The following is a 57671-nucleotide window of genomic DNA, read 5'->3' on the forward strand; positions in this document are numbered from 1 at the left end:
AGAGAAATAGACCAATGGATGAGAAGACGCATAAGGATGATTTACTGGAAGCAGTGGAAGAAAATCAAAACGAAATTCACAAATCTAAAGAAGCTTGGTATCGCCGAAGGCAAAGCTTGGGAATTTGCAAACACAAGAAAGAGCTACTGGCGAACAGCCAATAGCCCAATTCTAAATAAATCTCTTACTAACCAAAGGTTATCAGACTTAGGTTATCTATTCTTCTTTAATTACTATCAACAAGCATGTGTAAACTAAAGAACCGCCGTATACCGAACGGTACGTACGGTGGTGTGAGAGGTCGGTAGATAAAATAATTATCTACCTCCTACTCGATCGACAAGCAGTCGCAAATCCATAGCCACAGGTTCATAGTGTAATATATAAAAAATCGCTTGAGTTTATTTTAATCCCCTATTAATAAGAAAAGATACAGCTAAAAAGGGTTGGTGGGTAGTAGATGCTGATATTAAAGGATGCTTTGATAACATTAATCATGAAAAGTTAATGTTATTGGCAAAACAGAGAATATCAGACAGAAGAATCCTTAAAATAATTTGGAAATGGTTAAGGGCTGGAGTGATATCACCACTGTTGTCAAATATCTACCTTCATTACCTAGATATTAAATGGGAAAGACACTACAACCACCTTGGAAAACTCATAAGATATTGGACAATTTTGTGGTAATTAGTATAACAAAGAGGGAAGTCCTTCTCTAAGTATTAACACAAAATTAACTTTAAGGTAATTTATGTATAATCATGTAGTTATATACTTAGACTGAAGGTAAATTTAATCAAATTAATAGTAATACTGGTTAACAAGCATTTGAAGTAAAACATACTGGGGGAAATTTTATGAAGCATAGAGCATTGAATAACAAAAAGTCTTCAAAAAGAAGTAATAAGAGCTCCGTCATAAACAATTTAAAGATAAAAAATAAGCTATTAGTTCTAGTGGTTATAGCAGGGTTAGTACCAATTATATTATTAAGCGGCTTAAGTATTAGAATCGCCAGTAATGAAATACAGATGGAAGTCCTTATGAGGAATCAGTTATTTACAAACCTGACCGTAGATAGGTTAAATGAGTATTTCTATAACCGAGAGGGAGATGGCGATATATTGGCAGGATCAAAAATGGTTAGACAAGGGATCGAAAGAATGAATACCTTTAACACTAGTCAGGAGGAAGAAACAGAAATAATGGCTGAGTTTCATAATTATTTAAGCAATGCTATTGAAAAGTATCAGTATACAGATATATTTCTAACTAATATGTATGGCGAAGTAATATTCAGCAATAGATACGAAAAGAATCATATTGCTCCCTTGGTATTTTCGGGAAACTTTGTTGGAAAGGCTATGGCGGGTCAACAAAATTGGTCTCAGCTATTCTGGAATAGTTTTATAAAAGATAATTTGATGGTGTTATCTACTCCAGTTTACTCAAACAACATGAAGTCTACTATTGGAACCTTAAATATAGTATTAAATCAAAGTAGGTTAAATGAAATATTGCATAATGGAATCGAAAAGGTAGGTAGAACAGGTGATGTTTACTTAATTGACTCAGAGGGACTGTTATTAACAAACACATTGAGGGGTCAGTACATAGAGGATGCGGCTTTAAAGGAAGTATTAAACACGAGGGCAGTGGAATTTTTATCAGAACCCATTGACCAGGGCGACCAAGATTTCAATATGTCTGATGTATACATGGGGTATATGGGCAAGACAGTAATCGGAAATCTATCAGTAGCAAAGATAGGAGAGAATTTTGTTGGACTAATTATTGAAGTTGAAGAGGCTGAAGCCTATAAAGGAGTTGATGGGCTCAGGAGTGCACTGCTATTAATTGCACTAGTCATTTTAGTTATATGTGCTGCTATAGCATTAAAGCTAGCCTTGTCCATTAGTAAGCCTATTGGTGAGGTTATAGAAGTTACAAAGGAAATTGCAAATTATAATTTGCGCAACCAAATAGATATTGAAGAAGTGAAGAGAAAAGATGAAATTGGAGACTTAGAAAGAGCCATTATTAAAATAAACAATAATTTAAAGGCGATAATTATTGAGGTGGAAAAGTCTGCTGGTCTTGTAGCATCATCTGCGGAAGAGCTAAAGGTAAATTCTCAACAGGCCTCCTTAGCCGCAGAAGAGGTGGCAGTAAATATAACAAGTATAGCTGAGGGATCATGGAATCAAACCCAAAGTGCTAAACAAAGCTCAAGTAAAACAAAGGAGTTGAGCTTTATAATATTTGCGGATATTAAAAAGCTGGAAGCAATGACCCATGCAACTAATAAAGTAAGTGAATTGGTTGAATCAGGCTTACAAATAGTTGAGGATTTATCTAAAACAACTCTTCTATCTAGTAAATTACATGAGGAAGCTCATGCTAAGATACAAAAAACTAGCGAAAGCTCCCTAAAGATTGAAGAAGCAAGTAAACTAATACTTGAAATAGCTAATAAAACTAATCTTCTTGCCTTAAATGCCGCTATTGAAGCAGCAAGAGCCGGAGAGCATGGCAAAGGATTTACTGTAGTGGCAGAGGAGATAAGGAAGCTAGCGGTGGAATCTAAGGAATCGACAGGAATCATAGAGAATATTATTAATAATTTGCGTATAGATAATGAAGAGGTAATAAAAGCTATTGAAAGCTTGGTTAATATTGCAAAAAATCAAGCTGCGGGAGTTCATGTAACTAGAGAAAAATATTTGGTGATTGCTAAAGCTATGGATGAAACTCTATTAAAGGTGACTCATTTGAATGAATCTAGTCTAAGTAAGGACAAAATGAGGATAGAGGTTGAGGAGAAAATACAAGAGCTTGCAAATCTATCAGAGCTTAATTCAACCACTACAGAAGAGGTTTCTGCATCCATGGAGGAGCAAAGCGCTTCTATGGAGGAGATACAAAATGCCAGTGAAAGACTTACAACACTTTCCAAAGGGCTACTGGTAATAGTTAGTGAGTTCAAAATATAAAAGTCATAAATATTATAAATGATATAAAATATTAGCTAAATTTGGTTGTTCAGCTTCAGTACTAAACTAATAAAATTTCATTTCTTAAATATGACTTAACACTGCAATTTGATTTTATATACCTAAACTGATGTAAATCAGCAAATAAAATTAGACCCACTGTAATTTCGAATCACAGTGGGTCTAATTTTATGGTTTGCACTGATTATTATAAGACCAATTGGATAAACCCATGCCTTTTAGAAAAATGCAGAGTTCCTTTCGGCTATGTAATCGAAGATCATATTGACCATCAAAAAGACACCAGTCGTATATAATTCCCCTTTCAATGCGAATGATCATATGGGTGATTTCGTCTGCACTTAAGTCACATTTAAGAATTCCATTTTCCAATGCTTGAACAATGACTTTGTGTATTGCTACATAAGTAAATCTCTTCTTGCTTAAAGTATATTCTGATTTAGTCACAAGGTTTTGTTTATACACTTGTGAAATATAATTTGATCCCAAGTCTTCTACTATTTCAGCAGCCAAATCAATGATGTCTAAAAGTTTACATATTGGTGTGGGGTATTGCCGGATAGAGATGACATCTTCTATAAGGATTTCAATTTGTTTATATGCCGTTGTAAATATACTATCTTTTGAATCAAAATGATGATAAAACGCACCCACAGAAATACCAGCAGCTCTGCATATATCTGTTACTTTAATCTGTTCATAACCCTTTTCTCTGAAAAGTTGCACTGCGGCTTCAGAGATTTTAAATTTTGTGTTGATGGCTTGTCTTTGCCTATTGGTTAATGATTTCATAATATTATCCTAGTTTTTATTATCATTATAACATAACTAAAGATAAAAACAAGATTGTAACTTTTTAGACAATGTGGTAATATTTTAACAGAATGATATTCGACGAACATTATTCTGTTAAAATATTAAAGGGGGGTATAGTGTAATGAATAGTATTTTTTTACTAACCATGTTGGGATACGCTATATTTTTATTTGTAAGCGTAGAGGCTTTTAGAAAATGGCATCGTTTTTCACTTGTTTTTTTTGTGATGCTTCTGGTGACTTTTCCAATATGGGCTAATGGTATTGAGGGATGGTTTCGGTGGGCGAAGTATTTAAGTGTCTTTATTCCGGTGGTAGTACTTGGATTATCTAGAGTTGCTGTTAAGGATAATAAACAAGGGAAGTTTTGGTCCATTTTCAAAAGTAACGGTTGTTTAAAATTTTTTTACTGTATTATTTTCTTGAATATTTTAGAAGCCACTCTTAAAGATATTGCACTTGGCAATTACTTTAATGCTGGTGCAGGTGCTATTTTATGCGCTACGCTCCCTTTTGCACCAAGATACTGGCATGTCTCTAATAAGGAAAAAGGATTGCTTTTTGCCTACACCACATGGTTTTGGGCATTCTTATACACCACTTGGAATGCTTGTTTTGTGTATGCAGAAAGCCCACTATATTTTGCAGGTTCATTAACTATTTTAAGTGTGGCTTTTTTTTATCCTATATTAAAGGGACGTTCAGAACTTTATATTCATGCCCGGGTGTACACCTTGGCCATTCATCTGCTTTTACGTGCCAGTTATGATTTTTTTCCAAGATTAATGGATGCCACCAGCTGGAATCATCCAGATGTTCTGAAATGGTGGGGATTTTTCAATGCACTCATTGGAATACCCTATTTGGTGTGGCATTTTATCCAAATAAAAAACGGCACCTCGGATGTTAAATTTGGACTAACGCGATAGGAGGCGAAGATATGGTTAAAGAACGGGTTTTGGAATTGGCGAATAAAATAAGCAACACCAAGAAAGGAAAAAAAGGTGGAATAACACCAGATCGACCAGAGTATAGAATATTGGAACCAGTTGTGACTGACGAAATGGCAGAAATAGGACTTCACCTTAAGATGAGAAAGCCACAAACTGCAGCTCAAATCGCAGATTATGCACAAAAGCCTTTAGATTACACCGATAGGATACTTAGACAATTGGCTTGGGATGGAGTGTGCATTATCAATGTGATTGACGGCGTCGATCATTTTTGGCTTGAACCATGGGTGCCAGGAATCATGGAAATGATGGTGAACAATCGAGAAAATGTTGAGAAGTACCCTCAAATTGCCCAGGCATTTGAAGCTTATGGTAGAGCTAGAGCACCACTAGCTGTGGGGATTTTCCCAGTGGGACTAGGCCCAATGCGTGTGATTCCAATTGAAGCATCCATAAGTGGTGAAACGCGAAAAGCCAGTTACGAGGAAATCTCCATGTACCTTAATGAAAATACTCTTTTTTCAGTGTCGGATTGTTCATGTAGAACGTCCAGAGAGGCAATGGGAGAAGGCTGTGGACACTTAAAAGAAGAAATGTGTATTCAAATGGGGGACGCTGCTAAATATTACATTAGAACTGGCAGAGCCCGGGAAATTACAAGAGAAGAAGCTTTCGGTATCATTAAGAAGGCTGAGGATAACGGATTAATGCACTGCATTCCAAATTTAGATGGCCCTGGTAAAACCCATGCTATTTGTAACTGCTGTGGCTGCTCGTGTTTAGCACTTAGAAATGCAGGCATGTTTTATAACAACGACATGGTTCGTTCTAACTATGTTTCGAAGGTCGAAAAAGACAAATGTGTGGCTTGTGGCGAATGTGTAGAAATTTGTCCAGTAAATGCTTTAAAGTTAGGTCAGAAGTTGTGTAGCAAAACACCTCGCCAAAAGGAGGAACGCCAAATTCCATTTGATACAGAGTGGGGTCCTGAAAAATGGAATGCGGATTATAGAACCAATAAGCAAGTAGTGGAGGAAACGGGAACGAGTCCATGTAAGTCAGAGTGCCCTGCACACATTGGCATACAGGGGTATATTAAATTGGCCTCACAAGGGCGATACAAAGAGGCCCTAGAGTTGATTAAGGAAGAAAATCCCTTTCCAGCAGTTTGTGGGCGTATTTGTCCAAGGCTTTGTGAAACGGCTTGTACACGAAGGGATTTAGATGAGCCTTTGGCTATTGACGACATCAAAAAATTCATTGCAGATCAAGATCTTAATGAAGCACATCGCTATATACCAAGAAAGAAAAACCAATATGATAAAAAAATAGCCGTTGTTGGTGGTGGTCCGGGCGGACTGACTTGTGCATATTTTTTAGCCATTGAAGGCTATAAAGTAACGGTTTTTGAAAAAGAAAAGAATTTAGGTGGGATGTTGACGTTTGGAATTCCTTCTTATAGATTAGAAAAAAATGTAATTAATGCAGAAATAGAAGTATTGAAAATATTAGGCGTACAATTTAAAACGGGCGTTGAAGTGGGCAAGGACATCACAATAAACAAACTTAGGAAGCAGGGCTATGCTGCATTTTACCTTGCTATTGGTGCTCAAGGTGGGAGGAAAATCGGTATTGATGGTGAAGACGCTAAAGGGGTTTATGCAGGCGTAGAGTTCCTAAAAAAAGTAAGTTTAGGTGAAGACTCGATGCTAGAAGGTGAAACCGTGGTGATTGGAGGAGGTAATGTCGCCATTGATGTGGCACGTACGGCAATTCGTCTCAGTAAAAATGATGTTTCGTTATTCTGTCTTGAAGGTCGAAAAAATATGCCTGCACTTCAGGAGGAAGTGGAGGAAGCGTTAGAAGAGGGAATTGCCATCCAAAATAGTTGGGGACCCAAACGCATTCTTGTTACAGATGGTTGTGTGGCAGGCGTTGAATTTATTAAATGTATTTCTGTTTTGGATAAGGATGGACATTTTTCACCACAATACGATCCATCACAAACAATGATTGTTCCAGCCCAAAATGTTCTTTTGTCAGTAGGTCAAAGCATTTTATGGGGAAATCTATTAAATGAAACCGCTGTTGCCCTCAACAGAAACCAAACAGCAAAAGCTGACGCCATCACTTTCCAAACTAATGAACCAGATATTTTTGTTGGCGGAGATGCTTACACTGGTCCACGTTTTGCTATTGATGCGATTGCGCAAGGTAAAGAGGGTGCCATATCCATTCATAGGTTTGTTAATAAAGGCCAAAGTTTGGTTATTGGTAGAGTGAAGAGAGAATATAAGTCTTTTGACAAAAATGATTTAGTTCTAGAAAGCTATGATAATATTCCACGTCAAAAGATAGCACATATTTCTGGTCAAAGGTCTAAAGAAACATTTCAGGACTTACGCACCACTTTCACTGAAGAGCAAATGAAAAAAGAAACTGAGCGTTGTCTGAGTTGTGGAATTACTGTAACAGATGAATATCTTTGTGTGGGATGTGGAGCATGTGTAAAGAGATGTAAATTTGAAGCTATTAAACTTGACCGAAAATACGATGCTGTTAATGTTGAATTAAGTGAACTAAAACCTAAAATCATTAAGGCAGCAATTAAAAGAAAAGCCCGCATCAAAGTGAAAAAATTGAAAACAGCTATTAAAAAAACATTTAGTTAATTGGTCAATGATACTGCAAAAGTACAGTTTTGAATATAATTTCAGAACTGTACTTTTTTTCAAAAAAGGTAAGCATGAAATTAGCATAGACACAAATAAATTATTCTATTATGATAAAGATGCATTTTATGCGTTGTACAATACTGTAAATACACTGTTAGTTAAAGAAAATGGTATAATGGGTTAAAAGAGTTATGGGAGTTAGACAAATAAAAAAGTATTTTGGAATGATTATAAACTGATCGATTATACCTGTGAAGTATGGATGCTAGTAAAGAGAAAATGATTATGGAGGTTAATTAAAATGAATTTTGAAATATGTAATCCCAAAGAAGACCAGTATGGAAACAGTAAGGATAATATTTTCTTAGCCTTCGATATTAGTGGAAACTACTTAGGAAGTGCCTATACATATCCTTCAATAAATTATTATCAAATATATGGCACTCCTTATATTATTTTTATAGATGTGATTGTGGAAAGTAATGATGATAAGGATTTATATAAGGAAGTTAGGCAGCAGCTTTTAGAAAAAGTCTATTCAAGAGCGATGGATCTTCGTAAAGAAAGGCCAGACTTAAAAGCTAGGATATATTCTGGCTTCAATTATGATGAAGAAAAACTTGATTTTTATTTAGGTAATGGATTCAATGAAGATTATAGCATTATTATGGAAGCAACTATATTAGAGAGTCACTCTTACAATTTACCTAAAAATGTAAGGGTAACAGATTGCAGGCTTGACTTAGAAGAAAGCATTATGGAATATAAGAGAATTTATGATGATATATTCATTACTCCTATAGAAGCAAATATACTTAGAGAACAAGCAAATTACAATCATTTTAAGAATTTATATTTTTCAATAAAGGGTAGGATTCAAGGTGGATGTACTATTTTTGAGAAGGATGGGTTTGGTTACATTGAAACTGTATACGTTTTGCCGGAAGCTCAAGGAAATGGAATATCAAAAATAATAGTTAGCTATATACTTCAGTATTTCTTGTCATTAGGATTAAATAAAACAAGGCTTGAGGTTTGGAAATCGAATAAACGCGCAGTAGAATTATATAAATCATTTGGTTATAATGAAGCACAAAAAAACTTGATGTTTCCATATATAATTCCTTAGAGACTAGCTGGGATTTGAACTTATTTTATGATAAGAAGTCAAAAATATAGCAGACTTTTTCATGACACTACCCGCCTCCACCAATTAAAATCACCAATTAATGAAAGTCGCATTTTTGCGATTTTTTGCTTTTTAAACTGGCTGTGTGACAATAAAATTCTAAATAATGTTATATTGACAATAATTGCTAAGTTCGATACTATAATATGGATAACAATATGATCTAGAAGGGCGGTATGCTATCCGGCAACACTTGATGTTAATAAATCAAATAACATAAGTGAAGCGTGGAGATGAAGGGTAAAATCTGAAATTGAAGTTAATAGGTTAATACGACTGTTATTGCAGTAACGGTTTTTTATGTTACCTATATTTTCGATTTGGATTTTAAACTTCTATCTCACGGCATTCCTTACTTTAAATTTTGGCCGTAGAGTAATTTCTATGGCTTTTTTTATTTTACTTCAATCATATTGTTATCTAATATAATACAAATAAGGGAGAGAGTATAAATGTTAAACAATTTAATTGAGTATTTAAAAAAACCAGAGCTTTACGCAAAAAGCACTTCGAAATTTTGGGACGATGAACATATTTCAGAGGGGATGCTAGAATCCCATCTAAATCCAGAGGGAGGAGCCAGTAGGCCTCATAGATTTATGGATAAATCTGTAGAATGGATAGCAGAAGTAACACCAGTTGATTCCTATGCTAAAGTATTGGATCTAGGCTGTGGACCAGGGCTATATGCAGAAAGGATGTATGGAAAGGGATATCAAATTACAGGTATAGATTTTTCTAAAAGGTCTATTGAATATGCCATTTCTAAGGCAAAGGCTGAATCTATGGAGATAGAATATATTTATAAAAACTACCTGGAAATAGACTATGATAATGAATTTGATTTGATCATCTTAATCTATTGTGATCTAGGAGCTTTAACTGTTCTTGAAAGAAATACCATATTGAAAAAGGTATATAAAAGCTTAAAGCCAGGGGGAAGATTTATATTTGATATCCATACCCCAAAGCAATACGAGGGGAGAAAAGAAGAAAACACATGGTATGTTGAAGAAAAAAATGGATTTTTTAGACCTTGTGACAGTCTATGCCTAGAATCTCATTATATCTATGAGAATAACATTAGATTGGATCAATACGTTGTAGTTGGAATAGATGATAGAGTTGATGTAATCAGAGTATGGGATCATTTCTTCACCCTAGAGGATATAAAAGCTGAGGTAAACGTACTTGGTTTCAAATATATAGAAGCATTCTCTGACGTTGCCGGTGCGCCCTATTGTGAAGAGTCAAAAACCATGTGCATTATTTTAGAGAAATAGAACTAGACATGGAAAGTACTAATGTTGAGGAATTTTTTTAAGTTACATTTAATAAAAAGCTGTCATTTTTACAGTTAGCTGGGGGAATGGCAGTACTTTGTGGAGCGTTAATGGTTATAGCAATAAAAGGGTACGAGATAGAAGAAGTCATTGATGAGGAAAATATATAGAGTATGCTTAATTCAATAGAGGTCAAATTGAAAGGAAGATAGATATGGGTATTGTTGTCAATTTAAAAAGTAAGCTCCTTAAAGGAAATGTAGATTGCTCACGTTTGTCTAAATTTGAAGTCTTATTAGATAGGGAGAAAAGCAGTATAAGAAATTCTCTAGTTTTTTAAATAATAATTATAAATTTACTTAAAGACGCTGACATAATGTTGTCAGCGTTTTGATGTTATAATGTTTTTATTCGGTAAAAATGATAGCTATTTATCCAGCTAGGGTCTTGAAAAGGCTCGAATATTTCAGCTATTAGAAAACTAAAATGGAGAAAGGGGTTAAAAATCATATGATATTTACAGTAAGGGGGCCAATTGATAAAAAACAAATGGGTAAAACACTAGCACATGAACATTTTAATTGGATATCGGATGAAGATTTTGCATGCAGAATGTATTTTGATAAAGAGTATGATGAATCTTATAATCAGGAAGTATATGATAAAGTTCTGCCTATACTAAGTGAGTTAAGTGCATCAGGATGCCAAACTATTGTCGAAGCATCACCTCCTCTTGGAGGACAAAATTTAAAGCTGCTATATGATTTATCCAAAACAACAAATGTAAACATCATTCCATGTACTGGGATGAATATTACTAAGTATGTACATAGTATTTTTCAAGAGAATTTTGTATTACAATTGTCAAAAAAGTGGATTCAAGACTTTGAGGAAGGGCTAGATGTGATTGAAGATGTATGTATAAAACCAGGCTTTATTAAATTGCTATTTGATAGAGGTGGAGTCAGTGCTGTAGATGAAGATATGCTCAAAGCGGCTGCCATAGCTAGTAACGCTACTGGAATGCCGATTCATTGTCATGTATTGGAAGCAAAATATATGACTAAAGTTATGACAATTCTAGAAAAAATGGAAGTACCACCTTGTAAATTTGTTTGGGCTCATGCAGACAAAGAAAGTAATCATGAAATGATTTTAGAAGTTGCTAAGAAGGGTTACTGGATTGGTTTTGATATGATAAGAGAGGGTACATATGAAGCACGAAAGAAACTGATTGAACATGCTGTGGCACATAATTATAGTCATCAAGTAATTCTCTCTCAGGATTATGATTTATATGAAGAGAGTGAGCAGGAAAATGGTATAAAAAAGTATAGCGCTTTTTTCAATGAATTTATACCATACTGTATAGAAAGTGGTATTCCTCAAGAGGTTATTGAAATCATTATTATAGATAATGCTGCGAGTTTTTACGATATTTAGAATTCAAGGTAATTAATCAATATAAATACATAACCAAAGTGCTATATATGTTTAGTAGACATATATAGCACTATTTGTTCTTCCCAAAGGAAGAAGTAAAGGATTATGTTGAGGGCGCTAAAAATGCAATTTAACTTAGTCCTTTTCTACGTTCTATATTCATAATAAAAGACAAAATTTATAATGTAGCATGTTGACAAAATATTAATTCTGAGTAATCATTCAGGATTATAATATTTTACAAAAACATAACCACCTTATCACCATACCTTAACATTATAGCAATATAATTAAATTAAGAAAGGATGTGAGCGAAATGAATGCAATTGGCGGTCTTGTTAGAAAAGGTGACATATCTCTTTTTTACTTATTTAATAGAAAAATACATTGTGACTTCTTAGATTTTCTTATGAAGAACATTACTCACTTAGGCTCCACTACCTTCACAACACTGCTTTCATTATTTTTATTTTTCTACCCTAAAGAAGAAGTGAGATTAATTGGAACAAAAATGATGATAAGCCTCTTAACTACTGTGTTGATAGTTCAATTTATAAAAAGAACAGTAAACAGACCAAGACCCTATATTACCTTTAGTGATATCATACCTATTAATCCACCTAACTGCAGCTATTCATTTCCATCTGGCCATACCTGTGCTGCATTTTCGATGGCTATAATTTTGTCTAAGAATTTTCCTCCTCATAGTTTAGTTTTTATTACCCTTGCCATAATGGTGGGTTTGTCAAGAATATACTTAGGTGTTCACTACCCTACAGATACAATTATCGGTGCAACACTTGCTTTTATAGCCTCTAATCTATTGATAATGGTTGGATTAATATAGGTTAAAGAGCTAATATCAATAAGCATCCATATACAACTAGTTAAAATCATTTTTAGTAAGGAGAATACAGTATGAAAAAAAATATAGAGTATAAGAAAATTATTTTTGATTTTATTTGTCTTATGGTGGGATGTATTTTATTAGCCTTTGCAATAACCTCTATTTTAAAGCCAAATGGGTTAGTTACTGGAGGTATTACAGGGATATCAATTATACTAGATAGATTAGTAGGAGTAAAATATACCTACATTTATTACACATTATCAATACTTATTTTTATAGGTTCATGGATGACTCTAGGAAGGAGAGAAGCAAAGAAAATAGTACTGCTATCCATTATATTTCCCTTAGTTCTTATAGTATTTGAAATTATAGATATTTCCTTTATAAAGAATGATACCATTTTGGCATCAATTTACTATGGAATTATCGGAGGTATAGGTTGTGGGTTAGTGTTGAAAAGAGGATTTTCTACAGGAGGTACAGATACAGTTGCCAAGATTTTGCACTATAAAATGTTACCTTTTATAAGTATAAGTCAGATTCTTTTATGTATTGATGTGGTTATTATTTTAACATCGGCCTTTATATATGATGAAAATATTGCCTTATATGGAGTATTGGCACAAATTGTAATGGTGAAATCCATAGATATTGTTCTTTTTGGTTTTGGATCAAAGTTTGTAAAAATAGAAGTGATTAGTGATAAAAGTAATGAAATTAATGAATACATTATGAACAGTATTAGAAGGGGAATAAGCACCTATGAAATTAAAGGGGGATACACAAATATTAGAAAAGAAAAATTGGTTTCAGTTTGTTCCCTTAGGGAAAGTATGCTAATAAAAAGATATATTTCTCAAATTGATACGGATGCCTTTGTTAATGTTCTTCCAGTAATGGGAGTATGGGGCAATGGAATAGGTTTTGCAAGTGTAATGGAAGAAACAATAAATAATTAAAGTGCATAAGCTATCATTCTATTCTTAGAGGGGAATGTATATGAGATTAGCTATAGTTTCTGCTTCAATAGGTCATGGTCACAATTCCGTTGCCTTTGCCCTAAAGAAGCCTTACTAAATGAAAATTGTCATAATTATGTTGAGGTCTTTGACATTTTAGATGAGATGCTTTGTAAAATATATTAAAGTATTAAATAGATGATAATATAAAAAAATCTCTTGAGTTTACTTTAATCCCCTATTAATATAAACTTTACATCCATATAACAATTGGTTGAAAAAATATTGATATACTATAAGTAGATAGAAATGAGCGTAAATAAAAGCAAATAATACTTCATATATAGAAAAGAGAGTATCTTTCCCCCCTTTATGATACTCTTTTTGTTTTTGTAGTGGTTATGAGTTATGTTTCTTAAATAAATAATGTTACCCCTGTTATAGTCTTTTTTTTGGTGAAAAAGGAGAAATCTTCAATAGGAATCTTAATAAGAAGATAACAATTATTTAAAATCATCCTTAATTCTATTTATTTTCTAGAAAATGAGTACAAAAGGCTAGAACCTAGTATGGAAATTGATATTATTTACGCTTTAAGAGTGTCTACAGTAATAAGTATTTTTATATTGAATAACTCAGTTTCAATAAAGAACAATATGTTAGCTGCATAGTCGTCTAAGCTTTAAATTTAAGTTATGTTAAAAGGAAGCTATATTTAACTAAGATTTAATCTAGTTTTAATGATTATTTCAAACGATTTTTATAGAATCAAACTAAAAATAAGTTATTAAAGCATGGTTTAACTCTACTAGTAAGAACGCCTTATAACTTTTATTAATTCTTAGGAGGGATTTTATGTTAAATGGTTGGAAACTTCGTGAGTTACGTAATACAAAAGGATATACTACTCTAGATATTGCTAATTTAACACATATCTCAAAAAGTTATATAGAAGAATTGGAGAGGGGAACAAAGCATAATCCTGCCTTTAACAAGGTTGTTTCGTTGGCTGAGGTACTAGGAGTTAAGATAGATGAGTTAATATTAAGATCTTAGAAAGCCTTATTAGTAAAAGATTCAAAAAAATAAGCAAACTAATACCTTGTTTATAAAAATATATAATAAAAGGAGGTAGGGACTAAGGATGAATATTCTTAATTTATGCATTGACATTGATGGAACAGTTACAGGAGCTTATGATTGGATTCCTAGAATAAATAGTTTTTTTAATGTAAGTCTTAAACCTAAGGACATAAAGTTTTACGAAATACATCGTGTATTAGGGGTAGAGAGTAAGGAATAGGATAGGTAGAATGGTAGGGTTTTTGTGTACTCATGATATATAATGTGAAAAAATATTTATACATCATTGTTTTAAATCTACTATTAAATAGATTAGCAAATAACCTATTATTTACCTATCATTAACCTGTCATTTACATGTCATTAATACATCATTAACAATAATAAGTTATCCTATATATGGATAAATTTATAACATGTTTATTCAAAGAATAATTGCGCAATTATTCAATAAAAAACAAGGAGGAATATAAAGGTGTTTAACTTGAAAAAGAGATTAGGTATTATATTATCTATTGCTTTAGCACTTGCACTATGTGTTGGTTTTATGGGGGATTCTATAGCAACTAATAATAATCATGCCAACAATACATACAATGGAAAAGCGCCAAAGTATGTGTTTTTATTCATCGGTGATGGAATGAGCTTTCCACAAATTGCATCTGCAGAAATGTACCTGGGACAAAAAAATGGAAAAGAAGCTATAAGCTCAGAATATTTAAGCTTCAGTAAATTTCCAGCTGCAGGTACAGCATTAACCTTTGATGCAGAATCCTTTATTCCAGATTCCGCCTCTACAGCAACATCATTAGCAACAGGAGAAAAAACCCTTGGTGGAGTAATAAATATGGATGTAACAAAGCAAATTGAGTTCACACCTATTACAGAAAAGTTAAAGGCACAGGGTAAAAAAATTGGTATTGTAACAAGTGTCCCTATTACCCATGCTACACCCGCTTGTTTTTATGCAAAGGTACCCCATAGGAATATGGCCTATGAAATAGGATTACAATTAGCTGACAGTGGATTTGATTATTTTGCAGGGGGTTCCTTTGATCAACCAACTGGTAAGGGTAAGGATCAAGAACATATTTTAGATATAGTAAGAAGTAAAGGATACAATGTAGTAAATACTAAGGAGGAAATATTGGAACTCAACTCAAAGTCAGGAAAAACAGTTGCCATTAGCCCAGTGCTAGACGGTAATGCAATGACTTATGAAATAGATAGAAAACCAGATGAATTAGCACTATCAGATTTTGTAAAGAAGGGTATTGAGGTTTTACATAATAAAAATGGATTCTTCATGATGGTTGAGTCTGGAAAGATAGATTGGGCTGGTCATGCTAACGATGCTGCTGCATCAATCCACGATACAATTCAATTTTCTAAAGCTATAGATGAAGCTATAGAATTTTATAACAAGTATCCTAATGACACCTTAATAATTGTTACAGGAGACCATGAGTGTGGTGGGATGACTATAGGATTTGCAGGTACAGGCTATGAGACATTCTTTAATAAAATTGACAGAGTAACTATGTCCCAAACAGAATTTAATAAAATCGTGAAAGTGTTTAAAGAAAATACAACAAAGGACAAAGCAAAACTATCAGATTTGTTTGAGGATATTAAAAATGCATACGGCCTAATAGCTCCAACCGATGAGGATGCTCAGAAGGAAGAGAATAAAAGCATGGTATTAACTGCATATGAAATTAAGAGACTAGAAGACGCATTAAAGCAAACAATGAGAGACGTCGATAATAGAATTTATACCGATCAAGAAAAAGTAATGTATGGAAGCTATGAACCCCTATCGATAACCTTGACTCACATATTAAATAATAAGGCAGGTATTGACTATACATCCTTCTCCCATACGGGGCTACCAGTTCCTGTGTATGCAATCGGTGTAGGTCATGAATTATTCAATGGTTATTATGATAATACAGATATCAACAAAAAGATAGAAGCTATTACTAAAGTTAAATAATAACTAAAAATGGGAGAGGAAACTCTCCCATTATAATGACTAACTTTAAGACAAAGTGAGGGTTAAATGGTGATGCTAAAAAAGATACTAAATCCAGAGTATATATTTATCATAATAATTGCGCTACTGGTAATTTTACTTTTTGTAATACCCACGGGCTTTGATAATAATGCCTATCCAAACAGCAAAAGGGCTGAGGCTTTAGTTCTTGAAGTGGATAATAGCAATATCTACAGTGCTGGAGGTGTTGTTTTACAAGGAACCCAAATATGCAAGGTTAAGATTATGAATGGAATGTTTAAGGGTGAAGAATACAGAGCATTGAATAGATTTACAGGTAAAATAGAGTTTGATAAGGTTTTTACTGAAAATGATCGTGCATTGGTGGTAATAGATTATTTAGACAATGATGTCCAACATGTGAATATGATTGATCACTATCGAATTAATTTAGAACTTATATTATTCGCCGCCTTTGTAGTACTTTTAGTTATATACGCTGGATGGACTGGAATAAAGGCAATAGTTTCATTTATGCTAACAGTACTAATGATTTGGAAGGTTTTAATTCCTTCTCTATTGAAGGGATGGAATCCGATAATCGTTTCATTAGGAATTGTGGTTACTCTTACAATTTGCATTATAACCCTTGTTGGGGGCGTTAATAGAAAATCCTTAGCAGCTATTTTAGGATCCTTCTCTGGTAGTCTATTAACCTGCATTTTGGCTATAGTATTTGGGAGATTATTCAAAATACATGGAGCTATATTACCCTTCTCCGAGAGTCTTTTATATTCAGGGTATGCCCACTTAAACTTGACTGATATTTTTATAGCTGGAATTTTTATTACTTCTGCAGGAGCAGTTATGGATGTAGCTATGGACATTTCTGCATCTATTCATGAAATTGTATTAAATAATCCTAAAATTTCCACCAGGGATGCTATTAAGTCTGGATTTCAAATTGGTAAGGCTGTTATTGGAACAATGACCACAACCTTACTATTAGCATATTCAGGTGGATATGTTGCTCTGTTAATGGTATTCATGGCTCAAGGAACACCAGTTATTAACATATTAAATTTAAAATATGTATCAGCTGAAATTCTACATACAATAGTAGGAAGCTTTGGATTAGTAACAGTAGCACCTTTTACTGCAATTTTAGCATCTATACTTTTGACTGAATCAAATTATGTTTTAAGCATATCAAAAGACTTGAAAAAAAATAAAGAAGGTAGAATAGTATCCATTCCTACTGCAGAGATTCATGAAAATTAAATTAAGATATTTCACGCGACCGGGGGGCACTCCAAACCGTAACCTGGCGCATAGGGCTTCATCTACTCTGATCAAAGCAACAAGGTCTCTTTTTACCATATTCTAACATTGAACACACTTCTTCAATTCTTTTTTTCTTGTATCAGTACTCTTGGTATTTTTGACTTTAATGTTGTGGAAAATAGAGTATCCGCCATGAGTTAATTTCATAGATTTTGGTTTCAAAGCAGATTTTTAACATGATGTTCACTCCTTTTCATGAGATTATGTCATTTCACCCAATCATTGTCAAGGGTTAACTTAATCTAAGGATTCTTATGTGAGTATTAATTCACTTTACTATACAGACTAACTGAAGGTGAAGCGCCGACCGACTTGGTCAAGGGATTCTAAAACACACTGATTATATTGTGACATGATCAACAATAAATGATATAATGACTATATTACGAACATAGTCATATGAAAGCGGGTGTTACATATGAAAATAGATTTATTTGATGAACAAGCACTATCTGATTATCATAAAAGGACGTTAAATATTCTAAAGGTGACAGAAAGGTTAACCCTTCAATACGGGTATTCAAAGGTAACTATGGAGGATATCGCTAGAGAATCAAGTCTGGGTAAAGGAACTTTATATTTACACTGGAAGTCAAAGGATAATCTCTATTATGCACTGTTATCTCTGGTATCCGCTGAAGTCATCTATGAAATAATTAAGGAGTTAGAAGAGAATAAGGACACAGTTATTTTTGATAATTTATTATGTAAGCTATATATCGCTTGTTGTGAAAAAAAAATTATAAATGGCCTATTTACTAGAGATTCTAAACTTCTTGGGAAATTACTTGATAAAAAAATAGGTTCAGTATCACAAAGGATAAAGACAGAGAGCCTGCGAAAAAGTTTAGATATGTATCGAATACACGGGATGATAAGAACTGATGTACCAGTAGAAGTTCAACTGCATTCTGTTAATATGTTGCTGATTGGAATGTTCAATTATAATAACTATATTTCAAATTTAATACCATTACATGAACAGGTGATAATGTTTAAAACAATAATTAAGAATAGCTTTATACCAGATAAGGCCAGTGAGGTTAAGCAGGAGTTGTTTGAATATGTATATAGTGAGTTTCAAGAGTTACTTGATTTTTACAGGAAACAAGTATTTAGTACTACATTAAAATTATAAGGGGGGGAATAGGGTATGCCAATGTTTGAAAGACACGGTGCCAAGTTATTTTATGAAGTAGCAGGGGAAGGGGAACCAATAATCTTTACCCATGGTGCTTCATGGAACCATCTACAATGGAATAAACAAGTGGAGGCTTTAAGAAATCAGTATATGGTAATAAGGTGGGATGTGCGGGGGCATGGCTACTCATCTTTACCTGAAGGGCCTGTAGATTCTGAGGAATTCAGTGCTGATTTGATTGCATTGATGGATCATCTTAATTTAGATAATGCAGTACTATGTGGTCTTTCAATGGGAGGACATATATCATTACAAACAGCCATTAGATATCCTGACAGAGTAAAAGGATTAGTATTAATTGGTACGCCATGCAGTAATAGATTTAACTTATATGAAAAGATATTTGTTCCAATTAATAGATTTTCAAGTAAGCTAATACCTATTGAAACAAGTGCCAAGCTACAAGCAAAAATGTTATCAAAGATTAACCCTGGCAATTATAAATATATATTTGAAGCATTTAATATGATACCTCATGATAATTGGAATAGATTATGGTCAGCTGTAACAAGGATGGAAAGTAAAAATGATCTTCATAGAGTAAAATGTAAAACATTGTTATTAATTGGTGATCATGATAATATGACATATAGACAGCAGCAATATATGGCTGAGCGTATACGGGATTCTGAACTAAAAGTAATCTCTAATGCTCATCACGGAACAAATCTAGATAATCCTGAATCAGTTAATTTGGAAATATTTAAATTTATAAAGGATATATAATAGTACCTTTCAAGCTCCCTACAGAATAGTTGAGGAATTTCAGGTGATGCTTAATTCGCTGAAGCACCATTATTATAAGGAGGAGTATATAGATGTATTACGCTGAATATGGCTCAAGGGGAAACCCCACTGTGGTGCTGCTGCATCCTGCTGGGCTAGTGGACGCATATGTAGACCTGTACGACCTGTCAGAAGACTATCATCTTGTTATTCCACATATGTATGGTTCAGGCAGAGAGGTCTCAAAAAGTTATCACTACAAAGAGGTAGAAGCTGAAATCATAAAGATAATCAAGGGACTTAATAAGGAAAAGGTAATTCTTATAGGACATTCATTGGGTGCTTGTTTATGTGTTACCTTGTTATGTAAAATCCCTGAGTTTATCGAAAAGGCTTTTATTAGTAGTCCGTGGGTGGTGCCATCCAATGAGGTTAACCGTAAATGGGCAAAAGGTATATCAAAAATCTCTGGACTAATAAAAACTAAAATAGTAGCGAGGCTTATTCTAAAATTACTTAAATATCCAAAAGAACAGCGGGATTTTTTTATGGATACTTGGCCTAAAATGCTAAAGGAAAATATCCCTCGTTGGTATAGCCAAGTCCCTCTTCAAAGTAATTGCATTCGTATAGCCAACAACCGCGTACCCATAACATTGGTGTATGCCGAGAAGGATATAAAGAGCATGAGGGACTCAGTTTCATGGATCAAGGAAATTCGCTCTGATTGTAAGGTTAAGTATTTAGCGGGCATGGGACACGACAATCCTATTACAAACAAAGGTACCTTTAGAAAAAATATAGAAGAATTTTTGAAATTATAGCTTTAACAGTGGGACAGGGATAGATGATCTTAATCAATCAATACATCTATTTATGAATGTTGGAAACTATAGTAATATTTCTCATATATTCCCACGGGATAATAACTGTGTAATAGACTTAACGAAGAGCTATAGATCTACAATGGAAATTACAAGGTTTAAGAATGCTGCTTAATGAGGAAATTAATGCTGAAACGGTAGGTAGACATGGTGAAAAACCTATAGTACTTGGATTCCAACAAGAGTCTATTAAAGAGAGGATGAATATTGCATCACCCTTTGATGAAATATTATATTCACTAGAGCTTTTAAAAAAGTCTCGTTGCAACCTGATATTGGCATATAAATAACATGAAATGAAGGTAAAAAAAAGCACATAATAATTCATACATAAAAAAGATCATCTTACTGGGGGATATGCTCTCCTTAAGATGATCTGTTTGCTTTTATAGTGGTTCTTGACACTACTGTATTAGAAGTAATTTCAGCAACTATTTTTATTTTAAAAAATGAGTTCTACCATAAAACAAAAGATTTTAATAAAGGATTTATATGAAATATGACTAATATAATACTATGAATAAATATAATATTTCGACAAAAAAGGATACGAAGCATTTTGGCTTTTTAATATTCACACACATACCTACAACCATAATAGCACCTTTACCTATGCTGAGACAGCAACAGCTAAACGATATCTATGAGTTAGAGCAGGGTTAATCAATGATTTACAGATTAAAGTAATTTATACCCCCTTTACAGTATAAGGGAGTATCCTTTTTGCAAAGTTAGTATCAACTTTGATGACCTGGAAACAGATGAGTATTTGATGAGGGGGATACATATGAAGTTTCAATACATTTCATACATTTGGCCACTTATTATATCTGCGGTTTTTTCTTTTTCTCTTGGAATATATGCGTTGCTGAGACGACGAAATTCAAAAGGAAGCAAAAATTTTATACTTAGTATGTTTGTAGTTACAATATGGTCTTTAGGAAATGCTATGGAGATGTCTAGTGTAGATTTTTCCACTAAGCTTTTTTGGGCAAATATTCAGTATTTCGCCTATGGTTATTCTCCTGTAACCTTATTAGCACTATGTATGCAATTCACTGGATATGACCGATGGGTTCGTAATAGAAAGATTTTATGGATAGCAGTTGTACCTACCATTATCATTATACTGGTTTGGACTGATGGGATACATGGCTTAGTGCGTTACGACATGAAAATGGATTACAGTGGCATGTTTCCTGTTATTGAGAAAAAATACGGTCCTTTTTTTTACATCCATGGGTTTTACTCACATTCCCTGAACATATTTGCGTGGGTACTTCTTATAAAAGCAGTCTTTTTTAAGAACACCGTATATAGGAAACAAGCGGCTATGCTGCTTGTTGGAATTAGCTTGATTGTATTGCCCAATATTTTATATATTACAGGCCTTAGTCCTGTGAAACGATTTGATATTACACCGTTGTTCTTTGGACCAGCGGGGTTGTTTATTGCTTGGGGCATATTTCGCTTTAAGCTTTTTGATGTAATCCCTGTAGCAAGGGCTACGGTGATCGAAACAATGGAGATTGGGGTAATGGTATTGGATTTGCAAGATAGGGTTTTGGATATCAATCCTTTCTTTCAAAAAATAATTGGATGGTCTGCTTCCAAAGCAGTTACAAGATCAGTAGAGGAGGTCTGCGGAAAAATACCTGATCTGGTAAAAGCTTGCTTAGATAGACAGATTTCCCATAAAGAATTTTTGATAAACACAGACAGCGTGTCAAGGATTTACGAGATATTCCTCTCTCCCCTTACTGACCACAAGGGTGTACTAATAGGCAGACTAATAGTTGCCTATGATATTACGGAAAAAAAGCAGGAGCAAATAAGGTATTTGAAACAGCAGAGGAGGCTTGCTGTAATAAAAGAACGGGAATCTAATGCTAGGGATATGCACGACAACTTGGGACAAGTGCTGGGTTTTATCAATCTTCAGGCACAAGGTATCAGGCAAGAACTTTTAAACGCAGGTGTCGACATCGTATCGGATAAGCTGGATAAAATGATTAATGCAACACAGTCGGCACATAAAGAGATTAGAGAATCTATCCGAAATGCAAGGAGCAGTGAGTTTTTAGAAAAGGATTTCATATTGTCGTTGACAAGTGCAATAGAGAGCTTTGAAGAACAGACCAACATTGAAGTAAAAATGTATATTTCCGATGGATTTACAGGTGAAGAATTGAAGCCCAATACACAAATTAATATACTGTACATTATTAAAGAAGCTTTGGCCAATATAAGAAAACATGCAAATGCTAGTTATGTGGAAATAGCATTTTTGTCTACACAGGATCAGTTAAGTGCTACAATTGAGGATAATGGTAAGGGCTTCGATATAGGTAATTTGGGTGAGGGTACTAAATCTAAGTTTGGAATAAGTATTATGAGGGAGCGGGCATCGGAAATCGGTGCACAAATTGATATAGAAACAATTATTGAAAAAGGTACTCGGATAGTATGCTGCATTCCGATGGGGGAGGAGGAGAAGATTTATGAAAATGAAATTGATGCTGGTAGATGACCATCCTTTATTCCTAGAAGGTCTGCAATACCTTCTTGGAACTCATGGCATAGAGGTTGCCGGTATAGCAAACAACGGTCAAGAAGCACTCCAAAAGGCTAGAATAATAAGGCCAGATATTATTTTGATGGATATCAAGATGCCTGTCTTCAGTGGGTTAGATGCACTGAAGCTGATTTCTGCCGAAATGCCAAACATTAGAATTGTGATGCTGACAACATCTGAAGAGAATGAAGATCTCTTTGATGCCATTAAGTATGGAGCATCTGGATATCTATTAAAAAACACAAGTGCAAAAGAGCTTGTAGATATGCTGTCTGATATTGAAAAAGGAGAGGTGCCACTTTCGCCGGGGCTTGCAGCAAGGCTTTTGAAAGAATTTAAGACAAGCCATCAATCATACGGTAAGCCCCATAAACATTCACAAGACCACACAAATAGAGGAAGCCTTACTGAACGTCATATAGAGATACTTGAAATGGTAGCCAAGGGAATTACATATAAAGAGGTAGGAGAGAAGATAGGACTTAGTGAACGGACTGTTAAATACCATATGGAAAGAATACTGGAGCTTCTGCAGCTTGAAAACCGTGCTCAGGTGATTGCTTACGCAAGTCGCATGGGGCTTTTAGATAAATAATACAATATCATAATAATAACAAAGGGTAGTTTCCGAAATTTGGGAATTGCGCTTTGTTTTTTTATTGAGACTGTACCTAGGTACATTGTAAAAAAATGTTGAAATATATATGATAAATGTAAGGATATCTGAAAACAATTCACTTTGTGTAATTTTAAATCGGAATAGATCGAAAAGGGAAGGATTCTATGAAGCTACTAGATGAAGAGGTTTATATATTACCTTATGAGAAGGCCCATGATAAAAAGCTGATTTATGCACCCATAAGAGGTGCTGTGGAGCTGGTTCAGCAGCATACAGCAGATATCATCACAAATGGAGCCATTTCTACAAAAGAAGATCTGGAGAAGTACCCTCATATAAGAAGGCTGATCAAAGAAATTCAAAAAATGCCACTACAGGATTTAGATGTGATGAAGAGGGGTCTCCCAATGCTCAACATTGATTTGTCAAGTGGCTGCAATATGCGATGTGTTTATTGTTATGCTGGTCGTGGAGAAGGTAGTATAGTGTATCAAGAAAATCAAAACATTGATATGATTTTAGATACATACTTTAATTATTTATATACATCACCTGACTATAAACATGGCACTTCTTGTTCCATCGCTTTTACTAACGATGCAGAGCCCACATTTGCACCTGAACTGCTTAAATATGCAGTGGTAACAGCGGTAGAAAGAGCTAAGAAGTTCAATATTAAACCAGTCTTTACTTTACCTACCAATGGAGCTTTTAAAGAAGATCTTAGAGGATTTATTATAAAATATTTTAGCATGGTTTCCATTTCCTTTGAAGGATTGTCTTGGGTTCAGAATCGTCATCGTCCGCTTATTAATGGGGAGCCTTCATTTCATCGTGTATATGAAAATATAAGAGCACTATACCAAAGTGGAGTGAAGCTAAGGTTCAGTGTTGTTGTTACCAGCTGTAATCTGTATTATTTAAAGGAAACTATTGATTTTTTTCATGAAAATTTTCCTGGAAGTACGGTTTCCTTCGGACAAGTTAATCTGATAGGTAGAGCCTTGGAGGAGCAAAAAGACTTAAATATTCATCAACAGAGCTTTGATGACCAGCTTTTAGACGCTTTAATGTATGGGGAAGGTACCTCCATAACAGTGGAAGGGAAGCATGGGCATATCAACCTTATTCCTAGAAGACATTACTGTTCATCCACAGTTAAACCTAACTGGAGTGTAAGCCTAACAGGTGATATGTATTCATGTATGGAGGAAAAGAGCGAGGCTATGAAAATAGGAGGGTTTGATTTCAGTGTACGACAGTTGAGCTTTGATGAAGATCGGATAAAAAGCCTCAGGAGAAAATCCGTAGACTGCAATACCAAATGTTATAATTGTTTTTCTAAATATCTTTGCGCTGGAGGATGTGTAAGCAAAATTGAAGCCCAAGCAGCTTTATGTAGTGGAATAAGACAGCGTAACTTGCATCTTATAAATAGGGCTTATGAAAATAGACTAATAAGGGTAGAAGCCCAAGAACTTTTTCAAATTAATCAGTGATAGTAAAAGGAGGTGAAAAACATGTCAGAAGCATTAAAAAATTTAGTTGATAAGGTTAAAGCAGACAATAATTTGCAAAAACGCTTTCAAGAATGCAAAAGCAAGGAAGAGCAAGTGGAACTTGCAGCGGAATTAGGATTTGATATTACTGTTGAAGAGCTGGAACAGGCCAGTAAAGTATCAGATGACCAGCTGGATCAAGTGGCTGGAGGTGGATGTACACTTTATGTTCAGTGTATTTTCTAATATTTTAATTGAAATACAATAAGCACATAAAGATGTGCTTATTGTATTTCACTCAAAAAAAGAGGTGTGATATGAAAGAATTATTACAGTTGGGTTTAGTATATACACTTAATTGCAATGCAAGCTGTGGAAGCTGTTGCTTTGAATGCCACCCTAATGTTGAATCAAAAATGAAGTTAGAAGATGCTTTTGACTTCATACGTCAAGCAGCAGAAAGCTTAGCTTTTAATAAGGTTGGTATCTCAGGAGGAGAGGCTTTACTCTATGAAGATGAAGTTTTCGAAATCATAAAATATGCTAGGAGTTATGGTTTTGAAACTGCTCTTACCACCAATGGATTTTGGGGAAAAACAGTTCAGCATGCTTTGCTGAAATTAAAGCTACTAAAAGAAAAGGGCCTGACAGATCTAATAGTCAGTACAGATGAATTTCACCAGCCATTTGTTTCATATGACTACATTGAGAATATATTTATTGCCAATGAGATAGTTCAAATTCCATTAAAGGTATATGATGTGGTGATTAAAGGCACGCCTATTCATCCACTTCGGAAGAAGTATGATCATTATACTTGGCATAGAGGCTCCTGTGAACCAATGGGAAGAGGGAAACAGACTATTCACGCAGACGATTATATCTATGGTGATTTTAGCGGCAGATGTACTAATGCTAATAAATTGACCATTATGCCTGATGGTTCCAGTTATCCCTGCTGTAGCCCAGGAATACAGCTAAGAGGGATGCAACTTGGTTCAGTATTTGACTTATCTGTGGATCAACTGTTAAAGGTTAAGGATAATTCAACATTTCTAGATATCATGATATGGAGAGGACCAAAGTGGTTGAAGGAGGCGGGAGAAGCCATGGGTTGTCTCCTACAGAATAAGCAGAATAAATATGTTTCAATTTGTCATTTATGCCATGAAATAGCTGGCGATGTAGCCTTTCTTGAGAGAATGGAGCCCTATATGAAGGATTTCCTTGTTGATATTAATTATTCAAAGTATCTAAAATTATAGAGTGCTTTTTTAAAGTCAGAATCAATGATGAGGAGTATTATCCATGGAAAATAATTTCTTCAGACGAGAAGCAATGTCAGAGGCAACCTCCCCTGATGAACTGGACCAAATCATAAAGGTGACAAACCGAAGGAGCAATCTGCTGGTTTTAGGATTGTCAGTTTTTGTTATAGCTAGTTTGTTATGGGGTTTTTATGGATCAGTGCCTGTTACGATAAAAGGGAGCGGGATTATAATGCCAGGTGGGGGGGTGCATTATGTAATTTCTCAACATCAAGGTGTTGTCAGATCAATTTTAGTTGAATCAGGACATTATATCAGAATGGGCGAGCCAATTGGGAATATAGAAATAACCGATGAGGATGGAAATTCAAGGATGGTTCAAATCAAAGCGTCAATTAACGGTCGTGTATCTGAAGTGAGATCATTGCCAGGTGATTTTGTTTATAGTGATGAGAGGATTATTAGTGTAGTTGCTGCTTCTGAGGATCAAGATACACTTGAAGCAATCCTTTTCGTGCCGATTGAACAGGGAAAAAGTCTTGAACCTGGATTAGCTGTTCATATTCAACCTACCAATGTAAACAAAGAGGAATATGGTTTCATTAAAGGGGTAGTAAAGCAGGTTTCCAGCTATCCTGTTAGTAGGCAGAGGATGCTTGCTCTATTGGGTACTGAAGCACTTGTTTCTCGTTTTTCAGACGGTAAAGTTGTGCTGGAGGTTGAGGTTGAGCTGATTTTAAGCGATTTAACCGTCAGCGGCTATCAATGGTCTACGCCTAATGGTCCACCCTTTAATATATATGAGGGAACCTTATGTAATGCAGATTTTATAATTGAAACTAAAAAACCTATTCATTTAGTTATCCCACGTTTATGTTTAATTTCCCAGTAGTGATTGGAGGTGAGCATAGTGCCAAAGAAAATCAGACATGTACCAACAGTGCTTCAAATGGAAGTTGTAGAATGTGGTGCAGCGTCATTGACAATGGTTCTTGGCTATTTTAAGAAATATGTTACCTTGGAAGAGGTTCGAGAAAAATGCGGTGTGACTCGGGATGGGAGCAAAGCCAGCAACCTTTTAAAGGCAGCACGAGCTTATGGACTTAATGCCCAAGGATATCGAAAAGATGCATCGTCGGTGCTTGATTTGGAAATGCCATTAATCATTCATTGGAATATGAATCACTTTCTAATTTTGGAGGGGTATAAAAACGGTAAATACTTCCTTAATGATCCTGCTGGTGGAAGGCGTACCATTGACAGGGAGACATTTAACAAATCCTTTACTGGTATAGCAATTGCTTTTGAAAAGACATCCAGCTTCCAGCCATCGGGAAAGAAAAGAATGACCTTTGATGCATTCAGTAGTCAAATGAAAAAATACAAGCTTGAGATAGCCTATATCAGCTTTACAGGATTTATGATGATTCTCCCCACGCTATTCATTGCCTGGTTCGCTAAGGTGTTCCTAGATGAAATATGGATGAATGGGCGTATACAATGGATTTCTACGCTACTGTGGGGATTATTGCTGTTATCAGTATTAAAGGGGTTGACTACCTATACTTGTCGAATTCTTAACTACAGGTTACTGGAAAAGATTAGACTTAGTGAAACAAGTCGTCTGCTTTGGAAGACGATCCATTTACCGGTAAACTTCTTTATGCAGCGTTATGCTGGAGATGTAAGTGTAAGGGTTAAGAATGTAGACAATGTAGCGGCTTTTATAGCGATCGACTTAGTAAATGCATTTGCTGCCTTACTGGCTATGGTGGTGTTTGTTCTTGTTCTATTTACCTATAACCAGTTTCTTACCATTATGATTTTAGCCTTATTTGCTATTAATATGCTTATCTTGGTGGTTAATGCACATATTCAGGAAAGAGTAAACAATCGATTAAGCTTATCCAGTATGAAGCTGATGGGGGCCTCCATATCAGATATCCAATTGATTGAAACCATAAAGACAACCAGCTCTGAACAGGTATTTTTTGAAAAGTGGGCAGGATATCAAGCCAAGCTAATCAATGAGAAACAAGAAGCAAGTGCAGGAATTCAAGGATTAATGAGCTTGCCATCTTTGATTTCCATGACTGCAGCTGTTGCTGTGCTATATGTTGGAGGATATTTGATCATTCAAGGCAGTCTCACAGTAGGGACCCTGGTAGCTTTTCAGAGCATCATGACCAGCTTTTTCGCATCAGGAGCTATTCTGAATCAAACAGGAATCAAACTCCCTAAAATAATGGCAGATATTAAGCGAATTGAAGATATTCATAGCTATCCATATAATCAGGATAAGAAATATGATGTTAATGAAGGAGATAGTAAATTAGTTACATTGGAGGGGCAGCTAAAGGTAGAAAATCTAACATTTGGCTTTAGCCCATATGAAGAACCTTTAATACAGGGTTTTTCCCTTGAACTAAAGCCTGGGCAAAGAGTGGCTTTAGTAGGAGGTTCAGGAAGTGGAAAATCAACAATAGCCAAGCTTATTGCGGGGATTTACAAACCATGGTCAGGAGAAATATACCTTGACAACAAGCCTGTGGGAGCTTTGAGTAAAGGTGTTGTTAACAAGGCAATTGCAATGGTAGACCAAGAGGTTGTTTTGTTTGCAGGAACCATCAGCGAAAACATTTCTTTATGGCAGCAGGATATAGATGAGGTTGAGCTTGTAAAAGCAGCCCGTAACGCATGTATCCATAGGGACATTGTAACAAGACCAGGTGCTTATCAGTATCAGATGCTGGAAGAGGGTCAAGACTTCAGTGGAGGACAAAGGCAGCGGATTGAAATAGCTAGAGCCTTTTTACATGATCCCTGCGTAATGATTCTTGACGAGGCAACAAGTGCCCTTGATCCAGCAACAGAGCTGGAGGTTGATGAAAATTTGCGAAAACAGGGATATACATGTATTATTGTTGCACATCGTCTCAGTACAATAAGGGACTGTGACGAAATTATCGTACTTGAGAAGGGTAAAATCCTTCAAAGAGGCAAGCATGACAGCCTATTGGCACAGGAAGGGCTTTATGCCGATTTGATTAAAACCATGTAGGAGGCCATATGAAAAGATATTTAGATCACAGCAAGCCCATAGTGATGGAAGAAAATATGTCCTACCATGTTGTTTCAGGGGTCATTAATCTTTTCCTGGTTAAGGATTCTGAGAAATCTGCAATAGAACATAGGCGGCACTTTTTGATCAGTGTTGAAGAAGGGACAACGATTATTGGTGGAATTGCAAAGCTGGAGCATGGCAATTACCATTTTGTGGCTATTGGAAGTGGTAATGCAGAAATTCAATCCTTTCCTATCGAAGAAACAGAAGCAAGCAGAGAAAGCATTATAAAGTGGTTAATGTATATAAGTGATCATGCTGATCGGGAACTACTTAATGCTTTATCTGAATTGCCCTGTAGTGAATTGTTAACCCTAGTACGGACGTATACCTTGAACTATGTTAATGTAAAAGCGGAAGAACTTAAATCAGAACAAATTCTTCATGACGAAAAATATTATGAAAAGAGACAAAATGAAGCTGATCTAATTAATAAAGCAGTTCAGCTGCTAACAGAAGACGAAATAGAGACAATAACTCACCATAAAGCCAGTGTCTTTCTGAAAACATGTCAAGTAGTTGCAATTGCTTTAAATATGAAGATCACCGAACCTAAACCTTTTTATGAACATCAGCAGCAGCCATATACTTTGATGAAAACATATTTTCAAAAGACAAACATAAGATATAGGAGGATTACCTTAAGTGGTTTGTGGTGGAAGCATGTTGATGGTACCATGGTTGCATTCAATTCAAACATGCAGCCAGTTCCACTGTTACCAACAACTAAAGGCCGCTATGAGATAATAGATGTGGAAATGGGAACATCTACGCTGGTGAATGAGGAATCGGCAACTGGAATATTGAAGGAAGCATTCATGATATATCGCCCTCTACCAGATAAAGAAATTCATGGAAGGGAATTGTTAAGCTTCGGCTTTCATAGGATTGCCAAAAGAGATTACATGTTATTTTTTATCAGTGTAATCAGTATTGGGTTTTTGGGGATGGCGGTTCCACTACTGACAGGCTTGACAGTGGATTGGATCATTCCACAAGGCGATTTAAGCCTACTTTTACAAATGGGAATAATGCTGGCTGTAGTAGCCATTACAACCTTTCTATTTAACCTGTCTCGTGGATTTATCCTGCTTCGGGTTGAAGGGCAATTTGATGTGGATTTACAAACAGCTGTCTGGGATCGGTTGCTTCATTTACCACTAAATTTCTTTAAACAGTTTACTTCAGCTGAGTTGGCCGCCAGAGCACTTGGAATTACCATGATACGGGATATCGTATCGGGACCAGTAATGTCAATGCTACTGACTGGAATATATTCTCTGTTCAGTTGGTTGGTTCTCTTTTATTATCATATTCCCTTGGCCATTGTAGCAAGCCTGATGATGATTATTTCTATTATAGGCAACTATTTTCTTTCCAAAAGAGTATTAGCTTATGAGTATAAAATTAATCAACTAACGAACAAGATAGCTGGGTTGACATTTCAGCTTATTAAAGGTGCCATAAAAATACAGCAATCAGGAGCAATAGAAAGGGCCTATTACAAATGGGCTACAGATCAGGCAGAAAAGCATAAGACTATACAGAGCAAGGGAATTATTACCTCTAGAATGGAAGCTTTTAACGGGCTACACCTACCTATTTCTATAGGTATTATCTATTATTTGATTACGATGCAACCATATTTTTATCTTCCTGCGGGACATTTTATAGGCTTTAATGCTGCCTATATGATATTTGCTTCTGCAGTTTTGAATATTTATAGCTCTGTTCATCTACTATTTCAGGTGGTACCTCTATATGACAGGGGTAAAATCATCCTAGAAACAAAACCTGAGTGTAAAGGGGATAAGATAATATTAGAGGAGCCTCTAGGAAAAATTAGTGTCGATAATATTCACTTCCAATATGATCCTAAAGGTCAGGCTATTCTTAAGGATGTTTCACTGGAGATTAAACCTGGGGAGTACGTAGGTATTGTGGGAACTTCGGGCAGTGGCAAATCCACATTAATGCGCCTACTGTTGGGCTTTGAAATATCAAATAGGGGCAAGATAACCTATGATGATAAAGATATAAATAGTCTGGACTTGAGTGAGCTACGTAAACGAATAGGGGTAGTATTGCAAAACGGTAAGTTGATGACAGATAGCATCTATCATAACATTGTCGGAACACATTTACACCTTACTATGGAGGATGCTTGGGAGGCAGCTAAGGTTGCAGGGATCGATGAAGATATCAAAGGGATGCCTATGGGCATGCATACTATTGTGATGGAAGGAGCAGGAACTATATCTGGAGGCCAGAAACAGCGGATTTTGATAGCTAGAGCAGTGGTTAACAAGCCTAAGATATTGTTTTTTGACGAAGCCACCAGTGCATTGGATAATATTACACAGGCGAAAATTAAGAAAAGCCTAGATCAGTTTTCTGCTACTCGGATTATCATTGCACATAGGTTGAGTACTGTAAAAAATTGTGATCGAATCATAGTTTTGGATAATGGTGAAATAAAGGAAACGGGTAACTATGAAGAACTGATAAATAGAAAAGGCGTATTTTACCAAATAGCAGAAAGACAACTGGCGTGAAGTTCACCCATCACCCTCGGTATGCAAAATAATTCATATTATGGAAAAAGCAGACGTGCTATAAATGTTGTGGTGACATATATAGCACGTTTAACGTTTAAGATTCCTCATCATTTGTTGAGGAACTTGTTGGGTGTTTATGTGTATAATGAAAAAGGGTAGTAGGAGGTAAAATAAGCTAGTATTATTTTATATATGATCCTACACATAATATATATAGTTAGAGATATTCTGGAGGAGTTGCTTAAGTAAAAGGGGGAAAATACATGAGTATAACCGAAAGGGTAAGTGAACTTGAAGAACAATTTAAAATAAATAACTATTATGGAGACAAAAGTAGAGGAATCTATAATTATAAGAGAGGTTCTATACCTATAATGGTATCTGCTCCCCATAGTGTTAAGCAAATTAGGAATAATAATGTAAAGGCAGCAGATGTGGGAACAGGGGGTATAGCTATTGTACTTCACGAGTTAACAGACTGTCATGTAATATATAGAACCTTTACAGCTAATGGAGACGCCAATAGAGACCTTAATTGTAATTATAAAAGAGAGCTTGTTAAGAAGTTAGCAAAGAACAATATAAAATATTTGATTGACTTACACGGAATGAGAAGGGATAGACCCCACGATATAGATGTAGGTACTTTAAATGGATTAACTACTGATTGGATAACAGATAATTTAATAATAGATAAATTTACTACCCACGGAATTAAAGATGTTAGGTTTAACTATCTATTCGATGGAACTCCAAGGGGCACGGTAACAAGAACAGTATATCAGCAGCTAGGTATAATCTGCTTTCAGTTAGAATTAAACGAAAGATATAGGAATCCAGAGGAAGAAGAGAATATGATAGCCATAATAAATAGTTTAAAATATTTAATTTTATACCTTCTTTTTTAGAGTGTTCCTTTCTTGTTTAAGTTGTGAGGAGATGAGGGTAAGGCAACATTTGAGCTTGGGTTACTCTAACATATGGAGTAGATTTAGTCATATAACTTGTCCTTTCTAGACAATAGAGTGAATGAATTATATAATTACTTTATGGTATAGTATCATTATATATTGCTTTAAATATATATGAGTGGGGGATGGATAAGGATGAAAATGCAATTGGAAAACTATGTTAAAGAGTATGTAAAGGATTATCCTGATAAAAAAGGTACAAAAACCAGATGGGAAGAACCTTTGATTGCCTTCGCTAATGCATCGGATGAAAAGTTTAAAAAGCTAAAGGAGGTTGTTACTCCGAAGCATGGTCTTCCTCAAGACTTTTTATTAGATGCCAAAACAGTTATAGCTTATTTCTTACCCTTTGAAAATAACGTGATTGAGAGTAACATAGCAGGTAAAGAAAGCTCAGAGACATGGGGAATAGCTTATATAGAAACCAATCAACTTATTCATGATTTAAATTCATACATATACGCAACACTGAAAGAATTAGGATATGAATCAACCATTATTCCTGCAACCCATAACTTTGATGAAGAGAAGCTCGTAAGTCAATGGTCCCATAGACATATAGCCTATATAGCGGGTTTGGGAAAGTTCGGTTTGAATAATATGCTTATTACTGAGAAGGGCTCCTGTGGTAGGGTTGGAAGTATTGTAACTAACCTAATGATAGAAGCTACAGAATTTGTTGAGGAAGAATTTTGCCTTTATAGAGCAATGGGTTCATGTAAAAAGTGTATAACAGCCTGCGTAAATGGCTCCTTACAGGTAGACCAATACAATAGGCATAAGTGTTATGAAATGTGTCTTTATAATGATAAAAACTTAAAAAATATAGGGGTTGCAGATGTTTGTGGAAAATGCACCGTTGGTTTGCCTTGTTCCTTAAAAAACCCTATAAAGAAGGGGCTTTAAAGCATATTTTAGGGATTAATTAGATTAAAAAAAATCACAGGATACTAGGCTGAAACAGCTTAATACCCTGTGATTATTATTAATCCTCCGTATTCATGATCACCTTTACTATAGAATTATTGTTAATAGCAAACTGAATTAGAGCCGCATCAATGATTGTGCCTTTGTTATAGGTCTCTTTAACTATAACAATATCTTCTAAAAGCCTTTTACCGCATAAATGCCTGTATCTTTCATCAATTTCAATTGCAAACTCCTCTTGGTTGTCTTGAGGATTGTTTTCACTTTCGGTGATCTCCTCTAAAGCCGCTGTATTTTCTATAGGTTGGTCACTAAATTCTATTATAGTATCTGCTCCTTCTGTAGGGCGGTCAGTTATCACTTCTTCAGCTACAGCAGTTTCAGTATGATGGTCATTCAATTGCTGAATAGAAGCTAGGCTTGATTCAATGATTAAATTATGATTAATTAAGTTGATATTATTGTCTTCATCAGCTGACTCATCCTTTATATCAGTGCAAACAGTACTATTTATGGTTGAGGGGGCGGGGCACTCCATGTCTTTTATGTCAATGTCTACAATTATTATATTCTCCATATGTATTATCTTATCTCTTTTAATGAATAGATTATCTACAATAATACCAGTTATATTAAAGTGATCATCCATTTCTATAGAAGAAACTGTACCTACTTCTTTACCATTGCTAGTGTATACCTTTGTTGGAGAATCAGTATGAAGTATAATTATATCTTCAGTGACCTTTACCATAATAGCATCTGAGTCTATGTATGCATCCTTAATGGGTATATAAACATATTTATCTGAAAACTTACAATACAAGAAGGTTACTTTATTGTTATTGAATATCAAACCCTTTAAAGTGCCTAATGCTTTTAAACTATCCTTTGAAATAACAGGCTTTTCTGATATTTTGATTACCAAACCTCTCACCTACTTTTTATAAGTTATTTGCTGCATCTTTATATATTCTGTAGTACATGCTGCCAATTATATTATGATATTCAGCAGTATCTGGTTTAACACAATAAAAATCATTGCCAAGATAATTATTTAAATAATCGAATAGTAGCTCACTACCGCCACCAGAAAAAATTACTTGATCGCAGTTTCCAATAAACTTTGTCTTAACAAATTCTCTAAAATCTTTACTAAGTTCATATGCGAAACCATCAAATACATCATTTACTATTGGCGTTGTATCAATAGTTTTACCTTTTTTTACTTTTAGAATCTTATCATTATATCTAATCATATTATCTATATCATATGTATATGGCTTTCTATCTAATTTTTCCCTAAAATTATTAAAGAGGATCATGGATACCTTTTCATAACAGTCTAACATGCCTTTTTCGAATGTATTTACCCCTACAGCTTTAAGTCCATTAAAGGCAGCAACATTTATTTGGCCTGAACCGATATCAAAAACAATAGTTTTTTTGTTTGTAGTATATTCATCTTTTATGGTTCCGGTTTCATTCACTGAATAATGGAAAAAGGTAGCTATACCCTCAGGACAGAAGGTAACACTCTCAATATCAAAGACTACGTCTTTAATAACTTCTGAAGTATTATTGGTATTATAATATAGAACCTTAACATTACCCTTTAAGGGTTCTCCATGACTATTAGAAAAATCCTTTTTGTTAGAAACATACTCTACTAAAGGCTGATTAATAGTAATATCTACTGACTGGTGACTTTTATCATATTTTGCGAAATTTGATGCAATTCCAGTTAAGATGCAAAACTTAATTACTTCATCATTATATTTCTTTTCATATCTGTTCCGATCCCGTATCAAAACACCTTTGTTTTCGGCAGCTTTACCTACTAGCTTTTTTCCTAATGACTCTCCATCCTTAATGATTTCAACCAACATATGGTCAAAGTCAACCTCCTGCGATTTTGATTGTAAATCAAATAGATCAAAGCTAGCTCCGTAATCCAATTCCATTCCAGGCTCCGATATAATGGTAGGAAAACTAAAGGGTTTCTTTGCCTCTTCCATGACTTTTGTTAACCTATTACCCCCGTCAACATAAATACGCACTTTGTTTTTCATCATTTAACCTCCTAGCATCTTTTTACAAAAAAATGTGGCATCTTATGTCAAATATATCCTATTATTGACCATTTTTCCTATAGGTCTTTGGTAGCAAATTGTCGAAATAATGTTGAAATTTAAAAAAATAAGTGATATTTTTAGATATATATGGTAATGGGAGGCTGAGTTATGGATGCTACTAGTAATGGTGATATACAAAGCTGTATAATAACAACAGGCGTATCCTCATTAAATTATTATAATGAGTACATGCAGTCTTATGAGGAAAATAATACAATAGTATATAATTGTATGAGGGTAAGCAGTATAAAAAATATTGCAAAGGTTGAAAATTACAAAGTAGTAATAGATTTTTGTGATAATAATATAAAGGAAATTGTTTTTGAGCTTTTTAATTATCTTTTGCCTTTTAACGTTGAACTAAATGTAAAGGTTATTTACAATGTAGCAATATCTAGTGATGATATTGAGCAATGTATGATTTTACTTAACCGCCTAGATAAACATAAATTGATTACGCTTGAAATTATTAATAAATCATCAGAACTGCCAAAAGAAAAAGAAGAGACCTCATGGATAAAAAAACTTAAAAACATGTTTTTCTTTACAGGCGCAGGGAATACTGGTAAAACATCACTGATTACTGCCTTAAGTGAACTATGTAATGAAAAAGGACATACGGTTGCATTAGTTGATATTACCGAGAATAACAAACTGATCAATTATTTTACAGATATTTATCCACTTATAGGGGCAAATCCTCAAGAGAATTTTAATAAAGAAAGAGTAAATGACAATAAAAAAGCATTTGCAAATCTTTATACATATAATTATAAAAGCTTATTAAATGCTACAGAGGAAAGAGTATTTTGTGAATCCTTAAAGAAAATTAGCTCCACCTATGATTATGTATTAGTGAACACCGATATAAATACTGTTTACGGCAATAGTGAAATATTTAATTTAGCAGAAAAAGTCTTTATAGTACATGACTTTATGCTTACAAAAATAAATAGTGCTAGAGAAATTTTATTGATGTTTGACGAAGCTGGAATAAATACAGAGGGAAATATTGCATTGATATACAATAAAATAATTAAATGCCAATTTAATATAGGATTTATTGAAGAAAGAATGATTTTTAAAAAACTAGATAGTAAAAGATTGGTGCCACTAGTGGATTTGAACTGTGAAACCTTTGAAATACCTTATAGTAAGAAAACAATGAGGGCAATGATAAATAATATTTCCCATAATAAAAGTATCATTAATAATGTAGCCTATAGCTATAGAAGAAATATAGATTATATCTATAAATACATAAATAATGTACCACACGTTGAAATAAGCGATATTGATGTCATAGATTATGCAAAAAACTCTTTGCATAATATACTGCAATACTCTCATATAAAAAACTTAAAAGAAGATGTATACAAATATATTGAGCATGTCAATAATTGAAAAAAATTACTTCTTGTCTAATGCATTCAAGAATGCTTGAAAAACACTAAAATTTTCATTTCAAATAATAACAGATTAGGATATTTTTCTAATCTGTTTTTTCCTTTGAAAGCAAAAGCATTTTTTCATATTAAACTGTCATGAAATCATAGCTGTTATAAAGGAAACTAAGGTATAATGTCGAAATAGACTTTGAACTACTAGTAGTTACAAAAGAAAGAAAAGAGGAATAATCAATGAAGAAGAAAATAGTTACAAGTATATTGGTACTAACAATTATTTTTGCATTATTAAATTTTGAAACTGTAATAGCAGAAACAAGTTATCAACAGATGAAAATAAATCTAGAAAGTGGACAAAAGACAGTAAACATTGTAACGATTGATTTAAAGGATGAAAATATTGATATAAGGGCTTTTGTAGCCGGAGATAAGGTAATGAATACAAAGGGGTTTAAGGATATAGTAGATGATATATCTGAAGAATATAATCCACTTGTGGTTGTTAATGGAACATATTTTCATGCATACAGTGATAATCAACCAGTTGGACACATAAAAGATGGAGACTTTTTAAAAGTAACTAATAGGGGTTCAGCTATAGGTTTTACATCAGATAATAACGTGAAGGTAGATAATCTACATGTAAATATAATAGGAATTCTGAATGAAGTAGAAAGAATGTGGTATCCATGGAATTTCAATCATATCTATGATAGTAATGAGTTTCCAACCACAACAGTAATATACACACCTGATTTCGGAGAAAAAACCCATGATCATAGTGATATGTCGATAATAGTAGAAGATAATATTGTAATTGAAAAAAAATATGGAAGTGCTAGAATTCCTGAAAATGGCTTTACCATTGTAACCTCCCACGATGTATCTCAAGAAAGAATTAAAATAGGCGATAGTATAGAATATAGACTTGAGTATAGCCAAATAGACTATTCAGATGGATATGCAAAACAAGGGAATCCTATAGACTGGAGGGATGTTACAACAGCAGTAGGAGCGGGGCCCAGTCTAGTTAGAGATGGAAAAATTGTGATAAATAAAGAGTTTGAAGGGTTCAGTCCAAACGAAAGGATTTTTCAGAGAGCTCAAAGAAGCTTTATTGGCGTAACAGAAAATGACATACTTATAATTGGAACTGTAGCTTCTGTTACATTGGAGGAACTGGCAGAAATATGTAATAAACTTGACTTGATAGATGCTATCAACCTTGATGGAGGTGCATCCTCTGGACTATATCATGACGGTAATTACATAACAATGCCTGGAAGGCAATTAAATAATGTCTTAGCAGTTGTAACCAGAAAACATGAGGATATTCCCAGTGATTGGGCAAAAGAGCATATTAAAAGTGCTGAAAAAAATAAACTAACTACAGAGAAAGTAATGTCGGATTTTAGAAGAGATATTACTAGAGAGGAATTTGCAGAATTAGTTATAAATGTATATAAGGCTTTATCTAATGAAGAGTTAGAAAACATATATAAAAGTCCCTTTAATGACACGGACAACGTTAAGGTTTTGCATGCAAATAAACTTGGTATAGTTCAAGGGGTATCAGAAAATAAATTTGAACCAGAAAAGTCTATTACAAGACAAGAAATAAGTGTAATGCTTTTTAGACTGCTGAATATTCTCGATGAAAATAATAAAAAAGTAGAAATAAGAAAAGATTTTACAGATTTAAATGATATTAGTCCATGGGCTTTAGATGCTGTGATGTATTTAAATAATAAAGGGATACTTCAAGGGGTAGGAAAAAATGAAATTAACCCATTGGGAAATACATCTAGAGAACAAGCGATAATACTTATAGATAGAATATTTAAGGAATTAAATTCTTCGGAATCTACTAATAAATAATATTAATTTATAGAAGACCCATCTTTTCATTGATGGGTCAGGTTGATGACAAAGTCATCAAAATGCAGACTGATCAAAAAACCGCAGATTCAAGGCGCAAGAAAACCTAGCGACTGCAGCGTATACGTAATACGTAAGGGTGCTAGGTTTTCGAAGCAACGAAGAAGATGGGGGTTTTTCATCAGTCTAACCCATCTTTTCATTGATGGGTCTTCTTGTAAGATTTTTAGTCTATATAACATAGAGCTAGGAATACTGCGTTTCATCTATTTTATGGCACCATATTGTTTTATATCAACCACAACGTCAATATTGATTTCAGCATCCTTATATATTTCCTGCCATTCTATACTTTGCCAATATTTGTTATGCTTTGCCCTAACCAAATCTCCAAAACCTACAGGATCGCATCCCACCTCTTGCATATAATTAAATAGTTGCAAATAGTCTGCTTTTATTGCTTTAGCGATGTTTTTTTCAAGTGTGTTTTGAGTTACCTCTTCATCTGTTCTATCCCATGTATGATCGTCTAAGGTTATATCAAAGGTTAACATCATATTAATTGCTAGGTTGTTCTCCCTTATTTCAATTTCGATTTTTCTTTTTACAGTTCTTAATAATACAGCAGTATAAAACTCTATTTTTAATTTTTCATCATAGTAATTACTAATAAAATATGAAGATTTCCCCAATTTGCCCATTGCAGCCAATAACAAGGAAGTTAATTTTGTATCAATTTTCCCAACCATTTTATCTCCGGAAAATAGAGCTGATCCAATAATTTTTACTCCATTTTCTTCCAACTTTATCATTGGTGTAATGGGGTCTAGGCCAGGAGCAAAGTGGGCAATATCAAAGTTATATATCCTTGTTTCTGGAATATACCCATTAGTTATATTATTCTCTAAAAGCTGATTGATATAAAAGGCACTGCGGGGCTTGTCATTAAAGGTTAATGATGCCTTCATTAGCTCATGGGGACTACCATCAACAACAACAATTTGTACTAATGCAGGATTAATAGGGTCCCTTTGAAAAACCTCCAATAGGTTATGAATACCACCTTCTGCCATTTCAGAAGATAATAGTATATGTTGTGTCTTTCCACCTTCTAGGTTTTTAGGGGAAATAAGCCTACCCTGTTCTCTTGCTTCCCTCAGAGAATGGGCGGTTGTTGTAATGATTTCCACCTCCCTTTCTTGTTGAGCTCCAACTACAGGATTGGTAAGGGTTATTAGCATCATATCATTATCTGCTTTTTCAATACCTATATTAAGTACAAAACCAATCTTCTCATAAATTTTTTGATCCCAACAGCTGATTAAAAGTAAAGTTGTCAGAAATAAAATCATTATTTTGAATATTTTGTTCATTTTATATCAACTCCCCTTTTATTAATGAAGGAAAATAAGTATGACAAGCATAAAAATCCCATTAAACCAATGCCTACAGGATTCAGCATTTCTAGTAATTCATTTGTTTGAACTAAATTTTTGGGAATTCTGCTGACTAATGCCACAATAATATAAAATATTAATAGAAATACTTCCCTCTTATTAATATTAAATAATGTATTAATGCTATAATAGGATGAAAAAAAATAGTTTAAAAAGGAGCTACCCATCGCAGGAAACCATAGGGCCACAAAAAATAAGTCTACCCGTTCAATAACAGGTGCACTATAGGATCTAGCAATATTAAAAAATGGATATTCCAGGCGTCTTAGCATTGTTTCGCCGTAAAAACCTGTTAAAAAAATTAAAACAATTACAAAAAAAGTCATAGAGAATAAGTTTGCCGCAATGGCATACATCATTGCATTTTCTTTGTCATAAATATTGGGGTAAATAATTGCGATTAACTCTATTCCAAGAAATCCGAAAAAAGAAGGAATTATGGCCATACTAATTGGACCTATACCCGTACCTCCTACTGGCATAAGGAAGGTTAAACGAAAGTCTTTATAAATTAATAAGAAGAAAACAATTACTACTGCAAAAACAAAAAGTAAAATATTTTCGAACCTACATATGGCCTTAAGACCATACCAAGCAAGATAAATTGCAGGTAGCATTATAAAAAAAGTCAGCAGAGTAGGGGGAGTCATTTTTAGTGCACTGGTTTTCATTACTTCGGTAAAAATACGAACACCTAGTGAAGCTGCAATAAAGGTATAAGATACTATAGACAGATTTATAACACCACCTAAATATTTGCCGTACAAAAGTACAGTAATTTGAAATATAGATTTGTCTTTGTACCTTTTCAACAAAAGCATAATAACTACCAGTACAAGGGTGGATATTATTCCGGCCAGTAAAATCGATATCCATCCATCATGTGCTGCTATTTGGACTATGGCTGAAGGTAGAGTGATAAAACCAATACCAATTTGTACTACTATGATAAAAACAAAGAGCTGTGCTGATGTAATTTTATGTTTATTATCCAACATTCTACCTACCTCTTCTGTTATTATTAGAATTTCCTTGACCAGGTCTTCTACCAAGTAGCTTTATTGGAACCCTTATCACTATATCCTTTAAATCCCTAATTTTTAGAGGTATAATAGGTTGAAAATATGGTTGACCTAAAGACTCTAGCACAATTAAATGGGCAAATAATAATGCGGCAGCCACCACTACTCCTACAATACCAAAAATTGCTGCAAATAACATAAATATGAACCTTATATACCTTACAGCTAGGCCCATATCATAGCTTGGTATGATGAAGGAGGCAATTGCTGTAACAGCAACTATTATAATGAATAATTCACTTACAATGCCAGCAGCAACAGCTGCCTGACCAATAATTAAACCACCGACAACTCCTATAGAAATACCAATATATGATGGAAGTCTTATGGAGGCTTCCCTTAGCATCTCTAGTGTCACTTCAAGTATCAAGGCTTCTATTATTGGGGGAAAAGGTACCTTCACCCTAGACTCTGCCAGTGGTACCAATAAATCTAATGGAACCATAAAATAGTGGAAGGATGTAATTGCTATGTAGAGGGCTGGAAAAAAAATAGCTATCAGTGCACCAAGTAGCCTTATTGACCTAATTAAACTACCCACCATCCAATTGGTACTGTAGTCATCTAATGCTTGAAAAAAAGAAAAAAAGTTTACTGGTGCAATTATTACAACAGGAGTGCCCTCCTGTATTATTACAAACCTTCCCTCCAACAAGGCTGCCACTGCTTTATCCGGTCTTTCTGTGGCAAGATATTGTGGAAATACACAAAGCTTAAAATCCGATATAAACTGTTCTACATATCCTATTGCAATCATTCCATCGAAATTAATAGATTCTATTTTTCTGGTTAATCTATCGAGAATTGCTTTATCAGATATATCCTCAAAATATGAAATAACAACTGTTTGATTAGTAGTTGTACCAACTTTTAGTACCTTAAATTTAAGTTTAGTATTTTTAATCTTTCTTCTAAGCATAGCAATATTTGGATCAATGGTCTCTCTAAAGCCCTCATGGGGTCCCCTTACATTCTTTTCTACTTCTGGTTCTAGAATATTTCTTATCTCAAATTTATTAAGTTTACAAACTATAACAAAGGGGTTACCGTCTAATACACAAATCATAAAACCCGATAGAATTCCAGTTATAACTGAAGGGAAATCACAGGTACAATCTATATTGGCAACAGCAATTCTTTCTAAAACTGAAATATTAGTTAATTCTTCATCCTTTAATGTAATTATAGAATTAATAAAATCCCTTTGAGCTAAGTCTATATCAACAATTCCCCTTATATAAATGAAGCAGCCTTCCCTATGGTTATTTAAGCGAACCTTTCTTTTAATTAAGTCAGAACAATCTTTGAAGGCTTCATCAATTCTTGTAAGGTTTACCTCTAAAGATGTTGAAACTTCATTTTCGTTATATACAGTTTTTGAGGTTCTATCTCTATTTCTTCTAGCTATATAAATCACCACCTTATAATATTGTCTTCCTTTGATAAAGTTTTATTCGCAAAGACCGACATGCTTTGTATAGTATTTGTTAAAAGAATACTTGAATATAAAATAAAAATTAATGATTTAACATTTAAAGTTACCACTTTTGATGCTTAATGAAATCAAGCTCTAATAATGTTTTCCAAAATTTTATATTCACTTTATAAGGGAATAAAGTATATAATCAGGGAAGAAGGTATCATCATGATAAAGCTTATTTTCTTAAGGAGGACTAAAATGTTAGCCAAAAATGCATTGGTAAGAATTATTAGTATTTTTATAGTTTTTATATTGATGGTTTCAGCTTCACCTATAAATATTTTTGCAGCAGCTAAACCATGGGATCAATACACACAATATTTACCGGGTCAAACACCCATTGCTAAAAGACATCTTAGAGCAGCCTGGATTTCTACTGTGATTAATCTTGATTGGCCATCTTTAGAAGCTAGAAGCATAGAAAATGATGAAGAACGGATACAAAGAAGTAAAGATGAACTTATTGAAATTTTAGATAGATCAGTTGAGATGAATATGAACGCCGTTTTTTTTCAGGTGAGTCCAGAGGGGGATGCTTTATATAAATCAAACATTGTAAACTGGTCTCGGTACCTTACAGGAACCTTTGGTAAGGACCCCGGCTTTGACCCATTGGCCTTTGCGATTGAAGAAGCCCATAAGCGTAATCTTGAGCTTCATGCTTGGTTCAATCCCTATAGAGTATCTATGTATACCAATGAAGCTATTGTAGAATCTCTTAATATTGAAAAAAGTGTTTTCAAAGAGCATCCCGAATGGATAAGAACAGCTAGGTCTAGGTTTGTGGTGGATCCCGGCATTCCTGATGCTAGGGATTGGGTAGTAGGACGGGTAATGGAGGTAGTGAATAACTATGATATAGATGGGATACACTTCGATGACTATTTTTATTATGAAAGCTATGAGGGAGAATTAGATGATAAGGAAACCTTTAGAAAATACAACTCAAGTCAGTATTCCAATATAGGTGACTGGAGAAGAAACAACACATATGTCCTTATTAAAGAGCTATCACAGAAAATACAGATAACAAAGCCTTGGGTTAAATTTGGTATCAGTCCTGCTGGAGTCTGGGGAAACAAAAAAGATGGACATACTGACGGATCAAATACAAATTCAAGCTTAACAAATTATGATCAGAGCTTCGCAGATACTAAAAGATGGGTAGAAGAGGAACTTATAGATTATATTTCTCCCCAAATTTATTTTACTTTTGCTAACTCAAGAGTACCATATGGTGAAATATCAGACTGGTGGGCTGATGTTGTTAAGGAAAGAAATGTACATCTTTATATAGGTCAAGCACTTTATAAAATAAATGACAATAATGATCAATATTTTCAAGGTAATGATGCTGTGGATGAGTTTGATCGTCAGCTTAAATTTAACATTATGAAGCCTGAAATAATGGGGAGTATAATGTTTAGATTTAAAAATTTTAATGATGCAGGTAAACAACAAGTTGTAAATGGGATGAAGAAGAACCTATGGGCTACAAAGGCTCTAGTTCCTGTCATGCCATGGAAGGGAGGACAAGCCCCCGATAATCCAACACAGGGGAAAGTTGACTCTACTAATCAAGGAATTAAGCTGTCATGGCTTGATAATGATCCAAATACAACTTATTATGCAGTATATCGAATGAATAAAGGCGAAAAGATAGATATAAGCTCTGATGGAAGTGGAGCGTATTTAATAGGAACTGTAAGGAAAGAGCAAAATGGCCTTCAAGAGTTTATAGACAAGGGAACTATTGATGCCAATAAAGTAATTTACGCAGTAACTGCTCTTGATAGGCTCCATAACGAAAGTAGAGAGCTTATAATAAGCACAAATCAATCAAAATATTTTTATGATGTTGGTAATCAATACTCATGGGCCATCGATGCCATTGACAGCTCTTACGAAAGAGGTATAGTTTATGGCGATGGTAAGGGTTTATTTAACCCAGGAAAAAATACTACTAGAGGAGACTTCATTCTTATGGTGGTTAGAGCTTTAGAATTAAAAGCAGAATTTCAAGATAATTTTAGCGATGTACCCAAGGGAGTATACTATTATGATGCTATTGGTACTGCAAGAACACTAGGAATAGCCAAGGGTGACGGTGCTACATTTAATCCCAATGGAAATATAACCAGAGAAGATATGATGGTTATAATGGCCAGAACACTTGAAATATTAGATATAGAGCTTGAGGAAGCAGGAGAAGAGAGCCTAGATATGTACAATGATGCAAGTTTAATTAGTGACTATGCTCGACAGGCGGTGGCTAGCCTAACTAAGTCAGGACTTATTCAAGGGTCTGGAGATGGGGTTAAGCCTAAGCATCAAGCCACAAGGGCAGAAATTGTAGTAGTACTTCATAGATTGCTACAAAGTATAGATTCTATTTAAAGTAATAAGGTGTAGTAAAAGCTCTATTGATAAAAAACAACTTTCAAACTATAATTATTTTAAAAGGTTATAGCTTTATAACGTAATTAATTGTCTTTGAAAGGGTCTTTAATATCCCCAGTATAATGGGAAGTAAAAAGTTATGATTTGTTACTATAGAGCTGACAAGTATAATTTATTCTATATAAATAAGAAACAAACAAATAATAAAAGAAAAAATTTTGATAAAGAATGGTGTATATGTGGAATTTAACTACTAGTTAAAAGGAGATAAGGTTATGGTTAAAAAGGCTGTATTTTTTGATGTAGATGGAACCTTAATAGATTATGTAGGGGGAATGCCCTCAATATTGGAATCAACAAAGAAGGCTATTAACGAAGTTAAATGTAAAGGTCACTTAGCAATAATTGCAACAGGCAGACCAATGTCATTTTTAAGTGATGAAATATTAGATATTGGATTTGATGCTTATATAACATCCAATGGCGCCTATATAGAAAGGAATAAGAAAGTAATATTCAGCAAAAAAATAGACGGAGCTACTTTGAGAAGTACAATTGATGGTTTTAAGAGTGAAAATGCAGAGTTTATTTTAGAGGGACAGAAAAAATCATATTTTTCTTGCTTGAATTCTGCAACAGTAAAAGATTTCCTGAAAAATTTTTCGATACCCCAAGATAATATTACTGATAAATGGGATATAGATGAGGTAGAAGCTAATAAAATGGTGGTTTTTACAAAGGATGAAAATCAATTAAATAGATTTAGAGAAAAGCTAAAGGATAATTTTATTTTTATGAGTCACCCTGGTGAAGCATCCTACGATATATATTTTAAGTCATGCACTAAAGCAGATGGCATTAAAAAGCTGATAGCCCATCTTAACATTGATATAGACAATACTTATGCTTTTGGGGATGGAATGAATGATATAGAAATGCTACAAATGGTGAAATATGGAGTTGCCATGGGAAATGCTAACGAGGAACTAAAATGCAAGGCATATTACGTTACTAATGATGTGTTTTCACATGGTATATATAATGGTTTAAAGGTACTGAAGGTCATTTGATTAATTATGGTGTATATATAAAGGTTTTAACATAAATAATTAATATTTCTTAGTTTATAAAAATTTTCAATACAATTGAAAAATAGGTACCAGTTAAGGAATATAATCAAGAACCAATTGATACCCCTGTTCATATGATATATAACTTCTATAATTTGACCACTTTTACTATAGAAATTTTAAGAATGATAAGGGGGATAGTTTATATGGCATCACAAATGTATAGAATACCAGTTGCATGTCCGACTGGGTTTAAGGGACGTTATACTGTTACACCTGGAGATACAATGTTTATAATTGCACAAATATTTAGAGTACCACTAGATCAATTGATTAATGTAAATCCTCACATTATTAATCCCGACATAATATATCCAGGTGATGTTTTATGCGTTCCAGGGCTAGTTACAATTCCATGCTGTGTTATATTAAAAAGTCAGGGGAGAGTTCCTTTTGCAACAGGAGGAGTGGGTTTTGCTAATTTTGGACCAAGGGGAGGTCAAGTAATAAATGTTATGGCTACATTGCCACCGCCTTCATACTTCGGAGCATATGATATATATATAGCTACTGCATTCTTTAGAGATATTGGAGGTTTTGGTAATCAAATGTTTCCATCTCCAGAAATTCCTCCAACATGGGCAACAAGAATTGAACTTCCAACAGCTTTAACATTAAGCCCAGATGTACAGATTGTTGTTCAACCCTCTAACTCTATTACAGGTATATCTGGCCCTATGATACTTACGGCAGATCTATTAGAATGCAATTTATGTTAAATTAGAGGCAATAGGAGGATAACAAAAAGCCACGATTTATTCGAGGCTTTTTATAGTGGGGTAGATATTTAATTCTTTATATTAACATCACCTGAAGAAGTACCAATAGTAATGCTTCCAGAACCTGTTCCAACTGTACCCTCCAGTTTGTTTTTACTAGGAGAACCAAAGGTTGTTATGGGAAAATCACTATTTATTTTACCTGATGAGGTGTTGACCCTCAAAGTAAAGGAAGCATCCCTTTGAAGAGATAAACTGACTTTACCAGAGGAAGTAAAAACATTAATACTATTATCGAATTCAGTATAGCCTAAATTAACATCACCAGAAGTAGTAACTATTGACATATCTCCATTTGAATTATTAACAGAAATCTTAGCCGAGGATGCTTCAATTTGACCATTTAAAATGTTACCCTTCTTGATGGTAAAATCTCCAGAGGTGGATTCATGCTCTAATCTATTGGTAGTTATTTCATCAATATTTATAACTCCCGAAGAAGCCCTTAAGACCATTTGATTTGAAGTAGCGTTACCTATTACAGTATCCCCTGAAGTGGAGGTTATGGTCAATAAATTCGCTACTATAATATCTTTTATAGTCAATTTTCCAGACGAACTATTAAAGCTGGCATCTGATGCTGATATATTATCAATTCTTGTATCCCCTGATGTGGATTTTCGCTGTAGCACTTCTTCAACATAAAGATCTTTTATCGTTACTCCACCTGATGAGCTGTTGATAAAAGCCTCAACAGCAGTAATTGTGCCTGCTGATAAGTCTCCTGATGTTGCAGAATAATCAAAGCTCAACAAATTCAAGTCCTTTATCTTACTATTGCCTGATGATGTATCTATTACTAAATTATTATTATAATCAACAGGCAAGTATACATCTAGCTTTAAATTAGAGTTATAAAAGCTAGGGCCAATTGAAATTACATCTCTACGGCTAACCCTAATAACAATGCTTTCTCCACTTGTTATAATAGACAACTCTGGTGCTGTATCTTCATTACTTGAGGTAACTTCACCATGAAAATGAACTCTTAAGTCAAACCCGGCATCAGTTGGAATAATATTAATATCCTGACTGGTGGTATCAATCTCAAGTGTATTTATACCATTTAGTGAAACTGTTTCTTCCTGGTTAATGACGGAGGTATATCTCCCTGAACCAATCCAATTTCCGTTACCTTCTAATAACCAAAAACCTTCACTACGAAAAATACCTCCTGCTATGCTAAAAGACACCACCATTACAAGGGCAGTTATAAGTACTAATTTTCTCATATTAATGTTCATTTTTAACCCTCCTATCGGTTATAATACGGATATTAAACTTTAAATACTTAATTGTAATCTTATATGTTCCTATTGCTAAATAGCTTACACCAATTAGAAATAGAAGGCCTAGAGAGAATATTCCAATTGATAAGAAAACTCCTCCAATAGGTTGAGATATCATTATATGTGGTACTGATACAAACCAAGGTAATATTGGGTAAAGTAAAATAGCTACCAATAATAACACTCCACTAATTGTTAATGCAGCAGAAGCGGCAAATAGACCAATTAATACACCTATCAAACCTATAAAAGGTCCTAAAACAAATATCAAATTGAAAAATCCCAAACTAACTGTAGCAAAGACTGCTCTGAAAATATTACCCGTAGATCTATTTTCCTCAGCCCTATTGATTATATAGCTAACACTAAATTCTCTCGCAATAACATTGGGATCACCTAAGGAGACAGAAACTTCTTCTTGATTTTTACCCTCCTGTAGGGCAATATCGAAATGCTCTTCATAATCATATATAATATCTTTTTTCTCTTTATCGGGAAGTTTATTTAAACCCTCAGATAATTTTTTTAAAAATTCTTCTCTATTCATCAATTTCATCTCCCTTCAAAATATGGTTGACACCTTCTACAAAGCTGTTCCATTCATCAAGTAATTCTCTTTTCATAGATTTACCTTCTTCAGTTAACTTATAATATTTTCTTGGAGGCCCTTCTTGAGACTCCTGAAGATAGGTGGTGAATAAGCCATCCTCCTTCAAACGCCTTAATAATGGATATATAGTACCCTCTGATATTGCTATATTTTTAGATATTTCATTAACCAGCTCATAGCCATAACAGTCCCTTACATCTAATATAGATAATACACAAAGCTCCAATATTCCTTTTTTAAACTGTATATTCATATTACTCAACTCCTTCACTTAGGAAGCCATATTTATCCATGGATATAATATATCACAAGCTACCTTGTTAAACAAGGTACTAAATTTATAAAATAATTACATTTTGTTAATAACCATTGAATGTAAATAAGTCAAGTAAGTTCTAAGAATAGAAAAGTAGTTATAAATATTGTTTATGCTTTATAAAGAATTATTTGCTACCAAATAATAGTATGACATTTATCAATACTCAAATAATTGGAAACAGTAGATGAGAAATGAATTTTCAAGATGAAAAATTAAGAGAAAGTGATAAAAAGGAAAATAGTCAGAAAATTATGAAAACAAGCCACTGACACTTTTCTATAATAATGGTATAATTTTATCAAACTAAGTTAAAAAAATAATAAAGGAGGAATTTAAATGTTTGGAAAATTGGGCGCACCAGAATTAATATTGATACTTGTTCTTGCCCTTGTGGTTTTTGGACCTAGCAAGCTACCTGAAATCGGGAAAGCACTAGGTAAAGGGATTAAAGAGTTTAAAGCTCATACCTCAAATATTACATCCGAGATTAGTGGGGACGTTGATAAAAAAGAATAAATATAAGCTGGTGATTAAAAATGACCGAGAAGAGATTAACATTAGTAGGGCATTTAGAAGAATTAAGAAAAAGAATTATTATTGTAGCATTTTTCATCATGGCTGGAACTATTTTTAGTTATTACAACATAGACTTAATTGTTGATTTGATATTGAAACCTGCAGTAGATTTACATTTTATTTATTTAAGCCCAGCAGACTTATTCTTAGCATATATTAAAATAGCTTTAGTTTCGGGGATTGTTATAGCTTTACCCATCGTATTGTATAATGTATGGCAGTTTGTAATGCCAGGGATGGGTATTAAGCATAAAATTTATATAGTATTGGCAAATATAGCTTCTATGGTTTTTTTCTTTGTGGGTGCTGTATTTGCATACTTAATAATAATTCCTCTTACTATTGAGTTTTTCACAAAAATGTCTCGGCAAGAAATAGAACCTTTATTTTCATTTGCCAACTATACTAGCTTTATTAGTTCAATAATATTATCATTTGGGCTGACATTTCAACTACCGATATTAATATTGCTATTAACTCAGTTTAATTTAATTACTCCTACACTTCTAAAAAAATCCAGGAGGGTGTTAATAGTGGTGATTTTTATTGTAGCAGCTATACTTACACCACCTGATGTTATCTCACAGGTTTTATTAGCAGCACCAATGATTTTATTATTAGAACTAAGTATAATTATTTCTTCCATTGTATATAAAAGGAAAAAAATCATTAAATAAAGCACCTTCATTTGTTAGGTGCTTTTATGATATGATTAAGTATATTAGTTAATAATTTAACTCAATTACTTAAAGGGACGTGATGAAATGGCATCTAGTCGTATTGAAGAGTTAAAAAGACAGAAGAAAATGGAAGTAAGCAAGAAAAGAAATCAAATTCCATATGCAATTTTACTAACTATTGCTGTATTAATTATATATCTTATTATTACGAAATATCAAATCACCTTTGGTAACTACTGGGTTATAGGGATTCTTTTAGGAATTACAATTCAGCGATCAAGGTTTTGTTTTGTTGCCAGTGTTAGAGACCCAATTATGGTAGGGAGCACCTCACTTTTAAAGGCAATACTGCTAGCCTTTATTATTTCAACAATTGGCTTCTTTATTATTCAATACAATGCGATTGCTTCAAATCCTGATATTAGAATTCAAGAGATACCTGGACAATTTAGTCCCGTTGGAATTCATACAGCTATTGGGGCTGTTTTATTTGGAATTGGTATGGTGATGGCAGGAGGTTGCGTTTCAGGCACACTTACAAGACTCGGTGAAGGTTATGCTATTAATTTGGTTGTTTTAGTAGGTTTTATTATCGGTAGTATTTTAGGAACAAAACACTTTAGCTTTTGGGATAAACTATTAATCTCAAATGCTGAAGCTATATATATACCAGAATATTTAGGATTATTTCCTACATTAATTCTTCAATTAGCTTTGTTATGTGTTTTATACTATATTGCCCATTGGTATGATAAAAAAAGTAATATTATGGCATCAACTATGTAGGAGGGAATTATGGCAGAGTACAAACTAGATTGTTTACATGAGGTATGTCCAATACCACTTTTAAAAGCATTAAAGAGCTTAGAAAAAATGGAGATCGGTGATATTTTAATTATGCATACAGATCATAATTGTTCTATTGCAAATGTAGTTGAATGGACAAAGAAACAAGGACATTATATTGATTATATTGAAATTGCAGAAGGTGAGTGGGAAATTTATATTGAAAAGGCTAGATAGATAAGAAAGTGGGTTAAATGAATGGGATTATATTATAAAATTGTAAAAAAACCTTGGCCCTATTGGGTTGGTGGTATTTTATTAGCATTATTGAATATTTCCCTACTTCTAATAACTGGCTCAGTTTGGGGTGTTACAACAGGCTTATTATACTGGGGATTATTTATTATAGAAAGCTTAGGTGCTAATCCTGCCAGCTGGTATTATTTCAATGTATACAGTCCTGGTTTTAGGGGAGGGTACACCTTAATATTAAATCCACATTCAGTTCTAAATATCGCCATTATTATAGGAGCATTATTAGCAGTTTTATGGGCTAATCAGTACAAGTTTAAAAAAATAAAAAATATGAAACAAATATTCTTTGCATTAGCTGGAGGGATTTTGATGGGTTATGGCTCAAGATTGAGCTTCGGATGTAATATCGGTGCATACTTTAGTGCTATTCCATCCTTCTCGTTACATGGCTGGGTTTTTGGTGTTTTTATTTTCGTAGGAGCTTACATTGGTACTCGAATATTATACAAATATATAATTTGAAAGCAAGCAACTTCTAAGATAAATTGAGGTTGCTTGCTTTTTAGCAAAAGCCCCGTCTTGAGGATTTGATGAAATTTATAAACTGACTTTCATAGCTGGTAAATTGGTGATCTTCTCTATAAGCGATATAATAGTCGCTGATTACATCAAGTCCGTCAATCTCTATCTCACGCAACACACCATCTCTTAGCTCTTTCTTTATAGTCATTTCAGGAATAAAGGATATACCTTTACCAGAAATAACAGAGGTCTTAATTGCCTCCATTGAATTAAGCTCATATATAATATTTAAATCCTGTAGCCTAATATCATGTTTTTTAAGATGCTGAAGAATTGTGGCTCTAGTTCCTGAACCGTCTTCCCTAAATATTAATGGTAGCATTTTCAGTTCATTTAAAGATACTTTATTTTTCAAAACAGGTAAAGATGTTGTAAGAATTAACCTGTTTGAAGTTATTTTATCAGTAATAACATTCTTTTTTTCTCTATAACCTTGAATTATACCTATATTTATTGTCCTATCAGAAAGATTATCTATAACTCCATCTGAGTTAGTAATATTGCAGTTTATGTGTATGTTACTATTATCTTGCTTAAATATATATATACTACAAGGAAGGGCATACTCACCTATGGATTTACATGATCCAATCAATAGATCCTTTTTATTGCTTTTCAAATTTTCAAGATCCCTTTCAATGTTATCATGCATCGATAATATTGTGTTGGCATAGTCAAAGACCACCATTCCTGCTTCTGTAAGCTCTACCCCCTTATTACTTCTAGTAAGAAGAGTTACATCTAAATCCTTCTCAAGAGATTGTATTTGCATACTAAGGCCCGGCTGAGTAAGATGAAGCTCTTTTGCTGCCTTAGAAATACTGTTTAACCTAACTGTAACATAAAAAGCCTTAAGGTATTGAAGATTCATGGTTTTACCCCCTTCAATGTTAATTATAGCATGAAATGAGATCCATAGTAAATTTAAAATAGATACTGATTAGATATTAATGGTTTGTTAACAAATAAACAAATATAACTCATCATTATGTATCATAAATAACTCTTATCATTGATATAAGCTGGCCTGTATTATAATAACAACAAGAAGTAAAATTTTAAATTAGTACACTTCTAAATGTTAATGATTTATCAATTAAATTTAGGGAGGACGATTAGCTTATGTCGATTGAAAAGAAAAGTAAAGAACTATCAAGAAAGGATTTTTTGAAGGGAGTAGGTGCGTCTGTTGCAGGTGTTACCTTACTAGGTGGAGTAAGTGGCATTATGACCGCCTGTTCAACACAAACTACGTCTTCTGCAGCAGCAGTAGGAAAGCCTGAGTGGCCTTTCCCATATAAAAAGCTTGATGGAAATAAAGCTGCTGATAGAGCATATGAAGCATATAAAACAAAAGGTGGCTGAGGTATCGCAGTATCCGAAGGGTTCTTCGGTTCATTGGCTGATGAGGTTGGTTATCCCTTTAACCAAATACCAGCCGAAGCATTCACCAACGCAGCAGCAGGGTATGCAGGTCAAGCAAGTCTATGTGGTTCATTGGGCGTCGCTGCAGCATGTATTGGTACAGTTTGTGATGTTGAAACTGCAAAAAAATTAGTTGGTGATCTATGGGACTGGTATAAAGAACATCCATTTCCCCAATATCAACCGGCTGAGTTAGACTTAGCTATGACAGTTGCAGATTCAGTGCTTTGTATTGATTCAGTAGGAAAATATATGGAAGCCCAGGGCTGTGGCTTTGGTGATGATGAGCGTAAAGAGCGGTGTGCAGGGGTTGCAGCAGAAATACTTAAGAAAACAGTTGAGATGTTAAATGAAACATTATAATAATTAGAATACTGATTAACTGGCTGAGGTTAGCTTCAGCCAACTCTTCTCCTTCGAAAGAATAAGGAATAAATATGTAGGCTAGGAGGGAATCAATAATGAAAAAAAATTATGTAGCTCTATTGTTAATAAGTACTCTTTTAGGAGTATTACTATTTGGATGTGGAGAGAAAGCAGTAGCAACATCTGAACCTGCTGATTTAAAATATAATGATGGAGTTTATGAAGGTGTAGGTAAAGGTTTTAAAGGAGATATTAAATTGAATGTAATAATTGAAGATGGAAAGATTGCAGATATTAAAATCGTTGAAATGAAGGAAACATCAGGTATAGGTGATGTAGCAGTACAAGAGGTAGTTGATATGGTTATAAAGAATCAAACATTAGATGTAGATGTTGTAACTGGAGCTACAATATCCAGTGAGGCCACCATCAATACCATCAAAAAAATATTGGAAGATATTTAATTATTAATAATATAACTCTCCTTCATATTTTATGGATGAGGGTTGTATTATTATTAAGGATAATTTGAAGAAGATAGTTTAAATTATTAATTCATCAGCTAAGAAATGTTATTGATTAAAAAAATATGCTATTATTAAATATATTACTAAACTAATAGGGATAGTTGGGGTAAAGACTACTAGAAATGACATGCTGCATTGAGTAAGGTTTATTAGCTAAAATTGTAAATCAAGGCTTACTTTATAGGGGTGGTAATTTGACTAAGGAATCTGATAAATTATTAGAGAAAATTAAACTGATACCAGATAAGCCTGGGATTTATCAAATGAAGGATATAAATGGAAACATTATTTATATTGGTAAAAGCAAGACACTAAGATCTAGGGCTAAGTCATATTTTAACACACAGCATGAATGGAACAAGATAAAAAGAATGGTGTTTAGTATCCATGATATATCTTACATTACCACCGATACCCACCTTGAAGCACAAATACTTGAATGCGCACTAATAAAAAAAATAAAGCCTATTTATAACTCACAATATAGAAATGACGAAAAGTATGTGTATTTAAGGATTAGTAATCAAAGTCAGGAAAAACCAATATACCTAGCATATATCAAGGAAAAAGATCCTGAAATTTGTTTTGGACCCTTCAGAAGTAAAGGTATAGTCACTGATATAATAAAAAGGCTAGAAAATATATACCCTATTGTAAAGCAAAATGGATCATATGAATTTTCATATAAGGCTATGACTGAGTCAATGAATTCAATAATGTTTGAAGAAAATTATAAAAGCTTAATAGAAATCTTCACTGATGGTAATTCTATGAAGAAATTCAAATATAATGTAGAAGAAAAGATGAAGAAAGAAGCTATAAATCTTAGATTTGAGACAGCTGCCATGTACAAAGATATATTGAATTATCTAGATTATCTATACAACTATCTATTCAAAACAAATGAAACTACTTTAAATAAAGTTTTAATGGGTGAGAGGTTACAGGATGGATATAAAATTTTTTATATTTCCAATGAAAGGATAATATTAAAAAGGAAATACAAAGATATAAAAAGAGAAGCTATAGAAGCTTTTTTAGCAGAAGCAATGGCATTAGCTGCTATATCAATTAAAATCAATGAGAAGAGACTATTAGATTTTAAAAATATTCTTCGGTCTGAAATAGAAGATTATAAGCCTTCAAAGGTATTATTGATTATTGATGAAGGTAATCACTATGATATAGATGAATTTGTTGAAAAGCTCTTGAGTATAAATCCGATATAATATCACTTAATTTTACACATAAAATATATTTACTTATATAATAATATAAGCTATAATTGTCTAAAATAAAAAAATGCTATGAAGAGGAAAGTATCTTTAAGAATACTTTTACAGAGAGCTCCTATTGCTGAGAGGGAGTAAAGGATAATAAAGAGAAAATGGCCTCGGAGCTGTGCACCGAGATTGTTTCAATTTAGGCTGCAACGGGTTCACCCGTTATAGTGATAGAGTATAACCACAAAGCTTGTGGCGTACTTAAAGAGGCTTATTCTGTGAGGAGTAGGCAAATTAGGATGGTAACGCGATGATAACTCTCGTTCCTAAGATTTTTCTTAGGATGGGAGTTTTTTATTTTCAAAAAAACTAAAATTAGGAGGTAAATATTTATGAGTATTTTAATTGGAGGTGCTTGGCCCTATGCAAATGGGTCATTACATTTAGGACACATAGCAGCATTATTGCCAGGAGACGTAATAGCCAGGTATTATAGGTCTAAGGGAGAAGATGTATTATATGTATCTGGAAGTGATTGTCATGGTACACCTATTTCTATTCGGGCGAAGGATGAGAAAGTGACTCCACAGGAAATTGCAGAGAGGTATCATAAAGAATTTCAATATTGCTTTAATAAATTAGATTTTTCCTATGACTATTATTCAAGAACCGATAGTGTTCATCACAAGGAAGAAGTACAAAGTATTATCAAGACACTATATGATAATGGCTTTATTTATGAAAAAGAAGTAGATCAGCTATATTGTAGTAGCTGCAATCAATTTTTACCTGATAGATTTGTTGAGGGGATTTGTCCAAAATGTAAAAGTATAGCTAGGGGAGACCAATGTGATACCTGCTCTACTATATTAGATCCGCTAGATTTATGTGATAGAAAATGTAAATTGTGTGGTGATGAGCCCAAAGTAAAGACTGGTAATCAATTATTTTTTGCTCTATCTAAATTTCAAGATGTATTAAGAGCTAATTTGGAAAACTCAAGAGATTATTGGAGATTAAATGCAATAAATAACACAGAAAGATACTTAAATGAAGGATTACATGACAGGGCAATTTCTAGAGATTTACCATGGGGAATAGACCTTCCTTTAAAGGGATATGAAGATAAAAAGCTATATGTTTGGATAGATGCAGTACTAGGTTATTTTACAGTCAGTAAAAGATGGGGCATTGAAAATAATCGGGATTGGGAACATTTTTGGAGTAAAGATTCAACCACATATTTTGTTCATGGAAAAGACAACATTCCATTTCATTCTTTAATTTTTCCTGCCCTATTAAATGGAATAGGCTATGAAATAAATCCAGA

52 protein-coding genes, 1 pseudogene and 1 other annotated feature (1 of these 54 running past the window's edge) are annotated in these 57671 nt (G+C 33.9%); of the genes and pseudogenes, 43 read left to right on the plus strand and 10 right to left on the minus strand.

What is annotated here, in order from left to right; genetic code table 11:
* The 3 genes and pseudogenes from BLP68_RS05855 to BLP68_RS05865 form a co-directional block, all read left to right on the plus strand.
* Positions 1 to 258 (plus strand): annotated as a pseudogene (locus BLP68_RS05855) (hypothetical protein); the annotation flags it as partial.
* A gap of 162 nt (positions 259 to 420) precedes the next feature.
* Positions 421 to 690: a reverse transcriptase domain-containing protein gene (locus BLP68_RS22310; RefSeq protein ID WP_091541161.1), complete on the plus strand. Its 270-nt coding sequence runs from the start codon at positions 421 to 423 to the stop codon at positions 688 to 690.
* Positions 691 to 860: 170 nt separating this feature from the next.
* Positions 861 to 2996: a methyl-accepting chemotaxis protein gene (locus tag BLP68_RS05865; RefSeq protein ID WP_091541163.1), complete on the plus strand. Its 2136-nt coding sequence runs from the start codon at positions 861 to 863 to the stop codon at positions 2994 to 2996.
* 189 nt (positions 2997 to 3185) lie between these two features.
* On the opposite strand, the gene BLP68_RS05870 is transcribed toward BLP68_RS05865, so the two are convergent.
* Entirely contained in the window at positions 3186 to 3809 is a 624-nt protein-coding gene (locus BLP68_RS05870) for a TetR/AcrR family transcriptional regulator (protein ID WP_091541165.1), read from the minus strand.
* Between the two features lie 145 nt (positions 3810 to 3954).
* Here BLP68_RS05870 and BLP68_RS05875 point away from each other — a divergent pair, with 145 nt between their 5' ends.
* The 25 genes from BLP68_RS05875 to BLP68_RS05990 all read left to right on the plus strand — a co-directional run bounded on the left by BLP68_RS05875 (position 3955) and on the right by BLP68_RS05990 (position 33938).
* Positions 3955 to 4761 carry a hypothetical protein gene (locus tag BLP68_RS05875; protein ID WP_091541167.1) on the plus strand — a complete coding sequence of 269 codons (807 nt, stop codon included), beginning with the start codon at positions 3955 to 3957 and terminating at the stop codon, positions 4759 to 4761.
* Positions 4762 to 4772: 11 nt separating this feature from the next.
* Entirely contained in the window at positions 4773 to 7457 is a 2685-nt protein-coding gene (locus BLP68_RS05880) for an FAD-dependent oxidoreductase (RefSeq protein WP_091541169.1), read from the plus strand.
* 304 nt (positions 7458 to 7761) lie between these two features.
* Entirely contained in the window at positions 7762 to 8589 is an 828-nt protein-coding gene (locus tag BLP68_RS05885) for a GNAT family N-acetyltransferase (protein ID WP_091541171.1), read from the plus strand.
* A gap of 512 nt (positions 8590 to 9101) precedes the next feature.
* Positions 9102 to 9932, plus strand: coding sequence for a class I SAM-dependent methyltransferase (locus BLP68_RS05890; RefSeq protein ID WP_091541173.1), 831 nt, complete (start codon positions 9102 to 9104; stop codon positions 9930 to 9932).
* Between the two features lie 510 nt (positions 9933 to 10442).
* Positions 10443 to 11375: a phosphotriesterase family protein gene (locus tag BLP68_RS05895; RefSeq protein WP_176758886.1), complete on the plus strand. Its 933-nt coding sequence runs from the start codon at positions 10443 to 10445 to the stop codon at positions 11373 to 11375.
* 316 nt (positions 11376 to 11691) lie between these two features.
* Positions 11692 to 12222 (plus strand): phosphatase PAP2 family protein, encoded by a 531-nt coding sequence (locus BLP68_RS05900; RefSeq protein WP_091541178.1) that lies wholly within the window; start codon positions 11692 to 11694, stop codon positions 12220 to 12222.
* A gap of 71 nt (positions 12223 to 12293) precedes the next feature.
* The gene (locus BLP68_RS05905) at positions 12294 to 13184 is read left to right on the plus strand and encodes a YitT family protein (protein ID WP_091541181.1); all 891 of its coding nucleotides are present in this window, start codon (positions 12294 to 12296) and stop codon (positions 13182 to 13184) included.
* Between the two features lie 855 nt (positions 13185 to 14039).
* Positions 14040 to 14240: a helix-turn-helix domain-containing protein gene (locus BLP68_RS05910; RefSeq protein ID WP_091541184.1), complete on the plus strand. Its 201-nt coding sequence runs from the start codon at positions 14040 to 14042 to the stop codon at positions 14238 to 14240.
* An 88-nt stretch (positions 14241 to 14328) separates the two neighbouring features.
* Positions 14329 to 14487 carry a hypothetical protein gene (locus tag BLP68_RS21660; RefSeq protein ID WP_176758887.1) on the plus strand — a complete coding sequence of 53 codons (159 nt, stop codon included), beginning with the start codon at positions 14329 to 14331 and terminating at the stop codon, positions 14485 to 14487.
* Positions 14488 to 14742: 255 nt separating this feature from the next.
* Positions 14743 to 16263, plus strand: coding sequence for an alkaline phosphatase (locus tag BLP68_RS05915; RefSeq protein WP_242876922.1), 1521 nt, complete (start codon positions 14743 to 14745; stop codon positions 16261 to 16263).
* 72 nt (positions 16264 to 16335) lie between these two features.
* Positions 16336 to 17544: a YibE/F family protein gene (locus BLP68_RS05920; RefSeq protein WP_091541448.1), complete on the plus strand. Its 1209-nt coding sequence runs from the start codon at positions 16336 to 16338 to the stop codon at positions 17542 to 17544.
* A 481-nt stretch (positions 17545 to 18025) separates the two neighbouring features.
* Positions 18026 to 18745 (plus strand): TetR/AcrR family transcriptional regulator, encoded by a 720-nt coding sequence (locus BLP68_RS05925; RefSeq protein WP_091541186.1) that lies wholly within the window; start codon positions 18026 to 18028, stop codon positions 18743 to 18745.
* A 15-nt stretch (positions 18746 to 18760) separates the two neighbouring features.
* Positions 18761 to 19534: an alpha/beta fold hydrolase gene (locus tag BLP68_RS05930; RefSeq protein ID WP_091541188.1), complete on the plus strand. Its 774-nt coding sequence runs from the start codon at positions 18761 to 18763 to the stop codon at positions 19532 to 19534.
* Positions 19535 to 19626: 92 nt separating this feature from the next.
* Positions 19627 to 20358: an alpha/beta fold hydrolase gene (locus BLP68_RS05935; RefSeq protein WP_091541190.1), complete on the plus strand. Its 732-nt coding sequence runs from the start codon at positions 19627 to 19629 to the stop codon at positions 20356 to 20358.
* Between the two features lie 164 nt (positions 20359 to 20522).
* Positions 20523 to 20708 carry a hypothetical protein gene (locus BLP68_RS05940; RefSeq protein ID WP_091541191.1) on the plus strand — a complete coding sequence of 62 codons (186 nt, stop codon included), beginning with the start codon at positions 20523 to 20525 and terminating at the stop codon, positions 20706 to 20708.
* A gap of 497 nt (positions 20709 to 21205) precedes the next feature.
* Positions 21206 to 22948: a histidine kinase N-terminal 7TM domain-containing protein gene (locus BLP68_RS05945; protein ID WP_176758888.1), complete on the plus strand. Its 1743-nt coding sequence runs from the start codon at positions 21206 to 21208 to the stop codon at positions 22946 to 22948.
* Entirely contained in the window at positions 22920 to 23588 is a 669-nt protein-coding gene (locus BLP68_RS05950; protein ID WP_207647881.1) for a response regulator transcription factor, read from the plus strand. The genes BLP68_RS05945 and BLP68_RS05950 overlap by 29 nt, the downstream gene beginning before the upstream one ends.
* Positions 23589 to 23776: 188 nt before the next feature.
* Complete coding sequence (locus BLP68_RS05955) at positions 23777 to 25111, plus strand: radical SAM/SPASM domain-containing protein (protein WP_091541195.1); 1335 nt, start codon at positions 23777 to 23779, stop codon at positions 25109 to 25111.
* Between the two features lie 21 nt (positions 25112 to 25132).
* A complete protein-coding gene (locus BLP68_RS05960; RefSeq protein WP_091541198.1) occupies positions 25133 to 25357 on the plus strand; it encodes a Nif11-like leader peptide family RiPP precursor in 225 nt (74 codons plus the stop codon).
* Positions 25358 to 25428: 71 nt separating this feature from the next.
* A complete protein-coding gene (locus BLP68_RS05965) occupies positions 25429 to 26376 on the plus strand; it encodes a radical SAM protein (protein ID WP_091541199.1) in 948 nt (315 codons plus the stop codon).
* 43 nt (positions 26377 to 26419) lie between these two features.
* Positions 26420 to 27271: an HlyD family efflux transporter periplasmic adaptor subunit gene (locus BLP68_RS05970; RefSeq protein ID WP_091541202.1), complete on the plus strand. Its 852-nt coding sequence runs from the start codon at positions 26420 to 26422 to the stop codon at positions 27269 to 27271.
* 18 nt (positions 27272 to 27289) lie between these two features.
* On the plus strand, positions 27290 to 29440 hold the full coding sequence (locus BLP68_RS05975; RefSeq protein ID WP_091541205.1) for an NHLP family bacteriocin export ABC transporter peptidase/permease/ATPase subunit: 2151 nt from the start codon (positions 27290 to 27292) through the stop codon (positions 29438 to 29440).
* A gap of 8 nt (positions 29441 to 29448) precedes the next feature.
* Positions 29449 to 32058: an NHLP bacteriocin export ABC transporter permease/ATPase subunit gene (locus tag BLP68_RS05980; protein WP_091541207.1), complete on the plus strand. Its 2610-nt coding sequence runs from the start codon at positions 29449 to 29451 to the stop codon at positions 32056 to 32058.
* A 266-nt stretch (positions 32059 to 32324) separates the two neighbouring features.
* Positions 32325 to 32969, plus strand: a complete 645-nt coding sequence (locus BLP68_RS05985; protein ID WP_091541209.1) for an N-formylglutamate amidohydrolase — start codon at positions 32325 to 32327, stop codon at positions 32967 to 32969.
* 198 nt (positions 32970 to 33167) lie between these two features.
* Positions 33168 to 33938 (plus strand): epoxyqueuosine reductase, encoded by a 771-nt coding sequence (locus tag BLP68_RS05990; RefSeq protein WP_091541212.1) that lies wholly within the window; start codon positions 33168 to 33170, stop codon positions 33936 to 33938.
* A 79-nt stretch (positions 33939 to 34017) separates the two neighbouring features.
* Here the strand turns inward: BLP68_RS05990 and BLP68_RS05995 are convergent, their stop codons facing one another.
* On the minus strand, positions 34018 to 34884 hold the full coding sequence (locus BLP68_RS05995; RefSeq protein ID WP_091541214.1) for a PRC-barrel domain-containing protein: 867 nt from the start codon (positions 34882 to 34884) through the stop codon (positions 34018 to 34020).
* A gap of 16 nt (positions 34885 to 34900) precedes the next feature.
* Positions 34901 to 36028, minus strand: a complete 1128-nt coding sequence (locus tag BLP68_RS06000; RefSeq protein ID WP_091541216.1) for a ParM/StbA family protein — start codon at positions 36026 to 36028, stop codon at positions 34901 to 34903.
* Positions 36029 to 36199: 171 nt separating this feature from the next.
* Here BLP68_RS06000 and BLP68_RS06005 point away from each other — a divergent pair, with 171 nt between their 5' ends.
* Both BLP68_RS06005 and BLP68_RS06010 read left to right on the plus strand, forming a co-directional pair.
* On the plus strand, positions 36200 to 37495 hold the full coding sequence (locus tag BLP68_RS06005; protein WP_091541219.1) for a P-loop NTPase family protein: 1296 nt from the start codon (positions 36200 to 36202) through the stop codon (positions 37493 to 37495).
* A 236-nt stretch (positions 37496 to 37731) separates the two neighbouring features.
* Positions 37732 to 39375, plus strand: coding sequence for a phosphodiester glycosidase family protein (locus BLP68_RS06010; RefSeq protein WP_091541221.1), 1644 nt, complete (start codon positions 37732 to 37734; stop codon positions 39373 to 39375).
* Between the two features lie 266 nt (positions 39376 to 39641).
* On the opposite strand, the gene BLP68_RS06015 is transcribed toward BLP68_RS06010, so the two are convergent.
* Genes BLP68_RS06015 through BLP68_RS06025 form a run of 3 tightly spaced genes read right to left on the minus strand, consistent with a single transcriptional unit; the run spans position 39642 to position 43334 of the window.
* Positions 39642 to 40748, minus strand: coding sequence for a Ger(x)C family spore germination protein (locus BLP68_RS06015; RefSeq protein WP_091541223.1), 1107 nt, complete (start codon positions 40746 to 40748; stop codon positions 39642 to 39644).
* Positions 40745 to 41830 (minus strand): GerAB/ArcD/ProY family transporter, encoded by a 1086-nt coding sequence (locus BLP68_RS06020; protein WP_091541226.1) that lies wholly within the window; start codon positions 41828 to 41830, stop codon positions 40745 to 40747. The genes BLP68_RS06015 and BLP68_RS06020 overlap by 4 nt, the downstream gene beginning before the upstream one ends.
* A gap of 1 nt (position 41831) precedes the next feature.
* Positions 41832 to 43334: a spore germination protein gene (locus BLP68_RS06025; RefSeq protein WP_176758889.1), complete on the minus strand. Its 1503-nt coding sequence runs from the start codon at positions 43332 to 43334 to the stop codon at positions 41832 to 41834.
* A 258-nt stretch (positions 43335 to 43592) separates the two neighbouring features.
* On the opposite strand from BLP68_RS06025, the gene BLP68_RS06030 reads away from it, so the two are divergent.
* The 3 genes from BLP68_RS06030 to BLP68_RS06040 all read left to right on the plus strand — a co-directional run bounded on the left by BLP68_RS06030 (position 43593) and on the right by BLP68_RS06040 (position 47643).
* Entirely contained in the window at positions 43593 to 45791 is a 2199-nt protein-coding gene (locus BLP68_RS06030) for a family 10 glycosylhydrolase (RefSeq protein ID WP_091541230.1), read from the plus strand.
* A gap of 278 nt (positions 45792 to 46069) precedes the next feature.
* The gene (locus tag BLP68_RS06035; RefSeq protein WP_091541232.1) at positions 46070 to 46864 is read left to right on the plus strand and encodes an HAD family hydrolase; all 795 of its coding nucleotides are present in this window, start codon (positions 46070 to 46072) and stop codon (positions 46862 to 46864) included.
* Between the two features lie 206 nt (positions 46865 to 47070).
* Entirely contained in the window at positions 47071 to 47643 is a 573-nt protein-coding gene (locus BLP68_RS06040; RefSeq protein ID WP_242876923.1) for a LysM peptidoglycan-binding domain-containing protein, read from the plus strand.
* Positions 47644 to 47711: 68 nt separating this feature from the next.
* Here the strand turns inward: BLP68_RS06040 and BLP68_RS06045 are convergent, their stop codons facing one another.
* Genes BLP68_RS06045 through BLP68_RS06055 form a run of 3 tightly spaced genes read right to left on the minus strand, consistent with a single transcriptional unit; the run spans position 47712 to position 49855 of the window.
* A complete protein-coding gene (locus BLP68_RS06045) occupies positions 47712 to 48947 on the minus strand; it encodes a DUF4097 family beta strand repeat-containing protein (RefSeq protein WP_091541235.1) in 1236 nt (411 codons plus the stop codon).
* Entirely contained in the window at positions 48937 to 49539 is a 603-nt protein-coding gene (locus BLP68_RS06050; protein ID WP_176758890.1) for an HAAS signaling domain-containing protein, read from the minus strand. Before BLP68_RS06050 ends, BLP68_RS06045 begins: the two co-directional genes overlap by 11 nt.
* Entirely contained in the window at positions 49532 to 49855 is a 324-nt protein-coding gene (locus BLP68_RS06055) for a PadR family transcriptional regulator (protein ID WP_091541239.1), read from the minus strand. The genes BLP68_RS06050 and BLP68_RS06055 overlap by 8 nt, the downstream gene beginning before the upstream one ends.
* A 402-nt stretch (positions 49856 to 50257) precedes the next feature.
* On the opposite strand from BLP68_RS06055, the gene tatA reads away from it, so the two are divergent.
* From tatA to BLP68_RS06080, 5 genes are all read left to right on the plus strand, one after another.
* Entirely contained in the window at positions 50258 to 50437 is a 180-nt protein-coding gene (tatA, locus tag BLP68_RS06060; protein WP_091541241.1) for a twin-arginine translocase TatA/TatE family subunit, read from the plus strand.
* Positions 50438 to 50457: 20 nt separating this feature from the next.
* Positions 50458 to 51174: a twin-arginine translocase subunit TatC gene (gene tatC, locus BLP68_RS06065; protein WP_091541244.1), complete on the plus strand. Its 717-nt coding sequence runs from the start codon at positions 50458 to 50460 to the stop codon at positions 51172 to 51174.
* Between the two features lie 87 nt (positions 51175 to 51261).
* On the plus strand, positions 51262 to 51963 hold the full coding sequence (locus BLP68_RS06070) for a YeeE/YedE family protein (RefSeq protein WP_091541247.1): 702 nt from the start codon (positions 51262 to 51264) through the stop codon (positions 51961 to 51963).
* 9 nt (positions 51964 to 51972) lie between these two features.
* On the plus strand, positions 51973 to 52200 hold the full coding sequence (locus BLP68_RS06075; protein WP_091541249.1) for a sulfurtransferase TusA family protein: 228 nt from the start codon (positions 51973 to 51975) through the stop codon (positions 52198 to 52200).
* Positions 52201 to 52221: 21 nt separating this feature from the next.
* Positions 52222 to 52740 carry a YeeE/YedE thiosulfate transporter family protein gene (locus BLP68_RS06080; protein ID WP_091541251.1) on the plus strand — a complete coding sequence of 173 codons (519 nt, stop codon included), beginning with the start codon at positions 52222 to 52224 and terminating at the stop codon, positions 52738 to 52740.
* Between the two features lie 40 nt (positions 52741 to 52780).
* Here the strand turns inward: BLP68_RS06080 and BLP68_RS06085 are convergent, their stop codons facing one another.
* Positions 52781 to 53671 (minus strand): LysR family transcriptional regulator, encoded by an 891-nt coding sequence (locus tag BLP68_RS06085; RefSeq protein ID WP_091541252.1) that lies wholly within the window; start codon positions 53669 to 53671, stop codon positions 52781 to 52783.
* A gap of 251 nt (positions 53672 to 53922) precedes the next feature.
* Between BLP68_RS06085 and BLP68_RS22105 the strand changes: the two genes are divergently transcribed.
* The 5 genes from BLP68_RS22105 to metG form a co-directional block, all read left to right on the plus strand.
* On the plus strand, positions 53923 to 54165 hold the full coding sequence (locus BLP68_RS22105; RefSeq protein WP_242876924.1) for a hypothetical protein: 243 nt from the start codon (positions 53923 to 53925) through the stop codon (positions 54163 to 54165).
* Positions 54166 to 54168: 3 nt separating this feature from the next.
* The gene (locus BLP68_RS22110) at positions 54169 to 54588 is read left to right on the plus strand and encodes a C-GCAxxG-C-C family (seleno)protein (protein WP_278278199.1); all 420 of its coding nucleotides are present in this window, start codon (positions 54169 to 54171) and stop codon (positions 54586 to 54588) included.
* A 98-nt stretch (positions 54589 to 54686) separates the two neighbouring features.
* Complete coding sequence (locus BLP68_RS06095) at positions 54687 to 55055, plus strand: FMN-binding protein (protein ID WP_091541256.1); 369 nt, start codon at positions 54687 to 54689, stop codon at positions 55053 to 55055.
* A 257-nt stretch (positions 55056 to 55312) separates the two neighbouring features.
* The gene (locus BLP68_RS06100; RefSeq protein ID WP_091541258.1) at positions 55313 to 56347 is read left to right on the plus strand and encodes a GIY-YIG nuclease family protein; all 1035 of its coding nucleotides are present in this window, start codon (positions 55313 to 55315) and stop codon (positions 56345 to 56347) included.
* A 69-nt stretch (positions 56348 to 56416) separates the two neighbouring features.
* Positions 56417 to 56672 (plus strand) — a binding site (T-box leader).
* A gap of 61 nt (positions 56673 to 56733) precedes the next feature.
* A protein-coding gene (metG, locus tag BLP68_RS06105) for a methionine--tRNA ligase (protein ID WP_091541260.1) crosses the window boundary here: on the plus strand, positions 56734 to 57671 show its 5' portion. The gene runs 688 nt beyond the window's last position; only the first 938 of its 1626 coding nucleotides appear in the window; it begins with the start codon at positions 56734 to 56736; its stop codon lies off the right edge, out of view.

This window comes from Alkaliphilus peptidifermentans DSM 18978 (assembly GCF_900101495.1).
Taxonomy (GTDB): Bacteria; Bacillota; Clostridia; order Peptostreptococcales; family Natronincolaceae; genus Alkaliphilus_C; species Alkaliphilus_C peptidifermentans.

Coding starts and splice junctions, on each gene's coding strand:
- BLP68_RS05985 (WP_091541209.1), top strand. CDS start 32,325: ATGAGTATAACCGAAAGGGTAAGTGAACTTGAAGAACAATTTAAAATA.
- BLP68_RS06045 (WP_091541235.1), bottom strand. CDS start 48,947: ATGAACATTAATATGAGAAAATTAGTACTTATAACTGCCCTTGTAATG.
- BLP68_RS05930 (WP_091541188.1), top strand. CDS start 18,761: ATGCCAATGTTTGAAAGACACGGTGCCAAGTTATTTTATGAAGTAGCA.
- BLP68_RS05865 (WP_091541163.1), top strand. CDS start 861: ATGAAGCATAGAGCATTGAATAACAAAAAGTCTTCAAAAAGAAGTAAT.
- BLP68_RS06055 (WP_091541239.1), bottom strand. CDS start 49,855: ATGAATATACAGTTTAAAAAAGGAATATTGGAGCTTTGTGTATTATCT.
- BLP68_RS05870 (WP_091541165.1), bottom strand. CDS start 3,809: ATGAAATCATTAACCAATAGGCAAAGACAAGCCATCAACACAAAATTT.
- BLP68_RS22105 (WP_242876924.1), top strand. CDS start 53,923: ATGTCGATTGAAAAGAAAAGTAAAGAACTATCAAGAAAGGATTTTTTG.
- BLP68_RS06015 (WP_091541223.1), bottom strand. CDS start 40,748: ATGAACAAAATATTCAAAATAATGATTTTATTTCTGACAACTTTACTT.
- BLP68_RS06035 (WP_091541232.1), top strand. CDS start 46,070: ATGGTTAAAAAGGCTGTATTTTTTGATGTAGATGGAACCTTAATAGAT.
- BLP68_RS05935 (WP_091541190.1), top strand. CDS start 19,627: ATGTATTACGCTGAATATGGCTCAAGGGGAAACCCCACTGTGGTGCTG.
- BLP68_RS05965 (WP_091541199.1), top strand. CDS start 25,429: ATGAAAGAATTATTACAGTTGGGTTTAGTATATACACTTAATTGCAAT.
- BLP68_RS05960 (WP_091541198.1), top strand. CDS start 25,133: ATGTCAGAAGCATTAAAAAATTTAGTTGATAAGGTTAAAGCAGACAAT.
- BLP68_RS05890 (WP_091541173.1), top strand. CDS start 9,102: ATGTTAAACAATTTAATTGAGTATTTAAAAAAACCAGAGCTTTACGCA.
- BLP68_RS06075 (WP_091541249.1), top strand. CDS start 51,973: ATGGCAGAGTACAAACTAGATTGTTTACATGAGGTATGTCCAATACCA.
- BLP68_RS05895 (WP_176758886.1), top strand. CDS start 10,443: ATGATATTTACAGTAAGGGGGCCAATTGATAAAAAACAAATGGGTAAA.
- BLP68_RS05905 (WP_091541181.1), top strand. CDS start 12,294: ATGAAAAAAAATATAGAGTATAAGAAAATTATTTTTGATTTTATTTGT.
- BLP68_RS05945 (WP_176758888.1), top strand. CDS start 21,206: ATGAAGTTTCAATACATTTCATACATTTGGCCACTTATTATATCTGCG.
- BLP68_RS05940 (WP_091541191.1), top strand. CDS start 20,523: ATGCTGCTTAATGAGGAAATTAATGCTGAAACGGTAGGTAGACATGGT.
- BLP68_RS06095 (WP_091541256.1), top strand. CDS start 54,687: ATGAAAAAAAATTATGTAGCTCTATTGTTAATAAGTACTCTTTTAGGA.
- BLP68_RS05880 (WP_091541169.1), top strand. CDS start 4,773: ATGGTTAAAGAACGGGTTTTGGAATTGGCGAATAAAATAAGCAACACC.
- BLP68_RS05970 (WP_091541202.1), top strand. CDS start 26,420: ATGGAAAATAATTTCTTCAGACGAGAAGCAATGTCAGAGGCAACCTCC.
- BLP68_RS05950 (WP_207647881.1), top strand. CDS start 22,920: ATGAAAATGAAATTGATGCTGGTAGATGACCATCCTTTATTCCTAGAA.
- BLP68_RS06080 (WP_091541251.1), top strand. CDS start 52,222: ATGGGATTATATTATAAAATTGTAAAAAAACCTTGGCCCTATTGGGTT.
- BLP68_RS06020 (WP_091541226.1), bottom strand. CDS start 41,830: ATGTTGGATAATAAACATAAAATTACATCAGCACAGCTCTTTGTTTTT.
- BLP68_RS06050 (WP_176758890.1), bottom strand. CDS start 49,539: ATGAATAGAGAAGAATTTTTAAAAAAATTATCTGAGGGTTTAAATAAA.
- tatC (WP_091541244.1), top strand. CDS start 50,458: ATGACCGAGAAGAGATTAACATTAGTAGGGCATTTAGAAGAATTAAGA.
- BLP68_RS06070 (WP_091541247.1), top strand. CDS start 51,262: ATGGCATCTAGTCGTATTGAAGAGTTAAAAAGACAGAAGAAAATGGAA.
- tatA (WP_091541241.1), top strand. CDS start 50,258: ATGTTTGGAAAATTGGGCGCACCAGAATTAATATTGATACTTGTTCTT.
- BLP68_RS05885 (WP_091541171.1), top strand. CDS start 7,762: ATGAATTTTGAAATATGTAATCCCAAAGAAGACCAGTATGGAAACAGT.
- BLP68_RS05920 (WP_091541448.1), top strand. CDS start 16,336: ATGCTAAAAAAGATACTAAATCCAGAGTATATATTTATCATAATAATT.
- BLP68_RS05925 (WP_091541186.1), top strand. CDS start 18,026: ATGAAAATAGATTTATTTGATGAACAAGCACTATCTGATTATCATAAA.
- BLP68_RS06085 (WP_091541252.1), bottom strand. CDS start 53,671: ATGAATCTTCAATACCTTAAGGCTTTTTATGTTACAGTTAGGTTAAAC.
- BLP68_RS06030 (WP_091541230.1), top strand. CDS start 43,593: ATGTTAGCCAAAAATGCATTGGTAAGAATTATTAGTATTTTTATAGTT.
- BLP68_RS05900 (WP_091541178.1), top strand. CDS start 11,692: ATGAATGCAATTGGCGGTCTTGTTAGAAAAGGTGACATATCTCTTTTT.
- BLP68_RS06000 (WP_091541216.1), bottom strand. CDS start 36,028: ATGAAAAACAAAGTGCGTATTTATGTTGACGGGGGTAATAGGTTAACA.
- BLP68_RS06005 (WP_091541219.1), top strand. CDS start 36,200: ATGGATGCTACTAGTAATGGTGATATACAAAGCTGTATAATAACAACA.
- BLP68_RS05990 (WP_091541212.1), top strand. CDS start 33,168: ATGAAAATGCAATTGGAAAACTATGTTAAAGAGTATGTAAAGGATTAT.
- BLP68_RS21660 (WP_176758887.1), top strand. CDS start 14,329: ATGAATATTCTTAATTTATGCATTGACATTGATGGAACAGTTACAGGA.
- BLP68_RS05910 (WP_091541184.1), top strand. CDS start 14,040: ATGTTAAATGGTTGGAAACTTCGTGAGTTACGTAATACAAAAGGATAT.
- BLP68_RS06010 (WP_091541221.1), top strand. CDS start 37,732: ATGAAGAAGAAAATAGTTACAAGTATATTGGTACTAACAATTATTTTT.
- BLP68_RS06040 (WP_242876923.1), top strand. CDS start 47,071: ATGGCATCACAAATGTATAGAATACCAGTTGCATGTCCGACTGGGTTT.
- BLP68_RS05980 (WP_091541207.1), top strand. CDS start 29,449: ATGAAAAGATATTTAGATCACAGCAAGCCCATAGTGATGGAAGAAAAT.
- BLP68_RS05955 (WP_091541195.1), top strand. CDS start 23,777: ATGAAGCTACTAGATGAAGAGGTTTATATATTACCTTATGAGAAGGCC.
- BLP68_RS05875 (WP_091541167.1), top strand. CDS start 3,955: ATGAATAGTATTTTTTTACTAACCATGTTGGGATACGCTATATTTTTA.